Annotated in this window: 51 protein-coding genes (2 of these 51 running past the window's edge); 24 read left to right on the top strand and 27 right to left on the bottom strand. The window is 40.0% G+C overall.

The window, feature by feature from the left end:
• Both DVR12_RS13300 and dnaB read right to left on the bottom strand, forming a co-directional pair.
• Positions 1 to 719 carry the 5' portion of an MATE family efflux transporter gene (locus tag DVR12_RS13300; RefSeq protein ID WP_116976156.1) on the bottom strand. 625 nt of this gene lie to the left of the window's left edge, so 719 of the gene's 1,344 nt are visible here — the first part of the coding sequence; the start codon lies at positions 717 to 719; the stop codon falls past the left edge of the window.
• Between the two features lie 88 nt (positions 720 to 807).
• Entirely contained in the window at positions 808 to 2,373 is a 1,566-nt protein-coding gene (gene dnaB / locus DVR12_RS13295) for a replicative DNA helicase (protein ID WP_116976155.1), read from the bottom strand.
• A 510-nt stretch (positions 2,374 to 2,883) separates the two neighbouring features.
• Here dnaB and pheT point away from each other — a divergent pair.
• The 6 genes from pheT (at position 2,884) to DVR12_RS13265 (ending at position 9,357) form a co-directional block, all read left to right on the top strand.
• Complete coding sequence (pheT, locus tag DVR12_RS13290; RefSeq protein ID WP_116976154.1) at positions 2,884 to 5,313, top strand: phenylalanine--tRNA ligase subunit beta; 2,430 nt, start codon at positions 2,884 to 2,886, stop codon at positions 5,311 to 5,313.
• A gap of 98 nt (positions 5,314 to 5,411) precedes the next feature.
• The gene (locus tag DVR12_RS13285; protein ID WP_116976153.1) at positions 5,412 to 5,720 is read left to right on the top strand and encodes a hypothetical protein; all 309 of its coding nucleotides are present in this window, start codon (positions 5,412 to 5,414) and stop codon (positions 5,718 to 5,720) included.
• Positions 5,721 to 5,734: 14 nt separating this feature from the next.
• Entirely contained in the window at positions 5,735 to 6,028 is a 294-nt protein-coding gene (locus tag DVR12_RS13280; protein WP_116976152.1) for a cell division protein ZapA, read from the top strand.
• A 172-nt stretch (positions 6,029 to 6,200) separates the two neighbouring features.
• Positions 6,201 to 7,766 (top strand): ribonuclease Y, encoded by a 1,566-nt coding sequence (gene rny, locus DVR12_RS13275; RefSeq protein WP_116976151.1) that lies wholly within the window; start codon positions 6,201 to 6,203, stop codon positions 7,764 to 7,766.
• Between the two features lie 115 nt (positions 7,767 to 7,881).
• Positions 7,882 to 8,496, top strand: coding sequence for a 3-keto-disaccharide hydrolase (locus DVR12_RS13270; protein ID WP_116976150.1), 615 nt, complete (start codon positions 7,882 to 7,884; stop codon positions 8,494 to 8,496).
• Between the two features lie 69 nt (positions 8,497 to 8,565).
• Positions 8,566 to 9,357 (top strand): SDR family oxidoreductase, encoded by a 792-nt coding sequence (locus DVR12_RS13265; protein ID WP_116976149.1) that lies wholly within the window; start codon positions 8,566 to 8,568, stop codon positions 9,355 to 9,357.
• A gap of 385 nt (positions 9,358 to 9,742) precedes the next feature.
• Here DVR12_RS13265 and scpB read toward each other — a convergent pair whose 3' ends face one another.
• From scpB to DVR12_RS13250, 3 genes are all read right to left on the bottom strand, one after another.
• Positions 9,743 to 10,972, bottom strand: a complete 1,230-nt coding sequence (gene scpB, locus DVR12_RS13260; RefSeq protein WP_116976148.1) for an SMC-Scp complex subunit ScpB — start codon at positions 10,970 to 10,972, stop codon at positions 9,743 to 9,745.
• Positions 10,973 to 11,092: 120 nt separating this feature from the next.
• A complete protein-coding gene (gene atpG / locus DVR12_RS13255; RefSeq protein ID WP_116976147.1) occupies positions 11,093 to 11,977 on the bottom strand; it encodes an ATP synthase F1 subunit gamma in 885 nt (294 codons plus the stop codon).
• Between the two features lie 169 nt (positions 11,978 to 12,146).
• The gene (locus DVR12_RS13250) at positions 12,147 to 12,728 is read right to left on the bottom strand and encodes a DJ-1/PfpI family protein (RefSeq protein ID WP_116976146.1); all 582 of its coding nucleotides are present in this window, start codon (positions 12,726 to 12,728) and stop codon (positions 12,147 to 12,149) included.
• A gap of 191 nt (positions 12,729 to 12,919) precedes the next feature.
• Here DVR12_RS13250 and DVR12_RS13245 point away from each other — a divergent pair, with 191 nt between their 5' ends.
• The 3 genes from DVR12_RS13245 to DVR12_RS13235 all read left to right on the top strand — a co-directional run bounded on the left by DVR12_RS13245 (position 12,920) and on the right by DVR12_RS13235 (position 17,010).
• Entirely contained in the window at positions 12,920 to 14,287 is a 1,368-nt protein-coding gene (locus DVR12_RS13245) for a 3-keto-disaccharide hydrolase (protein WP_116976232.1), read from the top strand.
• 193 nt (positions 14,288 to 14,480) lie between these two features.
• The gene (locus DVR12_RS13240; RefSeq protein ID WP_116976145.1) at positions 14,481 to 16,268 is read left to right on the top strand and encodes a DUF885 domain-containing protein; all 1,788 of its coding nucleotides are present in this window, start codon (positions 14,481 to 14,483) and stop codon (positions 16,266 to 16,268) included.
• Positions 16,269 to 16,653: 385 nt separating this feature from the next.
• Positions 16,654 to 17,010, top strand: coding sequence for an MmcQ/YjbR family DNA-binding protein (locus DVR12_RS13235; RefSeq protein ID WP_116976144.1), 357 nt, complete (start codon positions 16,654 to 16,656; stop codon positions 17,008 to 17,010).
• A 2-nt stretch (positions 17,011 to 17,012) separates the two neighbouring features.
• Here DVR12_RS13235 and DVR12_RS13230 read toward each other — a convergent pair whose 3' ends face one another.
• The 5 genes from DVR12_RS13230 to DVR12_RS13210 all read right to left on the bottom strand — a co-directional run bounded on the left by DVR12_RS13230 (position 17,013) and on the right by DVR12_RS13210 (position 23,420).
• Positions 17,013 to 17,792, bottom strand: coding sequence for a sulfite exporter TauE/SafE family protein (locus tag DVR12_RS13230; protein WP_116976143.1), 780 nt, complete (start codon positions 17,790 to 17,792; stop codon positions 17,013 to 17,015).
• Between the two features lie 235 nt (positions 17,793 to 18,027).
• Positions 18,028 to 19,365 (bottom strand): Gfo/Idh/MocA family protein, encoded by a 1,338-nt coding sequence (locus tag DVR12_RS13225; RefSeq protein ID WP_116976142.1) that lies wholly within the window; start codon positions 19,363 to 19,365, stop codon positions 18,028 to 18,030.
• Between the two features lie 254 nt (positions 19,366 to 19,619).
• The gene (locus tag DVR12_RS13220) at positions 19,620 to 20,987 is read right to left on the bottom strand and encodes an alkaline phosphatase family protein (RefSeq protein WP_116976141.1); all 1,368 of its coding nucleotides are present in this window, start codon (positions 20,985 to 20,987) and stop codon (positions 19,620 to 19,622) included.
• Positions 20,988 to 21,057: 70 nt separating this feature from the next.
• Positions 21,058 to 22,266 (bottom strand): metabolite traffic protein EboE, encoded by a 1,209-nt coding sequence (eboE, locus tag DVR12_RS13215; protein WP_116976140.1) that lies wholly within the window; start codon positions 22,264 to 22,266, stop codon positions 21,058 to 21,060.
• Positions 22,266 to 23,420, bottom strand: a complete 1,155-nt coding sequence (locus tag DVR12_RS13210) for a 3-dehydroquinate synthase (protein WP_116976139.1) — start codon at positions 23,418 to 23,420, stop codon at positions 22,266 to 22,268. Before DVR12_RS13210 ends, eboE begins: the two co-directional genes overlap by 1 nt.
• Before the next feature lie 684 nt (positions 23,421 to 24,104).
• On the opposite strand from DVR12_RS13210, the gene DVR12_RS13205 reads away from it, so the two are divergent.
• Both DVR12_RS13205 and DVR12_RS13200 read left to right on the top strand, forming a co-directional pair.
• Positions 24,105 to 24,986, top strand: a complete 882-nt coding sequence (locus tag DVR12_RS13205) for a sensor histidine kinase (RefSeq protein ID WP_158563265.1) — start codon at positions 24,105 to 24,107, stop codon at positions 24,984 to 24,986.
• Between the two features lie 10 nt (positions 24,987 to 24,996).
• Positions 24,997 to 25,635, top strand: coding sequence for a response regulator (locus tag DVR12_RS13200; RefSeq protein ID WP_116976137.1), 639 nt, complete (start codon positions 24,997 to 24,999; stop codon positions 25,633 to 25,635).
• A 7-nt stretch (positions 25,636 to 25,642) separates the two neighbouring features.
• Here the strand turns inward: DVR12_RS13200 and eboC are convergent, their stop codons facing one another.
• The 6 genes from eboC to DVR12_RS13170 all read right to left on the bottom strand — a co-directional run bounded on the left by eboC (position 25,643) and on the right by DVR12_RS13170 (position 35,569).
• Positions 25,643 to 26,563: a UbiA-like protein EboC gene (gene eboC / locus DVR12_RS13195; protein ID WP_199417099.1), complete on the bottom strand. Its 921-nt coding sequence runs from the start codon at positions 26,561 to 26,563 to the stop codon at positions 25,643 to 25,645.
• Between the two features lie 53 nt (positions 26,564 to 26,616).
• Positions 26,617 to 27,603 (bottom strand): TatD family hydrolase, encoded by a 987-nt coding sequence (locus DVR12_RS13190; protein ID WP_116976136.1) that lies wholly within the window; start codon positions 27,601 to 27,603, stop codon positions 26,617 to 26,619.
• Positions 27,604 to 27,622: 19 nt separating this feature from the next.
• On the bottom strand, positions 27,623 to 28,510 hold the full coding sequence (locus tag DVR12_RS13185) for an EboA domain-containing protein (RefSeq protein WP_199417098.1): 888 nt from the start codon (positions 28,508 to 28,510) through the stop codon (positions 27,623 to 27,625).
• Positions 28,511 to 28,931: 421 nt separating this feature from the next.
• The gene (locus tag DVR12_RS13180) at positions 28,932 to 30,431 is read right to left on the bottom strand and encodes an FG-GAP repeat domain-containing protein (RefSeq protein WP_116976135.1); all 1,500 of its coding nucleotides are present in this window, start codon (positions 30,429 to 30,431) and stop codon (positions 28,932 to 28,934) included.
• A gap of 111 nt (positions 30,432 to 30,542) precedes the next feature.
• Entirely contained in the window at positions 30,543 to 32,315 is a 1,773-nt protein-coding gene (locus DVR12_RS13175) for a RagB/SusD family nutrient uptake outer membrane protein (RefSeq protein ID WP_116976134.1), read from the bottom strand.
• 29 nt (positions 32,316 to 32,344) lie between these two features.
• On the bottom strand, positions 32,345 to 35,569 hold the full coding sequence (locus DVR12_RS13170; RefSeq protein ID WP_116976133.1) for a SusC/RagA family TonB-linked outer membrane protein: 3,225 nt from the start codon (positions 35,567 to 35,569) through the stop codon (positions 32,345 to 32,347).
• Between the two features lie 990 nt (positions 35,570 to 36,559).
• Between DVR12_RS13170 and DVR12_RS13165 the strand changes: the two genes are divergently transcribed.
• Complete coding sequence (locus DVR12_RS13165) at positions 36,560 to 36,937, top strand: transmembrane 220 family protein (protein WP_116976132.1); 378 nt, start codon at positions 36,560 to 36,562, stop codon at positions 36,935 to 36,937.
• A 226-nt stretch (positions 36,938 to 37,163) separates the two neighbouring features.
• On the opposite strand, the gene DVR12_RS13160 is transcribed toward DVR12_RS13165, so the two are convergent.
• Positions 37,164 to 39,398, bottom strand: coding sequence for an alpha-L-rhamnosidase N-terminal domain-containing protein (locus tag DVR12_RS13160; RefSeq protein WP_116976131.1), 2,235 nt, complete (start codon positions 39,396 to 39,398; stop codon positions 37,164 to 37,166).
• A 100-nt stretch (positions 39,399 to 39,498) separates the two neighbouring features.
• Between DVR12_RS13160 and DVR12_RS13155 the strand changes: the two genes are divergently transcribed.
• The 5 genes from DVR12_RS13155 (at position 39,499) to DVR12_RS13135 (ending at position 42,615) form a co-directional block, all read left to right on the top strand.
• On the top strand, positions 39,499 to 40,008 hold the full coding sequence (locus DVR12_RS13155; RefSeq protein WP_116976130.1) for a DinB family protein: 510 nt from the start codon (positions 39,499 to 39,501) through the stop codon (positions 40,006 to 40,008).
• 98 nt (positions 40,009 to 40,106) lie between these two features.
• Positions 40,107 to 40,847, top strand: a complete 741-nt coding sequence (locus DVR12_RS13150; RefSeq protein ID WP_116976129.1) for an SDR family NAD(P)-dependent oxidoreductase — start codon at positions 40,107 to 40,109, stop codon at positions 40,845 to 40,847.
• 211 nt (positions 40,848 to 41,058) lie between these two features.
• Positions 41,059 to 41,511, top strand: coding sequence for a MarR family winged helix-turn-helix transcriptional regulator (locus tag DVR12_RS13145; RefSeq protein WP_116976128.1), 453 nt, complete (start codon positions 41,059 to 41,061; stop codon positions 41,509 to 41,511).
• Positions 41,512 to 41,563: 52 nt separating this feature from the next.
• Positions 41,564 to 41,998, top strand: a complete 435-nt coding sequence (locus tag DVR12_RS13140; RefSeq protein ID WP_116976127.1) for a DoxX family protein — start codon at positions 41,564 to 41,566, stop codon at positions 41,996 to 41,998.
• Between the two features lie 29 nt (positions 41,999 to 42,027).
• Positions 42,028 to 42,615, top strand: a complete 588-nt coding sequence (locus DVR12_RS13135; RefSeq protein WP_116976126.1) for a YceI family protein — start codon at positions 42,028 to 42,030, stop codon at positions 42,613 to 42,615.
• Between the two features lie 38 nt (positions 42,616 to 42,653).
• On the opposite strand, the gene DVR12_RS13130 is transcribed toward DVR12_RS13135, so the two are convergent.
• Both DVR12_RS13130 and DVR12_RS13125 read right to left on the bottom strand, forming a co-directional pair.
• Entirely contained in the window at positions 42,654 to 43,904 is a 1,251-nt protein-coding gene (locus DVR12_RS13130; protein WP_116976125.1) for a DEAD/DEAH box helicase, read from the bottom strand.
• An 89-nt stretch (positions 43,905 to 43,993) separates the two neighbouring features.
• Positions 43,994 to 44,518, bottom strand: a complete 525-nt coding sequence (locus tag DVR12_RS13125) for a YceI family protein (RefSeq protein WP_116976124.1) — start codon at positions 44,516 to 44,518, stop codon at positions 43,994 to 43,996.
• A 156-nt stretch (positions 44,519 to 44,674) separates the two neighbouring features.
• Here DVR12_RS13125 and DVR12_RS13120 point away from each other — a divergent pair, with 156 nt between their 5' ends.
• From DVR12_RS13120 to DVR12_RS13105, 4 genes are all read left to right on the top strand, one after another.
• The gene (locus tag DVR12_RS13120) at positions 44,675 to 45,424 is read left to right on the top strand and encodes a DUF4184 family protein (protein ID WP_116976123.1); all 750 of its coding nucleotides are present in this window, start codon (positions 44,675 to 44,677) and stop codon (positions 45,422 to 45,424) included.
• A gap of 41 nt (positions 45,425 to 45,465) precedes the next feature.
• Entirely contained in the window at positions 45,466 to 46,062 is a 597-nt protein-coding gene (locus DVR12_RS13115; RefSeq protein ID WP_116976122.1) for a hypothetical protein, read from the top strand.
• A 183-nt stretch (positions 46,063 to 46,245) separates the two neighbouring features.
• The gene (locus DVR12_RS13110; protein WP_116976121.1) at positions 46,246 to 47,337 is read left to right on the top strand and encodes an acyltransferase family protein; all 1,092 of its coding nucleotides are present in this window, start codon (positions 46,246 to 46,248) and stop codon (positions 47,335 to 47,337) included.
• Positions 47,338 to 47,354: 17 nt separating this feature from the next.
• Positions 47,355 to 48,440, top strand: a complete 1,086-nt coding sequence (locus DVR12_RS13105; RefSeq protein WP_116976120.1) for an acyltransferase family protein — start codon at positions 47,355 to 47,357, stop codon at positions 48,438 to 48,440.
• On the opposite strand, the gene DVR12_RS13100 is transcribed toward DVR12_RS13105, so the two are convergent.
• The gene (locus DVR12_RS13100) at positions 48,437 to 49,339 is read right to left on the bottom strand and encodes an alpha/beta hydrolase (protein WP_116976119.1); all 903 of its coding nucleotides are present in this window, start codon (positions 49,337 to 49,339) and stop codon (positions 48,437 to 48,439) included. The genes DVR12_RS13105 and DVR12_RS13100 overlap by 4 nt on opposite strands.
• Positions 49,340 to 49,487: 148 nt before the next feature.
• On the opposite strand from DVR12_RS13100, the gene DVR12_RS13095 reads away from it, so the two are divergent.
• Both DVR12_RS13095 and DVR12_RS13090 read left to right on the top strand, forming a co-directional pair.
• The gene (locus DVR12_RS13095) at positions 49,488 to 51,092 is read left to right on the top strand and encodes a Na+/H+ antiporter (protein WP_116976118.1); all 1,605 of its coding nucleotides are present in this window, start codon (positions 49,488 to 49,490) and stop codon (positions 51,090 to 51,092) included.
• A 26-nt stretch (positions 51,093 to 51,118) separates the two neighbouring features.
• Positions 51,119 to 51,556, top strand: coding sequence for a PepSY-like domain-containing protein (locus DVR12_RS13090; RefSeq protein WP_116976117.1), 438 nt, complete (start codon positions 51,119 to 51,121; stop codon positions 51,554 to 51,556).
• Here the strand turns inward: DVR12_RS13090 and DVR12_RS13085 are convergent, their stop codons facing one another.
• From DVR12_RS13085 to DVR12_RS13075, 3 genes are all read right to left on the bottom strand, one after another.
• A complete protein-coding gene (locus DVR12_RS13085; protein WP_147323454.1) occupies positions 51,557 to 53,194 on the bottom strand; it encodes a hypothetical protein in 1,638 nt (545 codons plus the stop codon).
• Between the two features lie 6 nt (positions 53,195 to 53,200).
• Positions 53,201 to 53,734 carry an RNA polymerase sigma factor gene (locus DVR12_RS13080; RefSeq protein WP_116976115.1) on the bottom strand — a complete coding sequence of 178 codons (534 nt, stop codon included), beginning with the start codon at positions 53,732 to 53,734 and terminating at the stop codon, positions 53,201 to 53,203.
• A 125-nt stretch (positions 53,735 to 53,859) separates the two neighbouring features.
• Entirely contained in the window at positions 53,860 to 54,171 is a 312-nt protein-coding gene (locus DVR12_RS13075) for a hypothetical protein (RefSeq protein WP_147323453.1), read from the bottom strand.
• 177 nt (positions 54,172 to 54,348) lie between these two features.
• On the opposite strand from DVR12_RS13075, the gene DVR12_RS13070 reads away from it, so the two are divergent.
• A complete protein-coding gene (locus tag DVR12_RS13070) occupies positions 54,349 to 55,314 on the top strand; it encodes a phosphatidylinositol-specific phospholipase C (protein WP_116976113.1) in 966 nt (321 codons plus the stop codon).
• Between the two features lie 146 nt (positions 55,315 to 55,460).
• Here the strand turns inward: DVR12_RS13070 and mnhG are convergent, their stop codons facing one another.
• The 4 genes in view from mnhG to DVR12_RS13050 are tightly spaced (at most 2 nt apart) and all read right to left on the bottom strand, a layout consistent with a single transcriptional unit that may run on beyond the window.
• Positions 55,461 to 55,826 carry a monovalent cation/H(+) antiporter subunit G gene (gene mnhG, locus DVR12_RS13065; RefSeq protein ID WP_116976112.1) on the bottom strand — a complete coding sequence of 122 codons (366 nt, stop codon included), beginning with the start codon at positions 55,824 to 55,826 and terminating at the stop codon, positions 55,461 to 55,463.
• The gene (locus DVR12_RS13060; protein ID WP_116976111.1) at positions 55,819 to 56,094 is read right to left on the bottom strand and encodes a cation:proton antiporter; all 276 of its coding nucleotides are present in this window, start codon (positions 56,092 to 56,094) and stop codon (positions 55,819 to 55,821) included. Before DVR12_RS13060 ends, mnhG begins: the two co-directional genes overlap by 8 nt.
• Entirely contained in the window at positions 56,091 to 56,567 is a 477-nt protein-coding gene (locus DVR12_RS13055) for a Na+/H+ antiporter subunit E (protein ID WP_116976110.1), read from the bottom strand. The genes DVR12_RS13060 and DVR12_RS13055 overlap by 4 nt, the downstream gene beginning before the upstream one ends.
• 2 nt (positions 56,568 to 56,569) lie before the next feature.
• Positions 56,570 to 57,671: the 3' portion of a proton-conducting transporter transmembrane domain-containing protein gene (locus DVR12_RS13050; RefSeq protein ID WP_199417097.1), read on the bottom strand. The gene runs 389 nt beyond the window's last position; only the last 1,102 of its 1,491 coding nucleotides appear in the window; its start codon lies off the right edge, out of view — the gene reads right to left on this strand; it ends in the stop codon at positions 56,570 to 56,572.

Raw genomic sequence — 57,671 nt, 5'->3', positions numbered from 1 at the left:
TTTTTAAAGTTTGCAGCCTTTAAATTTGCAAACCCAAAAGTTTGCAGATAAGGCTTAAAACGCGGTGCTTTCAGTACATAGAAGGCCATAGTAATACCCATCAGCAAACGGTCTGTAAACGTAGCAATCCCCACTCCAATAACGCCTAGTCGGGGAAGTCCAAAGAAGCCGTATACCAGGGTGATACCCAGGATAATGTTAATAACATTACCAACAATGCTGATATTCATTGCCTGTCGGGTAAAGCCCAATCCTTCTGCAAACTGTTTAAAAGACAAAAACAGCATGAGTGGAATAAACGATAGCCCCAGAAATTGCAGAAAAGGTTTGGCTTGCAGAGCTACATCCCCTTCCTGATGTAATAAATTCAGATGTCCGCTACCTATAATAATGAAAGTGGAGAGCAAAATACCCACGATCATATTAATGATAAGGCTATGGCTTAGTAAGTGACCAATAGCTAATTTATTGCCACGTCCATTTTCCTGAGCAATAAGAGGAGTTAAGCCATAAGACATACCGATACCGGTAACCATAAAGATGGAGAACAGGGAGTTGCCCAGCGATACAGCGGCTAAGGGCACCTTACCGGTATGACCGATAATAATACTATCTGATAATGCCACCATAGTATGGCCCAGTTGGGATATTACAACGGGATAGGCTAAACGGAAATTATCTTTGTAATGATGTTGATACTTAATTAATAATTGTTTCATTGAACTAGTCTGTTGATATATAATTGACGCTAATAAAAAAAGCCGCCTCTACGGGGGTAGAGACGGCTTTTAGCAAAAACTTTATTTACTAAAATGGAGCATCTTCATACCCATCATCGAAATTCGGATCATTCATCTTGGAGCCCTTCTGGATGTATAGCTTCGCCTCTTCATGACCGCCACCACCTTGCTGCGGACGCATACCAGCGAAAGGATTACCACCACCACCTGGGTTTTCCAGGCTACCATCATCTTCGAAACGTTGATATTCCAGTACGGCTCTCAGCTTGATGGTATCTAATTGTCCATTACGGTGTTTGGCTATACGAACGTGGGTTTCACCTTTATTGGATTCGCCCATTTCATTGGTATTGATTTCATAATATTCGGGGCGGTAGAGGAACATTACCATGTCGGCATCCTGCTCAATCGCACCGGATTCACGTAAGTCACTCAGCTGAGGCATCTTATTGCCGTCTTTACGTTTTTCCACATCACGGCTTAGCTGAGACAGGGCGATTACGGGAACCTGTAATTCTTTTGCGAGTCCTTTCAGATCCCGGGAAATTTTACTGATTTCCTGTTCGCGGTTTGTTCTGCCATCGCCACTACCGCTCATAAGTTGCAGGTAGTCGATGATGATTACCCCTACACCGTGGTTATGCACGAGTCGTCTACACTTGGCACGCAGTTCAAAGATATTGAGAGCGGGCGTATCGTCGATGAAGATGGGAGCTTTAGCCAGGCGTTCGATACCGTGGGTCATCAGCTTCTTCATTTCATATTCTTCGAGCTTACCTCTTGAAATCTTTTCCAGTTTGATTTCAGATTCGGCGGAGAGAATACGTTGAACGATCTGGCCGGAGGACATCTCCAGGGAAAATACGGCAGCACCTTTAGGAAATCTGGGGTGCAGGGCAGCATTTCTGGCGAGGTTCAGGGCGAAAGCGGTTTTACCCACAGACGGACGTGCAGCGATGATGATTAAGTCGGTAGATTGCCATCCGTAGGTTACCTTATCCAGAGAAGGGAAACCAGAAGGCACTCCGGTAATATCATCGCCTTTATTTCTAAGATCTTCGATACGCTTCATGGTATTAACCAAAACGCGGTCGATAGAATCATAATTTTTTCGAAGGTGGTTATTGGTTACTTCAAAAAGTTTGGATTCAGCACTGTCGAGCAGGTCAAATACATCGGCAGTATCCTCATACGATTCGGAGAGGATTTCGCCGGAGATTCTGATAAGCTCTCTTTGGATGAATTTCTGAAGAATGATACGGGCATGGGCTTCAATATTGGCGGACGAAACCACCATATTTGTAAGCTTCATAACAGAAAACGGGCCTCCGATCTGATCGAGAGATCCCATACTTTTCAATTCTTCAGTAACGGTAAGAATATCTACTGGCGAAGATTTGGCCGCCAGTTTGGTCATTGCGTTAAAGATAATCTGGTGAGCCTCCACATAGAAGCATTCAGCTTTTAATATTTCTATAACGGTATCGAAAGCGCCTTTCTCGAGCATAACAGCTCCGAGAACGGCTTCTTCAAGTTCTTTCGCCTGTGGTGGTATCTTGCCATACACCAGGGATGACACATCAATGGATGGTTTTCTCCGCAGATTGCGGTCCTTCTTAAGATTGAGATCCATTTATGGTTAGACTGTTATAAAAAGTTAATAAAAGGTTACTGTCAATGGGCCTTTCCAGTTGATTTTACAATTGATATATGCATTTTCCCGCATTCATCAGGGGTGGCGCTACTTTAAGAAATTGTAAACTTTTACAAGCCGTAAAAACTAAGGTAAAGGCATTTTTTTAATTAACCTTATTCCTTTCCTTATTAAATTTATTAAGCGTCACGCACAGGTTATCCACAAGCAAAATGTCAGTTTTCCACTGACAAGACTCAGGTTATCCACGTATCAACCGGTAATCCCCAGGCAAAGGTCCGATTATTCACACATATTGTGCAAAAAGATTTTCCACATAATGCTCGGAAATATCATTTGGCGGAAAAAACAACAACCCAAATCGACGGAATGTTGTGTGAACGGTCAAAAATTTATCGCCCTGTTTTCCTCCATTTTTCTGAACTTCTTCTACGGGAAAGTCTCCATATTTCTTAACTTTACGCCACTTATAATAAACCGATCAGACAAATGACGATTTCATACAACTGGCTATGTGATTATTTACCGGTAAAGCCTACGCCGGAGGAACTATCTACTATTTTGACCCGTATTGGACTAGAGGTAGAAAGCCTGGAAAAATTTGAAGCTGTAAAGGGCAGTCTGGCTGGTTTGGTAATCGGTGAAGTACTGACGGCAGAAAAACACCCAAATGCCGATAAACTAAGACTAACCACTGTTAACATCGGCGCTGGCGAACCCCTGAACATCGTTTGCGGTGCTCCCAATGTGGCTGTTGGGCAAAAAGTAGTGGTAGCTCCGATTGGTACCACCATTTACCCGATTTCCGGCGAGCCATTGACAATGAAAAAAGCTAAAATCCGTGGCGAAGAAAGCCAGGGAATGATCTGTGCTGAGGATGAAGTGGGAATAGGAAACAGTCATGATGGCATCATGGTATTAGATCCTTCTCTGCAGCCAGGTACACCTGCCATTGATGTATTTAAACCTGCACAGGATTTTATATTCGAAATCGGCCTTACTCCCAACAGAATGGATGCAATGAGCCATCTGGGAGTAGCTAAAGACGTATGTGCTTTTCTCAACAACATAGAAAATACTCATAAATACCAGGTTAAGTTACCTGAAATCAAAGCCCTGCCTAAAGCAGCTACCCCTTTGCCTATCAGTGTAACCATCGAAAATACCGATGCCTGCCCACGATATAGCGGTCTTTCCATCACCGGTGTTCAGGTAGCTCCTTCCCCCGAATGGTTAAAGGAAAAGCTTTCTGCTATTGGGGTAAGACCTATTAACAATATAGTGGATATCACTAATTTCATCCTGCATGAAACCGGCCAGCCATTACATGCTTTCGATGCCAAAGCGGTTAAGGGAAATGCTGTTGTAGTAAAAAATCTGCCACAGGATACCCTTTTCACTACCCTCGATGGTAAAGAGCGGAAACTGGATGCCAGCGATCTTATGATCTGCAACGGTGCCGGAGAAGGAATGTGTATAGCCGGGGTATTTGGAGGCCTTCATTCTGGCGTTACCGACACTACTCAGGAAATTTTCCTGGAAAGTGCATTTTTCAGTCCGGGTGGCATCCGTACTACTTCTTTCCGTCATGGTTTGCGCACCGATGCGGCAACCAGGTTCGAGAAAGGGGTGGATATCTCCAATGTGGTTTTTGCCCTGCAAAGAGCAGCCGATCTGATTTGTGAATTAGGTGGAGGAAAAGTAGCTTCAGAAATCGTGGACGTTTACCCGGTTGTGAAGCATAAAACCCATGTTACCGTTACGTATAGCTATATCCGCAGATTGAGCGGAGGTGATTATTCTGCAGATAAAGTCAAAAATATTCTCCGTAGCCTGGGATTTGATATTATTTCTGAAAAAGAGGATACCCTGGAGGTAACCGTACCTTTCAGTAAACCAGATATCAGCCTGCCTGCTGATATTGTGGAAGAAGTAATGAGAATAGACGGATTGGATAATATCGTTATTCCTTCTAAAGTCACTGTTTCTCCGGCCCTTTCTGCACAACCAGATCCGGAACTGATCAAGGAGAAAATCGCCGATTACCTGGCATCAAATGGTTTCAATGAAATTTTCACCAATTCCATTACCAATAGCAAGTACTATACTCCTGAAGTATTGGAAAGTACAGTGAAAATGATGAATAGCCTGACGGTGGATCTGGATATTCTCCGCCCGTCTATGCTGGAAACAGGTTTGGAAAGTATTGCGCATAATCTTAACCGGAAAAACGAGAACCTTTTGTTCTTCGAATTCGGTAAAACATATAGTGTTCTGGAAAAGGGTTATGGTGAATTTAATCACCTGGCATTATACCTGACCGGAACCAAAACTTCAGAAACCTGGATGCATAAATCCAGTAATGTTGATTTCTACTTCCTGAAAGGATACGTTATCAATGTGCTTCGTCAACTTGGTTATCAACAACTTAGCTGGGCAGAAGGCAATAACGGCGATTTACAGTCGGCCTGGGAGATTAAGGTTAAAAATCAGACGGTAGTCACTTTAGGAGGGGTAAAAGCTGGTAAATTGAAGCAGTTTGATATTAAGCAACCGGTATGGTTTGCGGTATTCGACTGGGATAAGATCCTGAAACTGCTGAAGAAAACTGATAGCTTCTACAAAGAAATCCCACGTTTCCCTGCTGTGCGTCGTGATTTGGCGTTGGTATTGGATAAACAGGTGAATTTCGCGGCTGTGGAAGCAGCTGTAAGAGGGGTTAAATCGCCGCTTTTACAGGATATCAACCTTTTTGATGTTTTCGAAAGTGAGAAACTGGGGGCCAATAAAAAATCATATGCTGTGAGCTTCACGTTCCTGGATCCTCAAAAAACACTTACAGATAAGGAGATAGATGGGGTGATGGAGAAGCTGATTAAGGTATTTGAAACACAATTAAAGGCTGAAATCCGCAAATAGGACCCAGAGGAATCACGGACGAAGAATTATATGCCTATAATTCAGTAATTTACAATTCATTAGTTAAAAACGTCGGTTGTAATCCGTAATTTCATAACATGGCACTTGAGCAATACATTCAACGCATCGAAGAGAAGTTGCATTTGCTGGTCAAAAAAATTCAGCAGGTGCAGGCGGAGAATGTAATGCTCAGGGAAGAAGTAACAGTGCAACAACAGGCATTACACCAGCAGCAGCAATCTATAGAGCATCTGGAAGAGAAGCTACATCTGATGAAAATAGCAGCATCAACCCAGAATAGCCCAAATGTTAGTTCAGAAGATGATGCCTTCAGGAAAGAAGTACGAGGAAAGATCAACGAGTATATTAAAGAAATTGATCGTTGTATTGCCTTACTGAATGGCTAATAAAATCGAGCAAGATGGATACACTTATTCCAGTTAATATCGTCGTATCGGATAGGTCTTACCGGATTAAAATTAAACCGGAAGAAGAGGAGGAAGTACGTCGTATTATGAAAGAAGTGAATGAGAAAATTGTTGATTTTAAGACTTCTTATGCAGGAAAAGACCTGCAAGACTATATTGCTATGGCCCTGATTATGTACGCTACCCATCCTGTAACCAGCGGAGGAAAAGCGCAGGCGAGCACTACGCCTTTTTTGCTTGAAAAGCTGGAAAAATTGGAAGAAATTATCAACCAGGCATTGGGTTGATTCACGTTACCCATTGCTAAACAAGTAATTAGCTAAAAGGTTAATTATCACGTACCAAAGACGCTTTAACTGCTATTTTTTTGTATTTTCGCGGGTCAGTTCTCGCCCCTGTTGTGTTTTAGCAGCAACTTGGGTATGAGGATTCTACATAAATCAAGATTAAATAATTCATATGGATGTTACACTAATAACAACAATAGCTGCGATATTGGCATTGATCATTGGGATATTGCTAGGAAAGGTGATCTTCGCCAAAAGCACTCAGCATAAAATAGATGAAGCAGAACAACAGGCAAAAAAGATTGTAGCAGATGCACAGATAAGTGCCGAAAACCTGAAGAAAGATAAGTTACTGGAAGCCAAAGAGAAATACCTTCAATTGAAAAGTGAGTATGAAAAGGAAGTATTGACAAGGAACCAGAAATTAAGTGAATCTGAAAACAGGATCAAACAAAAAGAACAATCTCTCAATCAGAAAAACGAGCAGGTACAAAAACAAATTAATGAGAATGATGCGATAAAAGAAACCTTAAACCGCCAGATGGAATTAGTAACCATCAAACGTGGTGAATTGGAAAAGCATCAGGAAGAACATATCCGCCGGCTCGAGAAAGTAGCAGGTTTAACTGCCGAAGAAGCCAAACACCAATTGGTAGAAAGTCTGAAAGAAGAAGCCCGTTCACAGGCCCTTTCGCATATTCAGGAAATCATTGAAGATGCTAAGCTGAAAGCCAATAAGGAAGCTAAGAAAATCATCATCCAATCTATTCAGCGTACCGCTGCTGAGCAAACAATAGAAAACACCATCACTGTATTTACGCTGGAAAGTGATGAGATCAAGGGTCAGATTATTGGTCGTGAAGGCCGTAATATTCGTGCAATCGAAGCAGCAACGGGTGTTGACCTGATTGTAGACGATACCCCTGAAGCTATCGTGCTTTCATCTTTTGATCCATTACGTCGTGAAATTGCACGTTTATCGCTGCAACGCCTCGTACAGGATGGCCGTATTCACCCTGCCCGTATTGAGGAAGTGGTAGAAAAGACCAAGAAACAACTGGAAGAGCAGGTAATGGATATCGGAGAAAGAACTGTGATAGAATTAGGTATCCACGGCTTGCATAAAGAACTGATCAGATTAGTAGGTAAGATGCGTTTCCGCTCTTCCTATGGTCAGAACCTGTTGATGCACTCTAAAGAAACCGCAAACCTTTGTGGTGTAATGGCTGCCGAACTGGGATTGAATCCTAAACTGGCTAAACGTGCCGGCTTATTGCACGATATAGGTAAAGTACCTGACGAAGAAACAGAATTGAGCCACGCCCTTTTAGGTGCTAAACTGGCTGAAAAATATGGTGAACACGCAGCCGTTGTAAATGCAATCGGAGCGCACCACGATGAGATGGAAATGCAGTATGTAATTTCTCCGATCGTACAGGCTTGTGACGCTATCAGCGGTGCCCGCCCTGGTGCGCGCAGAGAGATTATGCAAAGCTATCTGCAAAGAATTAAAGACCTGGAAAACCTTGCGCTTGCTCACGAAGGTGTGGAAAAAGCATACGCAATCCAGGCAGGTAGAGAATTACGTATTATCGTAGAAAGTGACAAAGTATCTGATAATGATGCAGATCGTTTGTCATTTGAAATCGCCAACAAAATTCAAACTGAAATGCAGTATCCTGGTCAGATTAAAGTAACAGTTATTCGCGAGAAAAGAGCTGTAAACATTGCCAGGTAATTTTTGGATTTAGAAATCCAGGAATTTGATATTATATTGGGTCCTCTGGCTTAAAGCCGGAGGACTTTTTTTTACCGCGTAAATAACATCCACAATCAATAAATCTAACAGTGTTATGAAAAAAAACTTTTTCAAATTTTTGCTGGGAGCAGCTATCCTGTTAAGCTCAGGTTCTGTATTCGCACAAAAGGCACAATCATTATTCAATGGTAAAAACCTGAATGGCTGGAAAATCTATGGTACTGAAAAATGGTATGTAGAAAAAGGTGAACTGATCTGCGAAAGTGGCCCGGATAAAGAATATGGCTACCTGGGAACCGATAATCAATATAAAGATTTTGAATTGACCCTTCAGTTTAAACAGGATGCAGATGGTAATAGTGGTGTATTCTTCCACTCTTCCATCGAAGGTACTAAAATTGCAGGCTGGCAGGCGGAAGTAGCTCCTCCGGGCTTACATACCGGCGGTATCTATGAGTCTTATGGCCGTGGATGGTTGATTCAACCTGAAAAAGAAAAAGAACAATATCTGAAAATGGGCGAATGGAATACCATGAAAATCAGAGTACAGGGAGATCAGGTAACTACCTGGCTTAATGGACATGAAATGATTACCCTGAAAGATGATAAGATTGGATCAGTATCCGGACAAATCGCCTTACAGATTCACTCAGGCGGTGGTATTAAAGTAAGATGGAAAAACATCAAACTAACTCCACTAAAATCATAATTGCACTTAATAGCATAATATTACAAAGCGGCAGATTTGCCGCTTTCTTTTTTTACAATACTCAATTTTATGCAGCAGTATAAAGACAAAGTAGTATTGATTACCGGTGGTAATTCAGGAATAGGCAAGGAGCTGGCGCTATTACTGGCCAGGCAACAGGCTAAACTAATACTGGTAGCCAGGAATATCCCTGCCCTGGAAGCAGCCAGAAATGAATGTCGCTTGTATACCCCCAACTGTGAAGTAATTCAGGCAGATGTAACCGATGAAATACAGGTAAAAGAAGCTGCAGAACGTGCTGTTAATATTTTTGGAAGAATAGATGTTTTGGTAAATAATGCCGGAGTTACACAGCGATCAAAACTCATTGATACTTCCGTTGCAGCCATCAGGCAACTCATGGAAATTAACTTCTTCGGTGCTGTGATATTTACCAAAGCCCTGTTACCTCATTTTAAGGAGCAGCAGCAAGGACAAATCATCGTTATCAGCAGTATGGCCGGATTAATGGGCTACCCCTGGAGATCGGGCTATAATGCAGCCAAACATGCATTGCAGGGATACTTCGAAACACTACAGACAGAACAACCTATACCTCAGCTTTATACTACAATTATTTGTCCGGGCAGGATTCATACCCCTATCACCTATGCAGCCATAACCGGCGATGGTAGTCCGTATGGTAAAATGGACCCACATCAGGAGAAAGGCTTATCCGTACATTATTGTGCCAGGGAAATTTTAAAGGCAATGGCTAAACGCAAAAAAGTGGTATTGATAGCCCGGGAAGAGAAATTGCTTTATTGGATAAAGAAGTGGTGCCGACCGTTATTTTATTGGATTGCCAGGAAAGGGAATTGATTAGGTGATATCCTTTATCAAGGAAATAGGTTTTGAGTTTATTGACTTTATGTGGTTGATAAATTTCCTTTACCGTAGGTAGGGCGGGGGCAAGCCCCGCCCCTACAAAGTTTCATCAAATTACAGTTTCTATATTGTAGAATTATTCCCTTACAGAATTGAAATTAGTAGATTGACATTTAACATGAAATTTAACTACCAGACGGAAATATGACTTTGCTGAAACCCTGTAGGGGCGGGGCTTGCCCCCGCCCTACCCACGGTCAAAGAAACCAATTCATTAAATGAGATTCAAGCATTGAAGTTTCCTTTCAACAAATACAATTTATCTACCTAATACAAACAAAAAGGATGCATCAAAGCAAAAATTGATGCATCCTTTTTGTTATTTATTTGCAGTATCTTCATTTCCTTTGTCCTCATCCTCATCCTCATCCTCATCCTCATCCTCATCCTCATCCTCATCCTCATCCTCATCCTCATCCTCATCCTCATCCTCATCCTCATCCTCATCCTCATCATCATCATCCTCATCCTCATCCTCATCTTCTTCTTCTTCATCTTCTTCTTCTTCTGAGCTTTCTGAGCCTTCCTCTTCTTCTGAGGCTTCAGAGTTTTCAGAATCCGCATTTTCTTCTTCAGACTCAGTATCCTCTTCTTCCTCTTCATCATAATCCAATCTATCTTCATCATCTTCCTGCGGTGGAGTGATTGCATCTTCGACCATATCGTCGGGATCTTCATCACCGGTAGGGTCTAATGGATCGATCGTATTTTCGGGAGTAGGAATATTTTCGGGATCGTAAGGATCTTCGGTAATTTCTTCTTCTGCTATTTCGTTGGCTTCCTCGATAATATCATCGAAGCGAATGATTTCATCATCTGGTTCTACTTCTTCATCTTCTGAGGCTAAGGCATCCTGATCGGCGATATGATCGAGCTGGTGATCCGGATCGAGGAGTTCACCATCTTCAGAAACCATTAGGGAATGGTGTTCTGGATGATTAGCACCGTTTGCACTGGCTGCATGCATTTCATCGCTGATGAGAGTAGGTTGAACGATTTCTTCGTCGAAGAGTTCTTTTAGTTTTGGTAAATCGGCCACTGAGGCGATTCCGAAATAATCCATGAAGGATCTGGAAACAGCGTACAGAAGGGGTTTACCGGGTTGGTCTTCGCTTCTGCCGGTAATAACAATCAGTTCTTTTTCCAGTAGTTTCTGAATGGAGTAATCGGTGCTTACGCCTCTGATATATTCTATTTCTCCTTTTGAAATTGGCTGTCGGTATGCGATGATAGCCAAAGTTTCCAGGGCAGCGGTAGAAAGTCTTTTCAGGAATTTATCGCCGTTGAGTTGTGCAACGGTCTGATAATATTCTTTTTTGGTAAGGAATTGATATCCACCGCCACTAACGCGGATTTCAAATGCATAGAATTCGGAGCTATACTTTTCCCTGATTGCTTCAATTGCAGTTTCGACCTGATCCGGGTTAGTTCGGTCTTCGAGAAATGCCAGGGCATTGTTCAGCAGATCTACAATTTCCTGCAAAGGCAAGGGCCTATCGGCGGCAAAAATTAATGCTTCCACATGCGGGATAATCTGAGATATTTCCATACTATAACAGAAAAGGTAGATTTACAAAAAAGGTCAAAGACCTAAAATACAGTCTTTGACCCTAATCTGAAAATATTTTCAGTTGTTGACTTAGTGTTAAAATAGCCTCTACAGCACTTATCAACCTGCTAATGCAGCAGCACCGCTAACGATTTCTGTCAACTCAGTGGTGATGGCTGCCTGACGGGCGCGGTTGTAAGATATCTTCAGGTTGCGGAGTAATTCGCTTGCATTCTCAGTTGCTTTATCCATGGCTGTCATACGAGCACCATGTTCGGAAGCGTGAGAGTCTAATATAGCTTTAAAGAACTGAGTATTCAGGATTTTAGGCATCAGTTCAGCAATCAGTGTATCCTTTTCAGGTTCGAAGATGAAGTCTGCTTTCAGGCCGCTTTTATCTTCGTTTTCCACTTTAGCGATTGGTAAGAACTGTTCTGTTACAAATACCTGAGTAGCTGCGTTTTTAAATTCGCTGTAAACGATATCAACAGCATCGTAGGTACCATTGATGAAACCATTCAGGGCGATAGCTGCAGCATCTTTCACATTATCGAAAGTAAGGCTGGAGAAAAGTTGCCAGAATTTATCGTTTACTTTATAGCCATTCTGCAGGAAATGCTCATAGCCTTTTTTACCGATAGGCAGAATTTCCACATTACCTTGTTCAAACTGATCCTGATACTTTTCGCGGATAAGGCGTTTAGCAGTTTTGATCAGGTTTGAGTTGAAGGCACCGCACAAACCTCTGTCAGAAGTAATTACTACAATCAATACTTTTTCAACCTGACGTTGAGCCGCTAAAGGTGTATCGATATTGCCTTCGCTGTTGGAAACAATATTCTGAAGCATCTCCTGCAACTTCACCGCATAAGGACGCATCAGCAAGATAGCATCCTGGGCGCGTCTTAATTTTGCCGCGCTCACCATTTTCATGGCTTTGGTAATCTGCTGACCAGATTGAATAGATTTGATTCGGTTTCGAACTTCTTTAAGCTGTCCGGACATATAATGAAAATCAATTACTAATTACGGATTATTGAACTAAATCCAAGGTCATACCCCTGAATTTGGCTGCAAAGGTAAGCAATGCTCATCTAATTTGGAAAATCCGTAGAGAGATAATTTGAATTTTCTTTTAACCACTAAATATCAATGAACTATTTATATAAATTATTTATAAACTAATAGTAGTACCTAAAACCTTTAAAAATGCTGCAATCCATTGAGGATGAGCAGGCCAGGCTGGAGCCGTCACCAATTTACCATCGGTAACTGCTTCTGTAACACTCACATCTACATAGGTGCCACCTGCAATAGTAACTTCGGGCCCTACAGCCGGATAAGCCGTGAGTTTTCTGCCTCTAACCACATCCGCAGCCGTAAGGATCTGGATACCATGACAAACAGCCGCTACCGGCTTATCTGCCTGGAAGAAATGTTTTACCAGTTCTATCACCTTTTGATTCAGCCTCAGATATTCTGGCGCCCTTCCTCCTGCAATCACCAACGCATCATAATCAGCCGCTTTAATCTCATTAAACGTGGCATTTAATACAAAGCCATGCCCCGGTTTTTCACTGTATGTCTGATCGCCCTCAAAATCATGAATCGCAGTTTTTACCTTTTCTCCGGCTTTCTTATCCGGACAAACTGCATGCACTTCATGACCGATCATCAGTAACATCTGAAATGGAACCATTGTTTCATAGTCTTCAGCAAAATCTCCTGTCAATAACAATATTTTCTTTTGTGCCATCATCTATAATTTTTGATCAGATTGAAGATAAGAATAGTATTTTGAGAATCCCAGGTTCTGGTAATGTCGTTATGTTAAGATTTCCTGAAAATCTTTCAAAATAATAGCCTTTTGATAAAATTTAATTTTATGCAATCGGTTGCTAAAGTCAAAATCATTGATTACTTTGGTCGCCTTATTCCTTTTTGGTTATGAAGAAAACAATCATTTTATGCAGCTCCCTACTATGCCTATACGGAGCAGCTATAGCACAAAAAGCACAATGGCAGCAACTCTTTAACGGTAAAGACCTGAAAGGCTGGAAACAGTTGGGAGGCGAGGCCAAATACCACGTTGAAAATGGAGAGATTGTGGGTACCACCGTTATGAATACTCCCAACACCTTTCTGGCAACAGAAAAAGAGTACGGAGATTTCATCCTTGAGCTGGAATTTAAATTAGGCGCACCTTTCAATTCCGGTATTCAGTTCCGCAGTCAAAGCGAACCTACCTACCAAAATGGCCGGGTATATGGTTATCAGATGGAAATAGATCCTTCCGACAGGAAATGGAGCGGAGGTATTTATGAAGAAGGTAGAAGAGGATGGCAATATCCTCTTGAACTAAACCCAACTGCTCAAAACGCCTTCAAAAAAGACGATTGGAACAAATACCGTATCGAATGCCGTGGCAATGAAATGCGTACCTGGGTAAACGGCGTACCAGCCGCCCATCTGATAGATACCAGCCTGCCAAAAGGTTTCATAGCCCTTCAGGTACATGGAATCGGTAAAAATGAAGGCGAGAATAATAAAAACATCTATTGGAAAAACATTCGAATCATCAATAAGCCTGCTGCTTCTTTATACTCGAAGTATGATAATATCTATGTTGTAAACAATGTGGATAACACCATCTCCGGTCAACAAAAGCAAAATGGCTTCCAACTGCTTTGGGATGGAAAAACCAATAAAGGCTGGAGAGGCGCCTACAAGAAAACTTTCCCTAAGGAAGGTTGGGTAATAAATAATGGAGTATTAACCATCCAACATTCCAACGGAGATGAAGAAGGAAGCGGTGGCGATATCGTTACTGAAAACAAATATTCAGCCTTTGAGCTCGAATTTATGTTTAAACTAACGCCAGGTGCCAATAGCGGCGTAAAGTATTTCGTAAATGAAATCTATGAAACTAATGGTAAGTCGGCAATCGGACTCGAATACCAGGTACTGGACGACGAAAAGCATCCTGATGCCAAATTGGGGCGCGATGGAAACCGCACATTAGCAAGCCTTTACGATCTTATGACAAGAAAACAGGAAAAACGTGCCATCAACCCTATTGGAGAATGGAACAAAGGTCGTATTATTGTGTATCCAAATAGCCACGTTGAGCACTGGTTAAATGGCTTCAAAGTACTGGAATATGAACGTGGTTCTCAGGCATTTAAAGATCTGGTTGCCATCAGTAAATATAAAAATTGGAAGGACTTTGGTTTATGGCCTGATGGTCATATCCTCTTGCAAGATCACGGAAATGAAGTATCTTTCAAAAATATTCGGATAAAAAATCTTAAATAAAAATATTTTATCTTTTTTTTCATTGTTCACTGTTCTAAATAAGCATTCCGATTCTTCGGGATGCTTTTTTGTTTCTCGCAAAGGCGCAAAGATTAATATTAAGGAATAAAGGATTTCAAAGTTTGTTATTTTTAATTCTTTACAGCTTTGCTTTTGCTTGAAATTCAACAATTATCTAAACACCCAGAACTATATGGTAAAAAATGCCATCTCCGGGCTACTACTGAGCGGAGTGCTTTTAACAGCCGCCTGTAATCAGTCTGCCACCCACAATTCGGCCGCCGCTATGTCGGATTCCCTGCATCAATTGGCCGAAAAATATTATGATGCCAGCATGGCATTAAACCCATTGCAAGCCACCCAAAACGGAGAGAATCAATATAATGATCAACTCCCTATCGACATAAGTTTTGGGTTCAGGAAAAAAGCAGATTCAGTATTTGCCAGCTTCCAGGATGCTATTAAAGGAATTGACACGGCCCTACTCACTCCAAATGACCGTATCACCTACGATATGCTCGAACGTGAATTAAGCATCAACAGGGAAGCACTGACTTTTCATGATAACTTGATGCCTATTCAGCAATTTGCCTGTATGCCACTTCAATTAGCTCAGTTTGGATCAGGAACTTCAGCGCAACCATTTAAGACTGTTGATGATTATCACAACTTTATGCGCAGAATGGAACGATTTGCTGAATGGACAGATACAGCTATTGCCAATATGCAGATTGGAATTTCCACCGGGTATGTATTACCTAAAAGCCTGGTTGTAAAAACCATTCCTCAATTAACTGCACTCGCCAAAAAAGATCCTGTAAACAATGTTTTCTACGGCCCGGTAAATTCATTACCCGCAGCTTTAGACAGCAATGCTAAAACAGCGCTGAAAACCGAATACATTGCTGCTATCGAAAAATATATACTGCCCTCCTTTAGTAAACTTCAGGAGTTTATGCAACGTACTTATTTACCAGCAGCCCGCAATAGCAGCGGAATCGATAGTCTGCCAGATGGTAAATCCTACTATGCATTTCTCATAAAATCCTGGACTACCACCCAACGCCCGCCTGAAGAGATCTTCGCGCTGGGCGAAAAGGAAGTGGCCAGAATTCGTGGTGAAATGGAAACTACCAAAAACAGTACAGGGTTTTCGGGCGATTTACCAGCATTCTTCGAATTTATGCGGACTTCTAAAAAGCTAAGAATTTTCAATACTCCTGCAGCTATTCTCGATTCGTTTAAAGCCATTGAGAATAAGATTATGCCTGGAGTGAGGAAAATGTATGGTAAACTGCCTAAGACCAAATTTGAAATCCGTCAGACCGAAGCATATCGTGCGGCCTCTGCATCTGCAGAATATATCCAGGGAAGCGCAGATGGTACCAGACCCGGCGTATTTTATGTTCCAATCCTGAATCCTAAGGAGTTCTCCTATGCCGGTATGGAATGTTTGTTCTTACATGAAGCTATTCCTGGTCACCACTTCCAATGTAGCCTCCAACAAGAAAATGATTCGCTGCCTAAATTCAGAAGATTCAGCTGGATAGGTGCCTATGGTGAAGGATATGCCCTATACTGTGAAAGTTTGGGTAAAGAACTGGGGTTATATACAGATCCATATATGTATTTCGGCCGACTGACCGATGAAATTCACAGAGCTATTCGTTTAGTTGTAGACGTTGGTTTACATTCCAAAGGGTGGACCAGGGAGCAAGCCATCAAATATATGATGGACAATGAGCCGGTATCTCTCCAGGAAGCTACAGCCGAAATTGAGCGCTATATGGCGCTTCCAGCACAGGCACTTTCCTATAAAATCGGCGAATTGAAAATACATGAACTAAGAAATAAGTATACCCAGGAGCTGGGCAACGCATTTAAGCTGTCGTCGTTTCATGACGAATTGCTGAAAGATGGATGTGTTCCATTATCCATTTTGGAAACCAAGATGGCCAGATGGGCGTTGCTCGCTAAGTAACAAAAGTTTAATATTAAGAAGCAAAGGCTTTTTTTTAAGATTTTTAAGGATTGATGAGAATATTTTAAGGATTGCTAATTGACTTCTACTCAAGGTTTAAGCCAATCACCTCCTCTTAAAAAACATTCTCATCAATCCTTAAAAATCTTAAAAAAAAGCCTTTGCTTCTTAATATTAATCTTAGCGCCTTTGCGAGAAAAAAAACGAACTTGTGAGTTGCATTTTATTTCCTAATTTTAGTAAGCAGTTTCATTCTCTATTTACGGCTTATAAAGTGTTAACCACGCCTATTCCATATGTTTATATGAAATAAGCGCGAAGAAGTATTGGTAAAATTATTGTTGGAAAAAAACTAGCTATATATTATTCTTTAAAACCTGCTATTATGTTTGATCATACCCTCAATTTTTGCCGTAGCCTTCCGGCTGTTAATACAGACCAGAAGTGGGACGATGAGTTACGCTTTTATGTAGGAGAAAAGCTTTTCTGCATGCTGGCGCTGAACCCGCCCCATAAGATTTCTTTTAAGTGTGTCCAGGCTCAGTTTCATCAGCTGATTTCAACTCCGGGTATAGTACCGGCTCCACATCTGGCCAGGTATCACTGGGTTCAGTTGAAGCAGGACGATATTCTGCCTGAAAATGAGCTTATGCAGCTATTACAGAAAGCTTATGAAATAACAGTTAGTAGCTTACCGCCTGTTGAGCAGGAAAAAATTCAAAATAGTAAAATGCCAGTGTGATATTACTTCAGCAATGTGTAAAAAACATCGTAAAGTCCGAAGAGAATAAGTGTGCAGGCAAATAATTTTTCCAAAGTAGGCGTCTTCATTTTCACTGCAGTTTTTGCGCCCAGATAAGAGGCAGGGAATGCAGTCAGCGATAGTAATAAAGCTATTTCCCAGTCGATATGCCCTAACATCCAGTGAGTGAGGGCTCCGGGAACAGATAGAATAGCTGATAACACCACAGCACAAGCCAGTGCCTGTTTAATAGGCATTTTCAACTTTCTGATAAAGAAGGAACTAAATAGAATTCCACCCGCATTCGCTAATAGCCCGGCCAGTAATCCTATGAAAGTAGCTGCTAAAATCAATGGGGTGATAGCAATAGCAGTTTCCTGAATTTTCTCTTCTACTACTGTCTTTCTTTTAATAAAAGCATACAACAGGGAAGTGCCGATTCCCACAATAAATAATGCAGTAAGTATCATTAAGGTTTTACCGGGTAAATAACTGCTTAGATAAGAACCGGCAATGGTGGCAGGTACTCCGAATATAGCTCCAAGCATTATCACTTTTTTATTAAAAAGTTTCTCCTTGCTGTATACCACTGCAGCTGATAAAGTACTGCTGATAGAAGCCGGTAAAGGGGAAGCCAAAGCGAAAAAAGGATTTACGCCGGCAAAAATCTGAAGAGCGGGTGTACTTATAGCACTTCCACCTTTGCCTAGTAAACCAGACAAATAGCCAACAACTAAACCTATCAGGATCACTGACAGGTACTGAGATTGTAAAAATTCCATTCAATCATTCCTCCGGGAATCGAGCCACTACGTGGGTTATGGTTGGTTATAAAATTACAGGTAAGTCAAAAATAGGGGTTCAGTATTCCACAAACAAATAAAACCGATAACAAAAAGTTATGGGAGATAACAACTTATTATATTTATTTTTAGTCTATAAACTAATAGGGTAAAGCATTTCCACAAAAATTGTTGCCATAGTCAGCTATTCTGGCTATGGCAACAAATATAGTAATTAGACTTTTGGTGTCCAACCTTTTTCATATTCTCTTTGCCATAATTTCATGGCTTCCTTATCATTTAAAATATGTCCGTTCTTAGGATCTGTATGTAATACACGACCAGTACGTTGAGCAATATTTCCGAGTAGGCATAATAAGGTACTGCGATAACCAATATTGATTTCAGAATTCAATGTAGCATTACCACGAATACTTTCCAGGAAATTGTTGATATGGATGGCATCGTAAAACTCGCCGGCCGGACTAACAGTATTGGTTACACTCTGATCGGGATTAGCTGCTTGTTTTACTTCTTTAATTACTTTTCCTTTCAGATCAACCAGTTTGTAACTATCACCACCACTGTTATACAAACTTCCATGCTCACCAAACAGGGCAAATCCACGGCCACTATTTTCTAATTCAAACGGACTGCAACTACGGCCTTCCCAGGCAATTGCTTTACCACCTTCGAATTCGAAATTCAGTGTCTGCGTATCCGGAGTTTCCCAATCGTCTTTTGGATAAGCATATCTGCCACCAGCGGAAGTTACTTTTGTAGGAAAATCTACATCCATAAACCAACGCAAGCAATCCAGTTCATGGGTAGCATTGTTACAGGTTTCAGAAGTTCCCCAGTTCCATCTCCAATGCCAGTTGTAATGCACGATATTATCGAGATATTCACTACGCGGAGCAGGTCCTTGCCAGAGGTTCCAATCCAGTGTTGAAGGAACAGGTATTTTCTGACCTATACCAATTGGCTTACGGTTATTAACATACCATCCACGGCCATAATAGATCTTTCCTAATACTTTATCCTCTTTTATTTCCTTTATTGCCTGTTGCAGATTAGGCCAGGAGCGACGTTGATTTCCCATCTGCACCTGCCTGTTGTACTTCTTTGCAGCAGCAACCAGCCATTCGCCTTCCTGTGGATTATGTGCGCAAGGTTTTTCTACATATACGTGCTTGCCGGCAGCAGTGGCCATTATAGCAGCAGGTGCATGCCAGTGGTCGGGTGCCGCAACAAACAATGCATCAAAATCTTTCTGCTCCAATAATTTGCGAATGTCTTTTATTACTGTTGGCGTGCGAGCCTGAGCTCCTGCTACTGCTTTTAAGCCTTTAGCAATGGCACCATCTTCCACATCACAGATATAACCAATTTCTGCTCCCGGAAGCTTAGCTGCACACTGTGCCAGCCAGTTGCCCCGGCTATTGACTCCCATTACTCCCAATACCAACTTATTGCTGGGAGCATTTTTCCCGAAAACAGGAAAATTCAGAAAGGTGATTCCGGCACCTATACCAGCCATACTACTGGTTTTTATGAAGTCTCTTCTTTTCATAACGTTCGTTTAATAAAAATAGCAATCGGTTGCATAAAAATATAAATTGCCATGAAAGAAGCAAAACTTTTCTCGCAGAGGCGCAAAGATTAATATTAAGGCGCAAAATTTTTTTAAGATAAATAAGGATCTAAACAAATGTTATTAAGGACTTCCGATTGGTATTAACCATGTTGGAAACCTGACATTAACTCTTAAAGTATTTGTTTAGATCCTTATTTATCTTAAAAAAACTTTGCGCCTTTGCGAGCAATTTATTCTCCGGTCAGGTGATCCCAGATCACATTATATACCTCCGTAGCCAACAGGGAATCTCCTTTAATGGGGCGAGGGCTGGCAATTAGAGGATGATAAATTGGGTTTTCTTCCAGTCGGCCATGAGAACCCTTTATCAGTGTTGCATCCAAAGGAATTACGTTCATCACATAGCGGAAGCCTAGTTTCTTCTTAATAAGGTTGAAACCCGCCTTTAATTTCACAAATGGATCGGCAGGGTTCATAAACATCTCAACAGGATCGTAGCCAGGCTTCTTGAAGATTTCGACGCTTCTGGCGAAATCCGGTGCCTTGGCATCATCTGTCCAGTAGTAATAGGTGAACCAGCTCTTTGCATCTGCCACCGCCACAAGTTCTCCACTTCGTGGGTGATGTAGGTTATGTTGGCGCTTACCTTCTCTGTCGAGTACCACATCAATACCCGGGGTACTTTCGAGTAAGGCTTTCACTTGTTTGTAGCAGGATGGGTCATTAATATAAATATGCGCCAATTGGTGGTCTGAAACCGCAAATGCCCTGCTTGCACCGGCATCCAACAATTCCAGTCCATTTTCCACTCTCATGGTTAATAATCCGGCTTCTCTCAATAAACGGTTAATGTGGATAGGATGATCTACATTGGTAATTCCGTATTCTGAAAGTACAATTGGTTCGCAATGCTGCTCCTGGTAATAGGTGATCAGGTATTTCATCAGATCATCTATTTCCTGAAGTTCCTTTGCATTCTTCACCGGGTCTTGCCCAAATTTCTGAAGGCAATAATCCAGGTGTGGGAGATATACAAAGGTGAGTGTTGGATTATATAATTTATCGGTAATGATAGTAGCATCAACGATCCACTTGCTGGATTTAATACTGGCCGTAGGGCCCCAGTAATTGAACAGCGGGAACTTGCCTAATTTTTCGGTGAGTAAGTCTCTTAATGAGGCAGGTGAAGTGTAGCAGTCGGGCATTTTACGTCCATCGGCCAGGTAATTAGGGCGTGGCGTTAAAGAGTAATCGACATTTGCGTACATATTATACCACCAGCACATTTGGGAGCAGGTAAAAGTAGGATCGAGCTTTCGGGCCTTATCCCAGATTTTTGGAGCATCTACCAGGCGGTTTGATTGCTTCCAGAATTTAATTTCAGCATCTGTTCTATCGTACCATCCATTGCCAACAATTCCATGCTCGCTGGGCCACTGGCCAGTGAGATAAGTACTTTGCACAGCCGTAGTAACTGCCGGCAACATGGGTTTTACTGTGGCCAGATGTTTCTTTTCTGTGTAAGCCTTTATAAAGGGCAGATGTTCCAATAACGATTTGGAAAGCCCAACTACATCAATTACTACTGTTTTTCTCATAGATTCAAACGCCGTTTCTATTCCAGGATAAAGCTAAAATTAATATGGAAACACCAAGTTAAGCAAATTGCTATAAATGCTCTTTTATCCAATTAAGCTCCCTCGAAATTGAGCTACCCATCTCTTGTTTTAAAGCCGGTGGAAGTACCTCCCATGTATAGGTTTCTGCTTCCATATGTTGTGTAAAAGGCTGTTGACTTTGCAGTGCCAAAACCTGTTTAATATCTTCCTGTGTAGAGCTTAACACTCCGAAACTTTCAAGAAAAACCGGAACATGGAAGTGAGAACGCCATTCGTTCACTACCGGGTTCTCTGCATCTTCCAATGCCTCTGGCAGATCAGGGTAATGGATAAAGGTTCCATCAGTTTTACGGGCTATCACCTGATGCAGATATACAGGCTCATTAAATTTACGGAATGCATCTACAATTTCTTTACGTTTATCCATCTCCGTTGGCAAACCAGCTTTTAATGCTGCACTAATCTGTAGCTTGCCTATTTTCAATCCGTGTTGTGCCATTGTGTCTATCACTTGCTTCGGTGATTCATACACCAGCGCAAAATGACAAACATCGTAGCACAACTGAATATGCCTTTTAATAATATCAGCAGCTTCGGTTTCAGTAACCTGCAATTTATCTGCTATAAAAGGTATGCCGAGTGGCAATAAGGTCTCAAAATACCAGCTTATAAATTCGCTTGTATTCTCCATAATCCCATCTGGTTCAGGCTCAATATCCAGATGCATTAATGGTCCGTTGCTCCTATGAATTTTTGCCAGCTGTTCTACTACCAGCAACATATTCAGTGTTGCACTTTCAACAAAAGCATTTTTCTCTTCGTCACAACGGTTGCACCAATATTTATAGGAAAGAGGGTTAGTGGAAATACTGCCTTCCATCCCTTCCGGTAATAAAGCCGCGAGAATTCTGAACAAGCGTATAGTATACGCTACTCTGTCGCCGGTTGTCCAATCGGGAGCGTGTACATCTCCTTTTACTACCACATCATGAAATCCACCATAAGGAAATCCGTTCATGGTAAATACATAGGCATCTACCTCCTTCAACCATTGTTTGAAGGCTGTCAGCTGTTCTTCTTTGCTTAACTCCAGGCTGGCACTATTAGCAAGTCTTAACCCAATACCAAAAGGCCGATCTGGAGAAACCTGCTGCTTAACAGCTGGAATATATTTTTTCAGTTGCTCAAAATGATCGCCCCATTTTTCACCAGGATGGATATTTGTGCAATAGGAAAGATGTCCGACTGTCGTTTTCATTATTGATTGTTTTTACAGATATCAACTGCTTTGTAAAGCAACTCAAGATCAATTTCATGTACTTCCTCTCCTTTACCAATAGCTCTCAGTAGCGATATAGTAAGTTGGCCTCCGAGGTGTTCTCTAAATTCTTCCAATCCAATTACCACTGGAGATGGGTTGTTATTTTGCTTTTCCAGGAGTGCATGCCAGATAGGTAGTTTCATATGCTTAAGTACTTGTAATACCCGTTGCATATCGGCTTCTGAAATCCATCCAATCAGATGTGAATAAACCGTATCTACGGCAATTCCGATGGATACAGCCTCACCGTGGCGCAGAGAGAAATTGGTAAGTTGTTCTAGCTTATGAGCACTCCAGTGGCCAAAATCAAGTGGTCGGGAAGAACCGCTTTCAAAAGGATCGCCGGCACCGCCAATATGTTGAATATGCAATTCTGCACAACGCTGAATTTGCTCCTGCATTGCCGCCATATCGCCAGCGGTAATAGCTTCTGCTGTGGCTTCTATTTTCTTAAAGAATTCGGCATCCTTAATCAGAGAAACTTTCACTGCTTCTGCCATTCCTGAACGCCAGTCACGGTCGTCTAATGTGGTCAGGAAGTTGGAATCATTAAATACGGCGGCCGGAGGTGCAAAAGATCCAAGAAAGTTCTTTTTACCTTTGTAGTTGACACCATTTTTCACTCCTACTCCAGAATCGTTTTGTGATAATACGGTGGTAGGAATTCTGATATGCTTTACACCGCGATGAGAAATTGCAGCTACAAATCCTACAAGATCCAATAATGAACCACCACCAATTCCGATGACATAAGAATGGCGATCTATCTTATACTTATCAACAGCATCAACCAGTTCAAAAAGCAGTGGCAGGTCATTTTTCACCTGTTCTCCACCCTTTATTGTAATAATTTCAGGAGCTAATTGAAATCCTTTAACCTGACTTAGATATGTTGATATCTGCTGGGTAAGTGTCGGGTGGGCATTAGCTACTCCTCCATCCAGTATGACAAGCAGTTTTTTAGTATAAGCTGTTGCAGCATTTGATTCTAAGAAGGATGACAAACATTTGTTACTAGTATCAAATAAATTGCTGCTAAAGAATACGTTATAAGAAAAGTTTACATCAAATTTTTGTTGAATATATTCCATGGCTTAAAGTTCCTAACATCTACTTTTAAAAAACTATAGCCATTAAAAGTACACATAAAAATGTGATTTTTAATAAAGAATAAGGCTCCGGGAACGGAGCCTCATCTTTTGGGGTTAGCCTGTAGAATCATTTATCGGTATCACAAAGGAATTCATTTTTGTAGGAGGAGGCAACGGTAAAAACCATTAATTTATAAATTGCGTAGTTCTACTGACATACACCGTCTGTCTACAAACCCTTTATCACAGCCAGTTATAGCTTAGCCATATCGGTTGTTTGACTACTATCGCTTCCGTTTGCGATGGCATCTATTGCGTATTAAAACAGAAATAATGACCTTTACATCACTGTAGAAATGATAGACTTTTTACCTGAGAATTTAACTTATTTAACCAAAACAGGCATGTTTATTATTTAGTTGTTACACCCTGTAACATCGGTTGTTTTTCACATCTTTTGTTGCATATATGTGAGCAATTTATCACGCAGTGCGTTGATCAGAATAGTTGTAACTATTTGGGTCAGGTATCTGGTATGCATTCAAAGATGAGATTAAAATTTTATTAACAACGCAGCTACCGCTGCTCAAGTTTTTTGGAATGTGGAGAATAATATTCTTGACAATTCATAATTGGCTAGAAAACCAATCGCTGCAATTGCAGCACAATAGCCTACTGAGACTAATGCAGAAATTACAGTTTCAGGCAGGCGGGCAAGAGAAACTCTTAATTGAAAATCAGTTGCTCGTGATCAATAAAGATCTAGTGATTCAACAACAAACTTATTGGGTCAGTATCTGTTTTGCCGGTTTTGCATTAATTATGTTACTGGGGTGTTTTGTAATTTACAATCAACGTAGGAAATGCTATTTGTTACTTCAAACGTTGCGGGAAGCTAAAGAAATAGAGATACAGGAAGCAATAATGAAAGGGGAAGAGAAAGAACGGAAACGGATATCGAGAGACCTGCACGATGGCATAGGAGGTTTATTATCAGCTGTCAGAATGCATTTCGGAGCATTAAGATACCAAAATTCATATTTGAAATATGATTATGAATTCGATCATGCGTTGGAAATTCTTGATGATGCCATACTTGAGGTACGTAAAACTTCGCATAACCTGATGCCGGATAAACTCAATCAACATGGTTTAGTTTCGGCACTTGAAGGTTTCTGCCAAAAAGTAAGTCACTCAAGTATGTTACTTATTACATTTTGCACTGTAGGAAAAATACAACGTTTCCACAGTAATTATGAGCTTTCTATATATAGAGTTGTACAGGAATTGATTACCAACATCATCAAACATTCCAAGGCAACAGAAGCAATTGTGCAACTAACACAGCACAATGATTGTCTGACCATCACAGTTGAAGATAATGGAGTGGGGTTTAAGTCGATCTCTCAAAAACAAAATGGAATTGGCCTTACAAATCTGAAGGAGCGGATCACTTCTCTGAATGGTCAGCTGACCCTTACTACAATTCCTGATAGTGGCACCACTGCGTATATGGAGTTCAATATTTCATTTATGCAGTCTCCTGATCTGCAAGTTGCTATCTAAAACTTTTGATATGTCGATAAGGGTAGCAATTACGGACGATCATTTACTGGTTATTAGCGGGGTTAAAGCGATGTTATCCCCATTTCCTCAATTTGAGATAGTATATGAAAGCAATCTGCCTACCGCTTTGATGTCAGCACTTCCGGAGGTTAATCCTGATATCTTATTGTTAGATATACAAATGCCGGAGATAGACGGATTGGAGTTATGTAAAATGGTGAAGAAGAAATATCCGGAGATACGAATTATTGCTTTGAGCAGTTTCATGGAATCTCATTATATCAAACAAATGCTAAGAAACGGAGCTTCGGGTTATCTTCTTAAAAATGTAAATCCTCCTAAGCTGTGTAAAGCAATAGAAACTGTTTATGCTGGTGATCAATATCTTGATGAATCTATCAAGCATCAGTTACTCGATGAAATGCTTACAGGTCAGAAGAGGAATGGTTTTGATATTCCACTTACCAGACGGGAGAAAGAAATACTGAAATTAATTGCTGAGGAACATTCTAATCAGGAAATTGCTGATACCTTATTTATCAGTTTACGGACAGTAGAAACACACAGACTAAACCTCACACAAAAACTTGCTGTAAAAAATACAGCAGGTTTAGTGAAAGAAGCCCTCAAGCGAGGGCTAATAGAATAGATATAGCTTAAGTAACAGCAAATAATTTTCCCAGTATCATAGAGATTGGGAGCAGCAGTAATACTACCAAAGCATATGGCAAAGTAGCAAATGCAGCTACCCACGCCGCATTCATCACAACTAAAGCAATAATCCCTCCCTTTACAGCTTTGCCGATGTTAGGCCCAATTGGATTTTTCATTGCCTTAAAGAGTGGTAAATTGATCATCACTGCAAACAGGATGATGAATGGAGCTGCAGTATAGATACGATTATGAAGTATGGCTAATACAGTCATGGTTCCGTATACGGCAGCATAAATCCAGGCTGTTAGTTTCAGACTTTTGATACTACCTCCATGCACTTCACCTCTGCTGATATTTGTTACAGCAGCGATATAGAATATAGGGATGATCCCCATCCACCAATAGGTTTCGAGGGCATTGGATACAATGCTGATTCCGAGGAGTAGATTTAACCCTCTGCATAATCCCATATTCAGGGGTCCTAATAGTTGCTGATGTTTTCCCCACTTGTCATAAACAAGACAACTGATAGTAATTGCAACAGCCAGCCAGCCGGAGTAGCCAGTTAGTCCGCCTACTGAGAAGGCAGCCAAAATACCAACAAGGAATAAATAGCTACCTAGAATAATAGCCTGAGTTTTTGAAATTACTCCGCCAGGGATGGGCCTTTCCGGCCTTTCAATTTTATCTAATTCTGCATCAAAAACATCATTAAAAACTACTCCACCTCCATACAATCCAATAGTAGCAAGGCATAAGCAAGCTACAGGGAGTATGAAATCAAGTGATAATGTATCTAATGATATATTTATTAAATAGCCTGAAATAGCAACACCAGCCAGTATATCTGCTATTGCAGTTATAATATTGGCTGGTCGCATCAGGCGCAGATATCCAATCAATTTGCTAACAATGTAAGTCACCGTGTCATTAGGTTTTCATGGTTTATTGCCAGCAGAAACGATACTGTCTGGCCTTACCGGATGATGGTCGTATTCTTATCAATTCGGGGCTGTTGTCCACCGCGCAAAATAGAACTACCATTAAATTTCTCGCTTTGATCAATGTTTTTTGCAAGATCAAAGTCTGCTTCGTCAATTTGTCCACTTTGTGCGAAGGCTTTTACAGCGTTGGCGTAAGTTACCAAATGAATGTCATTCAAGTCAATACCACTTTCGTGCATTAAGGCTGCGGTTTTAGGTACAGCGAGAGGATCGCTGATTCCCCAATCGGCGGCGGAGTTAACCATAATACGTTCACTACCATATTGTTTTACTACTTCCACCATTCTTTCATTTCCCATTTTGGTGAATGGATAAATGGTAAAAGCAGCCCAGAAACCCCGGTCCAGGACTTCTTTTACGGTTTCTTCGTTATTGTGATCTACAATTATCATGTGAGGCTCCAGACCATGCTCGAGGGCAATGTCCATACTTCTCTGGGTACCTTTTTTCTTATCGCGGTGCGGAGTATGGATCTGAACAGGTAATCCTGCCTCTTTTGCCAGTTCCAGCTGCGCGCGATAATATTTTTCTTCCAGGGCAGTTTGGTCATCAAATCCGATTTCACCAACACCCACTACTCCTTCTTTATAAATGAATTGAGGAAGAATTTCCATTACTGCTTCTGCTAATTTCTCGTTATTAGCTTCCTTGGAGTTTAATCCGATAGTGCAGTAGTGTTTAATTCCAAATTGGGAAGATCTGAACCTTTCCCAGCCCAGCAGACTGCTAAAGTAGTCACGGAATGAGTCGACGCCGGTTCTTGGCTGTCCTAACCAAAATGCCGGTTCAATAATCGCCACGATACCGGCATCAGCCATTGCCTGATAATCGTCGGTAGTTCTGGCAGTCATATGCACATGCGGATCGAAAAATCGCATGCCTTTGATTTTATCAAGAAAAGCCGGTGTATAAGTTAATGGCTGTAAATCTTTCTCCGTTAAATCATAGATTCCGCACATATCAATCTAATTTTTTGAGTTATTTAATTGTTTTTTCGGCGATGGAGTTCCAATTAATTTCACCATTGCGCACGGCATCTGCTAAATCGGCCGGAATAAGCTTTTTTGCAGGCTCAAATTTAGTCTGCGTGCAAACAATTGCTGCAGCTTCGCGTTCGGCGGGAACAACGGAACTTGCAATGCGTGCAATATCAGCAAGATTATCTTCTGTAATGAAATTGATAAGCACTCTCCATTGCATAGGATCTAAAGTTCTGCCGGCAGCCCAGCGTTCGTGGGCGAAATCAGTCAGAATATTAGCCAAAGCGGCATTAGCTCTGCGATCCAGACCTACTATCCTATGCAGCGGTTTATCAGTAAAGATAGCCTTCATTACCAGTTGGTTCCAGGCGGGTTCTGAAAGATAATTGGCGGGGAAGGGATTATTGAGCATAATTGCTTCCTGAACTATTCCAATATTTGATCTGATACCTTCGCTGGTTCTTGCTATCCATTCTTCCGGCCATGCCAGAAGAGGTAAGGCGCTATATAAAGCTGCGAGTTCATTCATCTCGGCAGCATTAAAGAGATTTTCAATTGCTGCAACATAATCATTTTTGTTGCTGGCAGGTAGTTGCAACAACCACCATACTCTAACAAGCCTGTCTAACGTCCATCCCTGTACGAAAAATTCAGGTACCAGTATACTTAGCTGATCCAGGTCTTCCGGTTGAACATTAATTGTTTCTTTTCCTACAAAACGTGGAATAGCGGTAAATGTCTGGTTGAACTGGGAGATGGCATTTGTAGTTTGCTGAACATCTCTGCGTTGCTGCAGCCAATTGCTGGCTTTTTCGCTACTGTTATATTGAATAATCCTATTAAGCAGTTTACTCACGCTATCCAAATCGTATACATATTCTGCCACTGATTCACTTTTTTTATATTATAGACTGATTACAGAATAAAATTACCGGTAATAATGGGATTTTTACTCATTTCAATTATTTTTTATGATAAAAGGTCAAAAAAGCGGGAAAAATGAATTGAATTTTGGTTGAACGTCAGGCAGGTGTACATAAAATAAAAGAGAGGCATCACTGCCTCTCCTTCCGCCATTCTAAAACCTGATTATGCATCAGGATATCTTGAATAACATAACACTTAAAAGTTATGTTAGTAGTTTAATATGTGGTTTGGCCAAATGATGAGGAAATACACAAATATGTGTAAATATTTCTCCATAAGCTATGACCTTCATTTTGTTCTTAGTGCAACCGATAGAATGCGGCCGTAAGATACGTATTTCTATTTTTATTCCAAATAAACAATTCAATTTTACACTATAGTTATTTTTTAGATTTATTCTCTAGTATTATAAAAGGCTGATATTCTTTCCAGTCAGGCTTATATTGATCGAGTATTAAAAATCCGGCTGCATAGTTTCCTAGTACTATATCCAAATCACCATCCTGATCATAGTCATTTACATCCATAGAAATCCATCTTCCTTCCTTTTCTATGGGGATTGCATGAACAGTAAAATCCAGTGACTTTTTACCTCCTTCAAAATAAAGAAACTTCTCTGATGGCAAGTTCTTAAAATCTGCAAAGAAAGCAATGGAAGCGATATCAATTTTTCCATCTCCATTAAAGTCGGCAGCTATTGCTTTAGTACAGCCATTTATCGGATAATGCCATGCCTGCTCAAATTTCCAGTTACCCTGATTTATATAGACGTAAATTCCATGGTAAGGTTTAAGCACCATGGAATAATCTGCATTATCGCCGGCGGTATAAAGGATATCGAGCTTTCCATCATTATTAAAATCTATCAACTGAAAGCTTGTAGATCCATAAAGCGGAGGGAATCTCAATAGATTTTTTGATATAAATCCATTCTTTTTATCATTTTCAAACAACCAGATTCCTTCATCCCCGGCTGCAAACAGCGCAATAATATCCGGATATCCATCATTGTTGAAATCTCCTACTTCGGCGTGTATAGCGCCTGGTACTTCCCAGATTGGCAATTGTTTCCAGGAGTGATCCGGTTGTTGTTGCAATTGATATAAGCCACCCTGATTATGTCCAAAGGCACAAACCAACAGATCATTTAATCCATCCTTATTAAAATCGGCCGTTAATGTAGCAACTGGTCTCTTCAAAAAGGCCATAATATCCTTTTGCTTGCTGCTGGTATCATCAGTATTTAAACTGGTGATAATACCTGCAGGAGCATCCAGGGCTCTCAGGTTACCAATTTCTGTAAGGATTGTATGTATGCTATTATCAGAGGTATCTATTTGATATTTAGCGGATACAGCAGGTGATGGCAATTGCCATGTATGTATGGGATTTAGCTGTTTATCCCACTTTGTTAAAGTATTGAGACCATCACTTGTTAGAATTGCGCCATTCGATGGATAAAAACTCACTAAAGTTGTTGCGGCTTTAAAAGTAGTATCCGTAAAATGAGGGGTTTTAAGCTCGAAATTTGCCCAATCGTGTTGCCAGGCCACGGGGTGCTTGGCAACAGGTAGTTTATCCGGTGCATTGGTTTTAAAATAATCTACAATCGTATTCCAATCTTCAATACTGATGCTGGAGGCTCCATCTCCTTTCATAGGTGGATAATATTTGGTTCCTGACCAGACTTTAATACCCAGGCGGAGTGCCATCGCAGGTAAAACATTATCGGTCCAGGTTTTCTTATCCAACATATCCGGAGTAACGGGTAAATGACATCCGGAACAATACTTATCGGCTAATACTTTTCCTTTTTCGGGTTGTTGGCAAGCGTTGAAACTAAGAAGCAACAGCCCCCATAAGCTGAGGTGACGCAACATGAATCAAATTATTTTCAGTAAGATAAGCAATGATTGATTTAGTAGCATGTCTCGAAAAAAAGGTTTCCCGCATAATGCAGGAAACCCTTTATGTTAGTGCTCGAATTATGACTAGTATCCCTGGTTTTGTGTAAGTACACGTTGTCCGTTTTTCAGCGTCAGATCCACCTGGCGTTGCGGAATCGGGAAGTATTCATTTCTCTTCTCTGTGAATATTGCACCAATTAAATCTGGTGTAATAGTACGCTCGTAAGCATAGTACTTATTCAGTACTGTTCCTGCAATTCCCCAACGGGAAAGATCAAAGAAACGATGACCTTCAGTAGCTAATTCGAGTTTGCGCTCGAACTGAATAGCCTTCATTGCAAAATCTTTACTTGGGAAATCAGAATACAACCCAATTTTATAGTTTGCAGCATATTCGGAAGTACTGAATGTTTTGGTAGCATCATTATACTTATGCAGCCATTCATCCGGATGATCCGCCATTCTGCCACGTACCTGATTTACCCATTTTAGGGCATCTGGTAAATGACCTGAATTGGCAGCAGCTTCTGCACCCATTAACAGTACATCTGCAAATCGAATCAGATTTACATTAATGGCCGAACCAGGAGCCCAGGAGTGGGCATCGTGATACAAATCCTGATTTTTCTGCCAGTAAACCATTTTCTTAGGAGAATAAGCTCCTCCATAACCCTGATCACGTTGCCATTTAGCACCCGGGTGATTACCCCAGTCGTGATATGGTAAACCGCGACGGCCAACAGTCCAGTCCAAACGTGGATCTATAAATCCTTTATCCGGAGTAAATGAGTCTTCACTGCTGGAATCCTTATCGGACTTAATAGCATGATCATTATAATCATCGAGGAATGGTAAACCATCGGCATCTACACGGTAAGAGTTTACCAGATCCTGTGATGGCTGAAAGAAACCACAGCAACCGAATGGACTAGGGTCGTACGGGAAATTCAGCATTTCACCTGAGTTGGCATTCGCAATAGTGTTGGTGCCATCGTTTGCAGTCATCTCAATAAAGAAAACTGCTTCCGGATTATTTCTCTTCGTAGCAGCATCGAAATTATCTTCGAACCTGTTTGGAAGTTTATAGGTTACACCTGCAGAAGTCTGTCCTGAATTAATTACAGTGTTGAACAGGTCATATGCTTCAGGATATTTCTTCTGATAGAGATAGGTCTTGGCCAGGTAAGCCTGAGCAGCAGATTTATTAGCTCTGGCAATATCACCACCCGAAAAATTAACCGGCAGGTTATCTACTGCGAATTTGAAATCAGCTTCGATGTTTGGCCAGATATCCTTATCATTAGCTACTCTTACATCTTCAGTAGCTTCAGTAATCCATGGTACATTATTGAACATTTTCTTCAGTTCAAAATAATAGTGACCACGCAGGAAACGTGCCTGGGCTTCAACGAGCTTACGCTCATCGGCCGACATATCAGTAGCCTGCCCCATTTTCAGCAAAGTAAGATTACAGCGGCTCACACCTTCGAATACTGCTTTCCATTTAGTATTAAAGAAAGAGTTGGCAGAAGTGTAAGTGCTTTTAGCGATTTCATTGATAGGCTCCTGATCACCGGCATTACTACCTTTGTGAGCATCACCGCCTACAACGCTTCCGTAAATCCAGTTGGTAGGAGCGGCTTCCCAGGGATTTCCTCCACCAAGAGCAGCACCATTACCCTGTCCGTCCAATGCTGCATAAGCACCCACAAGAAGGTAATTCACTCCATCTTTGTTTGCAACAATTTCTTCAGTAAGGAGCCCCTGAGGCGCGCGGTCCAGGAAGGACTTCTTACAAGCGGCAGAAGTTATCAGTGCCGCGCAGAGAATAATACCTGAATATCTTAAAGTTTTCATTTAATTCAATTTTAACAGTTCAACAAAAATCAGAAGCCCACATTTACACCAATCAAGTATTGGCGTTGGTTAGGATAAGCACCTTCATCAAGACCAAAATTCTGTGTACTACCAGTTACTTCAGGATCTATACCTGTATATTTGGTAATAGTGAACAGATTGGCAGCTTGTGCATACACTCTGAATTTTTGAATACCAACTCTTTTCAGGATATAGGGAGGAATAGTATATCCGATCTGCATATTTTTCAGACGCAGATAAGAACCATTTTCTACGAAATAAGAATTTGGTGCACCGGAAGTACTTGGAGAAGAAGCAACTTCCTGAATTGGAGCTGTTGCATTTTTATGATCCGGAGTCCATGAATCGTATAGAGCGGTTTTGCTCTTGGCACTTACGAAAGATGGATAAAAATCTGTCCACCATCTAACCTGGTTCCAGATTTTATTACCCTGAACACCATAAAAGAATACACTGAAATCGAAACGTTTGTATGTTAAGCCCAGGTTCAGACCATAAGTGAATTTAGGATTTGGATTACCTAAATAAGTACGGTCATCTGCATCTACCTTACCATCACCATTTACATCAGCATATTTAAAGCGGCCCATTCCGGCACCTGCCTGATATTCTTTAAGATCCGGGAATTTTGCTTTAGCAGCAGCATTTGCAGCATCTACTTCAGCCTGGCTATCCCAGAAGCCAATGATTTTGTAGCCATAGAATTCGCTGATCGACTGGCCCACAGCATTTCTGATAATAGGAGAACCAAAACGACGATTTTCCAGATCAAAATATGGAGCAGATTCAGAGATCGCCAGAATTTTGTTTTTATAAGAAGTGAAGGCACCGTTGGCAGTAAACTTCAGGTCTTTGGTGAGTTGTTTATTCACTGCAAACGAGAAATCCCAACCATTGTTCTTCATCCTTGCAACGTTGCTGTATGGAACGGTTGCAGCTCCGTAAACACCGGCTAATTCAGGGTTATAAAGGAGGTCTCTAACTTCTTTGTTATAGTAGTCTAGTGTAAATTCAAATATCCCTTTAAACAAAGTTGCATCGATACCTATGTTTGAGTTGATATTACTTTCCCATTTGGCACCAGGGTTACCGATCTGACGACGAATAAATCCTTTGGTGGTAGAAGTTCCTCCGTTGATGGCATAGAAAGAAGAGGTTCTGTCGAATCCATATGCAATAAATTTATTGCTTGGAGTTACGTTTAACTGGTTACCCATGATACCGTATCCAGCGCGGACTTTCAGATCACTGATCCAGCTGATAGGTTTCATAAATTCTTCCTGTGACATACGCCATGCAACGCTGACAGCAGGGAAGTTACCATACTGTTGGTCGGTACCGAACCTGCTGGAACCATCACGACGGATTAAAGCACCGAGGAGGTAGCGGTCTTTGTAGGAATAATCGACTCTGGCAAATAAAGAGAACAATCCATCATCTCCAAAGCTGCTACCGTTGGTAGGAGTACCTGTACCAGTTCCAAGATTGGTAAAGTTAGGATCAAAAGTGAAATAATCTGTTGTAGTACCTGTTAATGTACGGAAATGAGAATCATATGCTTCAGTACCTAACAATACTTTCAGATCATGTTTTTGGGAGAAGTTTTTATGATAGGTAAGTGTGTTTGTCCAGGTCCAGTCGTAACCGGTTCCTGTAGTTTCAGTGAATGAGTTGACGCTGTTATTTTCAGCATTTTCATATTCTGGTAAAGTGAAGCTGTTATTATCCAGATTATAAATTTCACCACCGAAGCTTGTGCGTACAGTGAAATTTTTCAGGAAGTCGGCTTCTGCATAAACGTTACCGAGTAAACGACTGGCCAGGGATTTAGTACGACCGAAACGATCCTGAATTGCAACAGGATTACGGGCGTTACCTAAGTCTTTACCACTGGAACCAGCATAGTTACCCATGATATCGTATACCGGAATAATAGTTAATTCACGGAACGCCATACCAATACCGCTACCTTCCTGGAGTATCCCGATTTGAGGGTTACTGATGATAGAATATTCCATGTTTTCACCAACTCTGATATGATCAGTTACATTGAAGCTGGTGTTAGCACGAACGGCATAACGTTTATTATAGGTATTTGTTAAAGTACCTTGTTGATTGAAGTAGTAGAAAGAGAAAAAATAGCTTCCGATATCACCACCACCGGCAACAGAAAGGTTATGGCTGGTGATAGGAGCGGGTTTGAATATTTCATGGAACCAATCGGTACCTTGTTTATTTGCTTTGGAAATACGATAGAAGTTTTTCAGGTCTCCAGCCGATTTGTAATTAGGGTTTACAAAATACAGATTAGGATTCACCTTAGGATCGCCTTCTTTCAGACCTTCAGGAGCAATATAATCAGGCAGTACAGGAGTCGTACCATTTCCATATTGAGCATCCTTGAATGGATTACCCGGAGAATTTTTAATAGCCATCCATTTCAGATCGGCTTGTTCCTGCGGATTTAACAGATTCCATACATTACCACCCTGAGGAACCTGGCGGCCATAGTAGGTATCGTAGTTTACCGTTACTTTACCAGTACCTCTTTTGGTAGTGATGATAATAACTCCGTTTGCAGCTCTCGCACCGTAGATAGATGCAGCACCAGCATCTTTCAGTACCTGCATGGTTTGCACATCATTAGGGTTTACATCTGCAAGGTTTGAGATAGCAACTCCATCTACAATGTACAGAGGTGTATTATTACCGAAGGTATTAACACCACGGATCTTCACCTGAGGTTCCTGTCCGGGTTGCCCGCTACCAAGTACGGTGATACCGGATACTTGTCCCTGCAATTGACTCGCGATTTGCGAGGTAGGTTGTTTGGTAATGTTTTCAACCTTTACAACAGCCACGGCACCAGTAAGATCCTTTTTCTTTTGGCTGGCATAACCAGTAACAACTACTTCTTCGAGAGAACCGATTTTTTCACTGAGTTGGACATTGAGTACACCTGGCTTTACAACTACTTCTTTAGGATCGTATCCTACGAATGAGAATACGAGAGTAGCTCCTGATTTTACATCCAGGGAGAAGTTACCGTTAGGATCGGTGGCAGTGCCTCTATTTGTACCTTTAATAGATACAGACACTCCTGGGAGTGGGTTGCCTGATGCTTTATCAGACACCTTTCCCGAAACATTAGCTTGCGCAAACACGCTACTATGGGCAAGTAGCAGTAAGAGACCGAATAGTGCGGCCAATGCGCGATTAAAATACTTCTTCATAACGTGAATAAGGGTAACGTTTTAAGAAAATTGTTAGAAAATAAGTAGCTACCATATTGATTTCAAATAGGTGACTACATTGCATACGTGTCCTGATCCCGCTAAAATCAATGCTTTTTAGCAAGTCAAGTATTTGAATACAGTTATACTGTATGTGAATTAAATTGGTAAAATGCTACTCGTTTATTCTTTGAGTATAGTTCTAATCATCGTCAGATATTAAGTATGATAAAATTCTACTTCGCTAATCAATAACTATTTATAAAATAAGGTGTCCTAACTATATAAAAGCAAAAGACAGATCCATCTCAAAAGTGCATACACCTCCCTATCCCGCTGAGAAATTATTTCAGCGAGTTAACAACACAAATGATTACCAGTGCGTAATGCGCATACTTCTCCCAGCAAGCGCTGAGCGCAGTTAGCAGCGGGTATTTAGTAATTGAAAAAAAAATTTATGTATTACTCCTTAGCGTAAAAAAAATGACGAGGTTTCAGTCGGCAACTTAGGTTCAGTTTTAGTCATTTTGAGATTGTGTTCTTTCTATTCTAATGCTCCTTTGAAATTGCTAATGAGTTACATAAAAAATTTGTGTTTGGTCAAACATTTAAGTCAAGTGATTAGTATAAAAGTCTAACAAACACTTTAAATCCTTACTCCATGAGGGTTTGGTTTAAAAGTTATTGATATGGATTTAAATAAAAAATAGTGAGAAACATAGTCTGGCAAACAAACAAAAAAACTCAATTTCAGATTTTGGTTCTCACGTGGAATTTTGATATAACTAATTTAGAACATTATTTCAGGTCATACAAGCAAGACATTAACAATTTTTTTAAAAATGACAAATTTACATGCTGTCATACCACTATTCCACACTCAAGGGATAAAAAAATATCAGAAAACGGACAAATAGTACAACCGTTAATCACTATTTCATTGAACTTTTGAAATTCTTTTATGTATGTTTAAGTCCTTAATTTTTCGACATGAAAGTATTTAATATCGTCTTTTGCTTTCTATTTGTTTTGTTTGCAGGCTTACAATACAATGATCCGGATCCATATGTTTGGGTGCCTATTTATCTTTATTCAGCTGTGCTTTGCGGATATGCTGCTGCCGGCAAATTCTATTTTAAAGCCTACTTGCTGGGAATAGCTGTATATCTTGTTTATGCATCCTATAAACTGGTAGATCAAAATGGAGTAATTGACTGGATCACACAACATAATGCAGAGAATCTTGCAGAAACAATGAAGGCTACTAAACCCTGGATTGAAGAAACAAGAGAGTTTTTCGGCTTGTTTATTTGTATTGGGGTATTAGCAATCAACTACTTCGTAGGTAAACGTAAATTAAAAGCATAAACTCGCGTTGCTCGTTTTTGTTTCTCGCAGAGAAGCAGAGATTAATATTAAGCAGCATAAGAATTGAAGCGAATGTTTTTTAAGAACTGCTGGCTGGTTTCCAATTATTACTGGAACTTAACTGTAGTCCTTAAATACATTCGCTTCAATCTTTATTGTCTTAAAAAATCCTTTGCCTCTTAATATTAATCTTTTGCTTCTCTGCGAGAAACAGCGAGCCAGCGAGCTACAACGATACCTCCTGTGGCCCGCCATGCAAGGTGATATCTTTGCCTCTCCAACGGAATTTACCAGTTACCCCAAAAGGCAAGCTAACCTTCCCTTTAACCCGGTTATTAGTGAATTGAAGATCTACCGAAATAGTACCACCATCGGGATGTGCCATAGTAGCTTTTACCTGTGGCTGTTTTCCCGGATCGGGAGCTATCAGCACAGTTTTAAAGCCATAGGAAGTTGATTGAATCCCTGCCGTAATCCCTAAAAGATAAAGATTGGCCAGGGCAACGGAGGATTTATAAAATGCCGGAAGCTTTTGTTCATACATTGCCAAAAACAATCTCAACTCTTCAGCATATTCATCAGTAACTCCACTTTCCTGCATAGCCTTAAAAATGAAATACTTCTCCCAGAAAGTTTCGTTGCTGCCAGCCTTTTCGTTCAACACCCGCTGCATCACATTTTTAACCTGCTTGGGAGGAACTGCCTGACCTAATACAGCTAAAGCGGTCGTAGACCGGCTAAAAGAAGATTTTCCTGGAGCATCGGCAAAGAGGGATTTACTTTGGTCATAGCATTGCTGATACAATTGCTCTCTTAATTTATCTGCAGTTTTAGAATAGGATAATGAATCAACCGGAGCATCACAATAACCGGCAATCTGAGCTGCCTGCCGAAGAGCATAAATATATTGATAAGTAAGTTTAGCCACCGGCACATCATTTCTGTATGGCATATTAGCAGTAGCCAGGCCTGTCTGAGGGTCCTGATTTTCTTCAAACCAATTCAATAATTGTTTAACGCCCGGATATAATTGTTTGGCAAAAACCTTATCATTTTTCAGCATTAAATAATCCTGAATAGAGCCAATCCATTGAAGGGAAGAAGACACAGAAATAATTCTATCGTCTGCCGGATAACGATCCCGGATTAAGCCTTCAGGAATACGAGATTGAGCTGCCTGCCAGATTGCCTGTTTCAATAATTGCAGATCCCCTGTAATTGCGGCAATTGCGAGTCCGTGTATTCTGGCTCCCTGAATATATTGTAATTGCTCGTTGTAGGCATCTTCAATCAGAAAATCCTGAGCTCCTGTAAAAGCAATTTGTTTAGCGACTTTCCACAAGGTATCCAGAGTTGCAGAAGCAGTAAAAGCCGATTTATCTGTCAGCTGTTGTTGGAGGTAGTTATTGGTGTAATCTATCAGTGTGAGCGGAGACTTACTTGTAGCGATATCCAGTCTTATGTATCTGAAAGTTCTGTATCCACTTGGTTGAAAAGTTCTTCGGGCTGCCCCATCCGGGCTAATATGATCCTGCAGCTTTGTACCACCGGAGTATTCAGGAATATAAGTAATGTTGATATCCGCATCCAATCCACCACTCAGCTGTAGTTCTGGCAGCCCTGTGGTTTGATAGCCTGCATCAAACAATAAACTTACTTTTTGTTTGGCCGGTATATTCAGAGGCTCCACACCTGCAAGAAATGATTTTCCTATTTCCAGGTTATGAGCATCTTTTACACCAATAAACCGTTGTTTTTCAAGTGTCAACGGATTTATGGTTCGGGGAGTAAGTAATCGCCAATCCAATGCAGATTTGCCTTGCAAAGCGATACTGGCGGTAGGTGTGGCTATTTCCCAATCCGTATCTTTATAGGAAGCCTGTTCCCAGCCCCAGGGGTGAAACTGGGCGGTGATGCTATCACCAGGAAAAGCGCCGTAGAAAGCTGATGATTTCACCGGCCATACATCAATCCCTTCATTTGTAGTTACTTTCCAGGGAGTGGAGCCTGTATTAATAATTGCGGCTTCTTTATCTGTATGCCCCTGAACCAGCAATCCCATTGCTTTGGTAAACTGGGCTCTTGGTTTATAGGGTCCATAATACAGCACCTCCACTGCCAGGGTATTTGATCCATATTTGAGCAGGGGGCCAATATCGATAGTTTCGTAATACCAGTTAGACAAATCAAATCTTGCAGGACCCATACCGGCTAGTTTTCCATTTACATAAAGCCGGTAATGATTATCGGCGGTACAATGGATAATGAAAGGTCCGGAATAGTTGGTGAGATCGAATTGTTTTCTGAAAAGGTATACCCCATAATCGGCAGATTGGGTGCTGCTCATAGTTACCCATTGAGCGTTCCAGTTTGCTGGAGACAGATCGGAATTCTGCGCATAAAGCGAGGAAGATATGCCAATCAAGGCAAGTAATAACTTGCATCGTTGCCAGTAGTTCATAGTATATGGTGGTTGTAGGACAAGACAAATATATTAAATATATCTATAAGATGAAAATTGATAACATTTCTTGTATATTCACCATCCAAATTTATCATGCATGAAAAAGGATGCTATTACCCCTGATCCCCAGTATTTCAAAAGATATATCAGTTTGGTTGCGGATGTAGACTTGCCAGTTGCATTAAACGATTCATTGGAAATGTTGCGGGCATTGGATATTGATACATTGGAGGCAAAGGGAGAATATGCATATGCACCAGGGAAATGGACGGTAAAGGATGTATTGCAGCATATGATAGATACGGAGCGGGTATTTGCATACAGGGCTCTGGTATTTGCGAGAAATGATCAGCAGAGGGTTCCGGCGATGGACCAGGAGGCGTATGCCAGCAATACAAGCACCAAACACAGAACAGTAAAAGATCTTATTGAGGAATATATAGCATTGCGTACTGCTTCAATTTATTTGTTTAATAGTTTCACCAACGAAGCCTTACTAAAAATTGGTATCAGTTGGAAGTATGAAGTATCTGTTTTAACATTAGGTTTTATGATAGTTGGCCACCAAATTCATCATCTAAACGTCCTTCGCGAAAATTACCTTTAAACGGGCCACTTACATTTTGGTTAGTAATTAACAATTACAGCCACTCTTCTCCTAATCAAGCCAGCAGCGTAGCTTTGCTGGCATAAAACAGTTATTTAATGAAACGATTAACCAACAAAATTGCCTTCGTAACCGGAGGCAGCAGAGGCATGGGCGCCGCTATTGTAAATCAATTAGCCCAGGATGGAGCCACTGTTGTATTTACTTATGTGAATGGGGCCAATGCAGCGAAGGAGCTCCAAACCAATCTGCAGACAAAAGGTTTGCAGGTAGAAACCAGGCAGGCCGATAGTGCAGATCCGGCGGCCATAGTAGCAGCAATTAACAGTGTAATCACAAAATACGGCCATATAGATATTTTGGTCAATAATGCAGGTATTGCCGTTATGAAGCCATTTGAAGATTACACCCTGGAAGATTACGAACAAACTATGGCTATTAATACCAGAGCTGTATTTTTGGCTACGCAGGCAGCTACACGCAATATGCCGGCCGGAGGAAGAGTAATTACTATAGGAAGCTGTATGGCCGATAGGGTTATTAGCGCAAATGGTACATTATATAGTATGAGCAAATCTGCTCTTACCGCCTTTAACAAAGGCCTGGCCAGAGACCTCGGAACAAAAGGTATTACTACCAATCTGGTGCAACCAGGACCAATTGATACAGATATGAATCCGGCTGATGGGCCGTATTCCGATCATCAACGGCAACATATTGCACTTGGACATTATGGTAAAGTAAAAGATGTTGCGGATTTAGTAGCCTTTTTAGCCGGACCGGAAAGTAGTTATATCAATGGTAGCGCCTTAACCATTGACGGAGGTATGACCAGTTGATTGTAGTAGGAGATAGCAGCGCGCACTATCTCTGATAATTATTAAAGTTCCTTGCTCAGCCTGTTTCTGCCAAATCGGAACAGGTTAATTTCAACACCCTCAATATCAATCATTTAATACAAACATCAAACTAAAACCTCAAAAAAAATTTGCCTAAACAAAAAATGTATATACCTTTGTTGTATAGACAACAATAGTAGATGTAATAATTATGAAACTGGAAGATGAATTAAAACAACCCAGGTTCAAGGACGAATACCAACGTGCCATGTTGAACATTATATTTAGCGGAAGCTGGCTGGAAATGCATTCAACGCAGATTCTGAAGCCATTCGATTTGTCGTCTCAACAATTCAATGTACTTAGAATACTGAGAGGAAGTCGTCCTCGTCCTTTAAATCTGCTGGATATTCAGGAAAGGATGATGGATAAAATGAGTAATGCTACAAGACTGGTGGAAAAACTTCGCCAGAAGGGATTACTTACAAGAGAGCAATGTGATTCTAACCGCAGAAAAGTAGAGATAGAAATCACAGATAAAGGAATGGAATTATTAGCGACGCTCGATCCTTTGATGGAAGAGCAACATCAGCTATTCGCGAATAAATTAACATCTGAAGAAGCAAAACAACTGAACGTTTTGCTGGATAAATTGCGCGACTAATTTTTTTGCCTCAATTCTTGTATATACAATTAAAGTACAAACTACAATCCTTATGTTTAAGAAACTATTACAAACCGACAATAACCTTGTATCCTTTATTATACGGGTAACAGTAGCTCTGGTAATTTTCCCGCACGGTGCTCAAAAGCTTTTCGGAGCATTTGGTGGTCATGGGTATAACGGTACCATGGCATATTTCACCTCCCAGGGAACTCCGGCTATTCTTGCATTCCTCGTGATCTTCACAGAAAGCATTGGCGCATTATTAATCCTCCTGGGATTTACCACCCGACTTTGGGCATTAATGCTTACAGCTGTTATGCTCGTTGCCACCAGTGTACATATCTCTAATGGTTTCTTTATGAACTGGGGTGGTACACAAGCCGGTGAAGGATTCGAATATCACCTGCTTGTAATTGGTATTTGTATAGCACTGATAATCAAAGGTGCCGGCCGCTGGTCTGTTGACCGCTCTTTAACTAAATAATTCACAACAAATATTATAACTAAACAATCATGAAAAAGAGTTTCTTTTTTACTGCCTTATTAGTATTAGCAAGCATCGCCTCATTTGCTCAGGTTAAATGGAATGCAGATCCGGCACATACCAGCGTTATCTTTGGAGTTAAGCACTTAGGCCTAAGTTTTGTTCAGGGCCACTTCAACAAGTTCAATGGTTCTATTGAAACAGCCGACAGCACTAATTTCCAGAATGCAAAAATCAACTTCACCGTTGACGTAACCAGCATTTCTACCGGTGTTGAGCAACGCGATAACCACCTGAAATCAGATGATTTCTTCAATGCTGCTGAGTATCCGAATATGACATTGAAAAGTGTATCATTCAAAAAGCTCTCTAACAACAAATATCTATTGTTAGCTGATCTTACCATCCGCAACACTACTAAACGTGTAGCCTTTGACGTTACCTATAACGGAGTTATTACTGATCCATGGGGTTTAAAGAGAGCAGGCTTTACAGCTAAAGCTTCTATCAATCGTTTCGACTATGGTATCAAGTATGCCGACAAACTTCCTTCTGGTGTAGATGCAGTTGCCCCAACTGTTGACATCACTGTAAACCTTGAAGCTGTTAAGCAATAAAAAATTATACAAAAAAGGCAGATCAGATCTGCCTTTTTTTATTTCTTCTTCTTTTTCTTCTTTTTAAGATCTTCCATTTCCTTGTTATGCTGGTCTAGCAATAGCTGCCAGTTATCATTCGGAATATCTTCGGAAAAGCTGATAGTTTCTCTATAGTCATCTTTATTGATTTTCATCTCAGAGATGTCTTTACCAATAAATTTCTGAATTTCTGCCAGCAGTGGTCTTTCCTCTTCACTACAGAAAGAAACTGCCTGTCCTTTTTGCACTCCGCGGCCGGTACGGCCAACACGGTGTACATAGTTTTCCGGGATATCTGGTAAATCGTAGTTGACCACATAATCTACATTCGGAATATCAATTCCCCTGGCATTAACGTCTGTAGTAATAAGCACTCTCGGATTACCTTCCTTAAAGTTGGCCATTACCTGCAACCTGTCTGTTTGTTCCTTCCCACCATGCATTGCCACGGCTTTAATGCCTACGCGATCCATTGCAGCTACCACTCTCTCTGCTCTAACTTTAGTGCGTACAAAAACCAGGATCTTACTTTCAGGAAATTCCTTAAGCAATCTTTCCAAAAAGAAACGTTTGTCATCCATCGCCACATAGGCAACGGCATGCGTAACATTTTTAGAAACCGGATCTTTAGGAGAAATCTGAATACGGATTGGATTATTAACGACTGAATAAGCCAGGTCTTTAATGTCTTTATTTAAAGTTGCGGAGAAAAACAAGGTTTGGTGTTCGCGGGGCAGGTGTTTATTAACATCTCTGATATCTCTTATGAAGCCCAAATCCAACATATGATCTGCTTCATCCAGTACCAATGTGCTTACTCTGCTAAGATCCAGGTTTCCCTGGTTCAACTGATCAAACATTCTTCCCGGGGTTGCGATTAATACATCCACTCCCTTTTCAAGCATTTTGATCTGCGGGCCCTGATCAACACCCCCTACCAGTGCAAGAATTACGAGATCCGTACGCTCAGCGATGGCCTGAAACACCTCCGCAATCTGGATAGCCAGCTCACGGGTTGGTACCATTACCAGGCATTTTACACCAAATCTTGGATGACGGGATCTTTGCTCCTGTTGTAACAGCCTATGCAGAATAGGAATGGCAAAAGCAGCTGTTTTACCAGTGCCGGTTTGGGCGATGGCCATTACATCATCCCCTTTCAGAATAGAAGGTATTGCTTTAAACTGAATATCAGTGGGCCTTTTAAACCCCATTTCTGCCAGGCTCTCTTTAATTTCAGGAGAGAGATTATATTGTTCGAACTTCATGCACTTCAATTGGAAAGCACAAAGATAACGAAAGCCTGGCTGTAATTCCCGCAAGGAGTGAATCTTATCCCCCTTGCGGGATATTATCATTATACTTTAACTAATTGAATTTCCATATTCAATTTCACCTCATCACTTAATACGATGCCGCCTGCTTCAGTAGTAGCATTCCACCTTAGGCCATAGTCTGCTCTATGCAAACGGCCTTTTAATGAAAAGCCTGCCTTCTGCTGACCATATGGATCTACCGTTACTCCGGCATGCAGAACATCTAATTCGATAGGATGAGTTTCACCCTTAATAGTCAGGTCGCCAAGCAGTTTGTACTGCTCTTCATCGATCTTTTTTACTTTTTTTGAAATGAAACGAATGCTGGGGTGATTGACAGCATCAAAAAAGTCGCCATTTCTTAAATGTTCATCCCTTTGTTTGTTCTGCGTATCGATGCTTTCAGCAGCAGCTTCAAAAGTAATGGTGGCATCATGAAAATCATCACTCTCCGATTGAATACTACCGGAAAACTTTGTGAAATATCCACTCACATTTGTGATCATCAGGTGTTTTACTTTGAATCCAATTTCGCTGTGTGATTCATCAATTATCCAATTAGTCATAAGTTCTTAATTTTTTCGTTTTCAAAGAATTACACTATAAATTTACGTGTTATCACATATAAATACATGGACAAATTGCCGAAAAGCTTGGACTAAATAACCTTTAACATTTCCTTAAGCCAGATGCCTTAATTTCGCAGATCAGATCCAATAAAGATGCCGTTTACAATATCACACGCAGCGATAGTATCTCCATTCAGTACGACTACCAATAAGTACCTTTCTGCAACAGGGTTGATAATTGGGAGTATGGTACCGGATTTTTTATACTTTATTTTTCTAAACCCTTACTTCAGTGCTGGTCATACCTGGTGGGGAATCTTTGTATATGACGTTCCCGTTGGTATTTTACTGGCTTATATTTATCATTATGGCTTCAAGCAGGCACTGAGTTATTATTTACCTTTTATCTGGGGGAAAAGATTATATCAATACAATTCATTCAAGTGGCATCAGTATTTTAAATCAAATTATTTAGTTGTAATATCTTCTATCATACTTGGTGTTTTTACACATTTTTTCCTGGATGCGTTTACACATGAAAAAGGATTCTTTGTTCAACTGCTACCCATACTCGAACGCACCAGCTATATACAGGGTCATCCAATTCAGAACTGGTACCTTATGCAATATCTTACCAGCATTATTGGGCTGCTGGTATTGTATTGGTACTACATGAAAATTCCAGGCACTCAGGATGCTGCTACCGCAAGTATTTCCGGTAAAATTATCTTCTGGGGATCTGCTACTCTAATAAGTGGAATTATTTTGTTGCTAAACGAATATTTTCACCCAATTCCATGCAAAGGGATGGACTATCTGGCCACTATCTTAGGTGGATTTTTCTACGGCCTGCTTATCAACATTCTTATCTTTCGCAAAAAAACCGCTATCAAAATATCATAGATTTAACAGTATCTTTATCTCATTAACTCCTTCCTATGCTAATGAAAAAAGCTGTTCTGTTACTCTTAAGCTGCTGTACCTATAGCATTGCCTCTTCACAACATCTCATGTATGCTATTGGATCTTCTTATTTTATAGATCATGCTAACCATTCAAAGGGCATTACCAGTAGTAGTATAGCTTTTTCGCCCCGTTACAATATAACAGAACATGATTACTACTCACTTTCAGTAGGTCTGCCAATTAATATAGGAGCCGTTATAGATCTTAGAAGTAGTGAAGACTCATATGATTATAATTATACTGACAAGATCAGAATGCTGATTGATGTTCCTGTTATCCTGAATTTTAATCTTGGGGCAATTTCTTCGGCGGAGAATACTCAGAAAGTCGGAGGATTTGTAGGAGCAGGAATGGCCTATCATCTGGGGCCTGTCACTAAAATCAGGAAGGGGCAGAATGGAATTGATGACTACAATCCTACTACCCAAGGCTCAGCAGGCCCGGTTATTAATGCAGGTATCAGACTTAATATCAGGCAGGCAGGTATAAATGGTTTGGAAATTAAAGGAACATACATGAAAAGTTATATTAACCAAACCGACGTTTATTCTATACAGTTATTATATGCGATGTAATGTTCTCTTTTGTGAATAAGTAAGAGAAGCCCAGCGACATTGTTAACCTACCCATAATATACTCAAATATTGATTTTCAATTTCAGTGCAAAAAAACAGACTGAAGTGAAATTACAGCGGGGCAAATTAACTTGGTACTTTAACAGGTTACAATCCTTTTCACCCTCGAACTAACGTCCCATTATGAAGAAACTTTTTAGTATTCAGGCTCTACGGGCTTTTGCTATTCTAATCATCCTCTATACTGGCACGCTTGATTTTGCAAAAACCTTTGGTAAATCCCATCAGCAGCAGCTATTTAGTTTTAGATATTTCGGATACATGGGGCTCGACATATTCATGGTAATTGCAGGATTTATGGCGGGATATGCATTCTATCAATATAATGGAAAGAAAGATGGATTGGAATTTTTAAAAAACCGTTTTCTAAGGGTAAATATTGTTTACTATGCTGGTGCGATCATTTATCTCGTATTAATCTGTTTTCTTCATCCACATTATCCCAAAGTAATGGTAACGGCTGGGTTAAGAGATATGCTCATACCATTAAGAATAATAGATCAGCAACAACAGTTTTTCCTGATGCTTGAAGACTCCTGGTCTTTTAGCTTTTTGTGGTACTTCTATTTATTATTTGCTGCTACTATTTTCTTTAAGATAGAAAAGAAGTTATTAGTGCTCGGAGTACTACTGATCATCCTTAGTATTATTGGCTTTTTTGTGACTCCATATTTTGATTTCAGATCTAAATTCTATACAAGCCCTATTATGCTGGAATTCCTGGCAGGTTTATTTGTATACTGGTTATATAGAGAGCAAAAGATCTCGAAAACAGTTGCAATAGTATTTGTAATACTAGCGATAGGTGCTTATATCTACAACCTGTTTTTAGGCAATAAGGATTTCTTTAAATCCAAGGGTGACCTTGATCAGATATTTGAGTTAAAGCGTGTACTAATGCTAGGATTGCCAGCCGTTTTACTGGTAGCCGGCAGTATTGTATTAGAGCAAAAAGGTATACTCTCCGGATTATGGAATAATAAGTTTTTACAATTAACTGGTAATGCTTCATTTTCGATATTTCTGATTTACCCCACAGTATTTTTCCTGATTACTATCAGTTATTTAAAGCTCGGAATATCTATTAATCCCGATTTACTGATTCTACTTCATTATCCAATAGCTTATGCAATAGGAATATTGTTTCATAAGAAGGTGGAACTTCCATTGTTATCATTCATTGAATTTAAGCCAAGGCTCTATGCCAATGCATAATCAATAATTTGTAAGAGATGAAAATTAATAGCATCCAGGTATTACGTGCCGTAGCTGTTATCCTGGTAACACATGCCCATTCCATCGATACCCAGATGGCGTTTTCCCGTGCTTTTCAGGACGATTTTTTCTATCTGCAAAATCTGGGGGCTATTGGTGTAGATTTATTCTTTGTGATTTCAGGTTTTATCATATGCTATGTAGCGAGTAAGTACCAGGGAGTAACAGATGGATTTGAGTTTCTTAAGAAGCGTTTTTTCCGTATCAATCCGGTATATTATGTAGCAAGTATATTGGCATTACTTGTAACCTTTCTTGTAATGCCAAGAGCTATAGACCAGGGGATGATGATTCGTGCCTACAATTCATTGGTTATACTTCCAATAATTCCAGCACAGGCAGCCTATCCTGTTCCTATCTTGAGCGTTGGATGGTCGTTGAGTTTTGAGTGGTTTTTCTATGTTCTTTTCTTCTGTACAATATTAATGGGATTAAAAAACAAAGTTCCGGTATTGGCTCTTATCATTATAAGCCTGGTTGTATTCGGAAGGTTATATCATCCAAATTCCTGGGTTGTTTTCTATACAAATCCATTATTGCTGGAGTTTATGTTTGGAACACTTGTATTTTGGATGTACAACCATGTTAAGCTTTCGAAAGGAGTATCATTATTATTAATAGTATTAGGAATTTCGGGTTATATTTTCAACATCTTCCATGATTTTGGAACACTTTCGGAGTTAAATGATATTTATACCGGTGTAGGAATGTTAGATCGGGTATTGTTATGGGGTGTTCCTAGTCTTTTCCTTTTTACGGGTTGTGTATTTATGGAGAAGGCAGGTGGATTTAATAAGATTTGGAATAACTCATTACTACTTTACTTAGGTAATGGTTCTTATTCGATTTATTTAGTTCATACAACTGTAAATCTAATATTGGCCACACAGTTATATGCCAGAGTTGGTTTCTTTTTAAATCCTGATTTAGCAGTTTTTGTACAGATGATTATAGGTATTATGGGAGGATTACTTTTCTATCAAAAGGTAGAGAAACCTGTAATAGCATATTTTCATCCTCCCATGCAAAAGCAAACAGCTTAGTCTGCTTTTCCAACAGTATTATCATTGGATTTAGGATACCAGCCACCACGTTTCATCCAATCTAGCATTGGGGTGATCCATTCTTCGGTTGGTTCCTGTAATACAAAACCATGGTTACCAGTAGGGTATAAGTGTAGTTCTGTAAGTATTCCTACTTTCACTAGATTCTGATAAAAGAGGATACTGTTATTAACGGTAACAATCGCATCATCATTTGCATGTGCGATATAAGCTGGTGGTGTGTTATTATTGATCCATTCTTCATTTGAGAAGAAGTCGACCTTTTCCTTTGAAGGATTAGGCCCTAATAAATTGAGTTTAGAATCTTCCTGGGCAAGACCTTTTTGCATACTGATTACGGGGTACATCAGTATCATAAAATCTGGTCTCAGATTCACTTTTTCGTTATTGGGAATAAAGTTTTTGAAGTTACGGGTACCAAGTGTGGCAACGAGATGACCACCTGCTGAATAACCAGCTACTCCGATTCTGTCTTTATCAATACCCCATTCCGTAGCATGAGTTCGTACCACCTTCATGGCTTGTTCTGCATCCTGAATAGGTCCAATACTTTTATCTCTCATCTTTGCATCTGAGGGTAGGCGATATTTAACAACTATCCCCATAACCCCTTTTTCTGCAAATGCTTTTGCCACATCCAAACCTTCTTCTTTAAATGCAAGGAAGCCATATGCTCCGCCTGGGAATATGACAATAGCAGTTCCGTTTGCTTTGCCTGCCGCCGGTTTAAAAATCGTTAATGTGGGAATATCTTCAGGTGCCAGTTTCCCAATACTATTCGGAATAGAATCGCTGTATAATGGGATTTCCTGTTGGGCATTTACTGATACCGCGGTTCCTAACATGGCAATTAATACCCCTAACTTTAATGCTTTCATGGTTTTTGTTTAATAAGCTGAAATGAGCCAATGAAAGTATAACACCCCGAAAATATTATTGTTTCAGAGATGGTAAGGACGTTTGCTTAACAAATGAATAACAAATCGACATAGCTCAACAATTCCCAGGAATCATTGTAATGATAATATGATTCACCAAAGCCTCTTACTAATCCTTTCGCTATTCTTTGCAATGGCGTTATTATACCTGCTTAGTCAGCGGCTGAAAATATCCTATCCCATATTTCTTGTAATAGGCGGATTAGCTATAGGCCTTGTTCCGGGGCTTCCCCGGGTTAGCATTACCCCCGATCTTGTTTTTCTGATTTTTCTTCCTCCATTATTATTTGATGCTGCCTGGTCGTCGAATTGGGATCAATTATGGAAATGGAGAAGATCCATTTTAACCTTGGGAATCGGGCTCGTACTAGTTACATCAGCTATTGTAGCACATTATGCAGTATTGTTAATTCCTGGATTTACCTTGGCCCTTGGCTACCTGTTAGGTGGCATTATTTCCCCTCCCGACGCTGTTGCTGCCACCTCTGTATTAAAAGGTAGTTCGGTTCCCAAAAGAGGTCTGGCTATTCTCGAAGGTGAAAGCCTGGTCAACGATGCAGTATCACTTACTGTTTTCAGATTTGCCATTGCTGCAATTATCACGGGGAAATTCGTGGTACAGGATGCACTTATTCAATTCTTCGAACTGGCAGTAATGGGAATTTTTGTTGGATTACTTATAGGTCATTTCCTTTATCTCGTTATCAGATATTGGGTAAAGTCATCGAGCATTACCACTCCCATAACACTAATAGCCCCTTACCTGATGTATATGACTGCGGAGGAATTTAACTGGTCGGGAGTCCTGGCAGTTGTAAGCGGGGGATTATTTCTTTCATTCCGATCCAGCGATTACCTTAATTATGAAACCAGGCTACAAACAAAAGAGGTCTGGCAAACCATCACCTTTTTGCTGAATGGATTTGTATTTATCCTGATCGGACTTGAATTGCCTACTATTGTTTCTGGTATCAATGGTTATACCCCCTCCCTGGTGGTTACTTATGCCTTGCTAATTTCTGCTCTTATTATTGTGATCAGAATTGTTATGGTATACCTGGGTGCTTTTATTCCACGCCTGTTAAGCAAGAAAATCAGGGCAGAAGAAACCCACCCGGGCTATAAACTCCCTTTCATTGTAGGATGGGCAGGAATGCGTGGTGTAGTCTCTCTGGCTTCCGCACTAGCCATACCTCTTACTGTGCATTCAGGAGAAAATTTTCCTGAAAGGAATCTGATCATTTTCATCACCTTCGTTGTTATACTGGTCACATTAGTATTTCAGGGGCTTACACTTCCTTTGTTTATTAAGTGGCTGAAAGTTGAAGAAGTAGACCCTTCTGTACCTCCGGACGAGCAAATTGCTGCTATAAGATTATTACTTAGTAAACAGTCTATCGAGTATCTGGACACCCATTATGCTGAGGAAATGATGAAATATAGCAATATTGCCGGTATAAGAGAGCAATATTTGTTAACTGTAACAGTATTGGAAAATTCAATTCAAGATAAAACAAAGGCTCCGGCAATTAAGAACGCGAGGAAATTGTATAAAAAAATAATGTTGGAAATTCTTAATCTACGCCGACAAAGTTTGCGTACTATGAGGGCAGAGAAAAAGTATGACGATGAAGTATTTAAATTCCTTGAAAGCAACCTCGACCTTGAAGAAGCCCGATTATACAGATCCTGATTCTAAATTCTTTAAATAGTATTGTTATGAAATACCTCTATATCCTGATTATTTGTATCTGTTGCGCTTTCACTTCATTTAGTCAATCGCGGGGAAGTGACGTACCTTCCCTTGTTATGAAGGGCTATAAAACCAATTTCCCCGAAGCAACAAAAACACAATGGGAAAGAAAAGGACATATTTATCAGGCCGAATTTGAAGTCAGCAAAATAGAGTATAAAGCTCATTTTGATGAAACCGGTCGATTGATAGTTTTTAAAAAAGCTATTCCCGTATCTGATCTGCCATCTCCGGTTTTAAGAACAATCAGAAAACAATACAAAGGATTTAAAATCGGGAATGTCGAAAAAATTCAAAGAGATGGAAAATATCTTTACCAGGTAGAATTAGACGGAAACCCAAATGATGAAAAACTTATTTTTACCCCTGATGGCAAAATCGCAAGCCAGGAAACTTACTGGTAATTATTTTTTCAGAGGAATTTTGAATCTGAATAGCAACTCAACACGCATATTAGATTTTAACAGCTGGCCAACCGAATCTTTTGCCTGACGGTAAGCAGGGATAGCCATTCTTATTCCGCCTTGCCAGCGGGGTGCATTGTAATAAATTTCCCCAATCGCATTTCCCTGAAGTTGACCTATATGTTTCCATAACGCCGATTTCTCACTTCGTGAAGTAATGACCCTTGGTGATAAAGAATCTTTAATTGCACTGACTCTTATGTTGGTATTTTGAGCCACATATAATTCTGCTCCGGCGGTTGCCCACCAATTGTTAACAATTTTATGATGATAGGAAGCTGAAATACTATACCCGAAAGTTTTACTAAGCATGTAAATATCCAATGTTCCACCACTGCTAGACATACCCCCATCAACTTTATCATAAATAATATCATTATACAATTGAAAGTCCATTGGCTTAATATCCAGGCTCCAACCACTTTTAGGTTTTAAATAGATTAACCTTACCGCCGGTACAAAATACCGATAGAATTGTTTATCACCATTTGGGTTTATGGTATAGTAGGAATTTCCGATAGAAGAAAGTAAATAATTCCATTGTAACTGTAATTCTAACCCTCCTGGCGGATTAGTTTTTTTCCCGGTAATTCCTCTATTATTGATTGCCATCGGAGTGTTCAATAATTTAGAGATATTGCTATTTAATGGCAGTGATAAAATCTCCAGTTTATTATTTTCCACTGATACATTTTTCTGATCTTCAGCGTTTATATGCTTTTCACTAAAGGCAGCATTCTGGCCAGCTGTTTCTGTTCTTCCATTTTCTTTTTGAATTATGTTGATTTCCTGTTTTGGGTTGATGAGCTGTTTGTTGTTTTGTGTTCCTTTACCGGATTCCACTTTGGGTTGTGGATTATTCTTAGCTGAAATAATATTACCTGATTTTTTTAAAATTGATTTTATTGAAGTAACAGGTGTTTTGTTTTCTCTCCCTTTAATCGATTCTTCACCTGGTTGAGTATCATTATTAACCAGAAGCTCACCATTTGAATTTGCCATGTATTTTTTCCCCTTACTGACTTCCTGATTGAGTTGAAAGTTATTTCCGGCAGTTTGATTATTGTCTGAATTTGACGTACTTAGTTTTGCTTTTTGAGATTGCCGAGCGAATTGCAAGTCGTTCCGCGGTGCATGATCATTGTCTGAATCAGATATTAATGATTTCTCTATATTAAACTTCTGAATGAATGGTGAATCATTCCTCGTTTCATGATCATTGTAAGAATTTGATATGTATTGTTTCTCTTTGTTTGATCCCTGAATGAATTGCGAATCATTTTTCGCCTCCCGATAGTTGTCTGGATTTGAATTAGATTTTGAATAAGTAGAATCTTTAATCCCGGATTGCTTATCTGTATTGGAAGATGAATGGTGTAAAAATAATACCAGTGTAGCAATCACTAAAAGTGATGCTATTCCTAAAAGCACTTTACCCATTGAATATTTTCCACTCCTGTGAACTGGTATCTTAGCATCCAATAAAGGTTGCATCAATCTCCACCCTTCATCAGCAGAGGGAATATTAATTGGTAATTGCTCATCAGGCAAGTCATTATGTGAATTATACTCACTCACTGGCAATTATTTTTTCTGGTAATGTTTTTCCAGTATTGGTTTCATTTTATTTCTGGCTTCACTAAGATGCCATTTAACGGTTCCTTCACTTAATTTAATATTTGTGCTGATTTCTTTAATTGAAAAATCTTCCAGATAGAATAAGGAACAAACTATCCTCGTAGCAGGAGGTAGATTGTCTAATAATTTGTAAATATCTTTCCATTCAAGTTGTTTTAGCACCCCAGCATCAACAGTTTTAGACTCCTCAGTTATTTCATATAGTGGGGGCCATTTTTTTAATCTAAGTTTATCCAGCACCACGTTTCGCACTACGGTGTAGGCCCAGTTATATAAGGTACCTTTTGTATCGTCGTATTTATGAAGTTGGGTAAATACCTGTAGCATTCCATCATTTAAGGCTTCCATTGCATCTACATCGTTATTATAAAACTTTCTACACAATAGGAATAGCGAAGGATAAAACTTTTTATAAAGTTTCTCCTGGCCTAACCTGTTGTTAGCTAAACACTCCTTAATCAAATGTTGAATATCTTCCAAAAAGCGACGTACAGCTTACAGAATCATTTATAATTCAATAGAGATAACCACGGAACGTTTACACGTTACCGTGGCAATCCTTATTTGTATAAGATAGTTATTAGTATTTTCAATTTACAAGATACTCAACTTGCAAAACTTTTACCATGAAACACAGAGTCGAATGGTGGACGAACAGTATCGCGTGGTGGACGAATCGTATCGTGCGGATTAACTATAATTGTATCATGTGGATGGATAGTATCGTGGGGATTTTTAATCGTATCATGCGGAATTCTGATTGTGTCATTTGGATTTTTAATTGTGTCATGTGGATTCTTAATCGTGTCTTGTGGGTTTTTAATGGTATCGTGCGGATGACCAGATGAATCGGTTATAGACATAATCTTATTGCCCAAACTATCGAATTGCAAGTTTTGTTCCTTACGACATCCCATTATAATAAAGGTGCCAATTACCGCAAACAAAAGATAAATCGGTATATGTTTCATAGAAATCATTTATTATAGTAAACGGGAAAGAATAAACGAAAGGTTGGGTATTAACAGAAAAAAAATAATACTGCGGTAATCAGGCAGTGGTAGGTATTATGTTTATAAAAAAAATAATACTTTATGAAGTATCAACTCTATTTGTTTGCCTTTCTTGCTTTTGTATTCTCTGGCTGTAAAAAAGACCTTACAAATCCTGCCACTCAATCAAAGCTCTCTGCAGGCAACAGTGAACTATCAACTTCTTTGCTCACCTACTCCTTAAATAGCTGGATGAGCGCTGTAAATGACAACACCTCCCTTTCCGCATTGTCTATTCCCGGAACTCACGATAGTGGGGCACGAGTAGAACCTGTAGGTGGCACAGCCAAATGTCAGACCCTCTCGATCCGTGAACAGCTAGACGCCGGCACCAGGTATCTGGATATCAGATGTAGACATATCGGTGATGCTTTTGCCATACACCATGGCTCCATTTATCAGAACATGAACTTTACAGATGTATTAACCATGTGCTACGACTTCCTGGCAGCCAACCCAACTGAAACCATTATTATGAGCGTTAAGGAAGAATATGACCCGACCAACAACACCCGCTCTTTTGAGCAAACTTTCGACAGTTATACACAATTACAACCCTCTAAGTGGAACTTGGGTGCTACAATTCCCAATCTGGGATCTGTAAGAGGCAAAATTGTACTGGTAAGACGATTTGGGGCTTCCAACACACCGAAAGGTATTGATGCTACCAACTGGGCCGATAATACTACTTTCTCCATAAATAATGGTAGCGCAAACTTAAGAGTTCAGGACCAATATGTTGTACCCGATAATAGTGGAAAATGGACCAGCATCACCAATCTGCTATCCGAAGCATATAGCGGTAGTTCTTCTGTACTGTATCTCAACTATTCCAGTGGATATAAGTCATTGATTTTTGGCATTCCAAGTATCACTACTGTATCTAATTCCATCAATCCACAACTCGATACATATTTCACTAATAACACTCATGGAAGATATGGAGTAATTGCAATGGATTTTGCTACCGCAAGCAGAAATACCCTAATCGTTAATACCAACTTTTAAATGCATAGGTAATCTGAAATTATTGTAAATGAACTATTTGGAATGATTTAGTTGCAAATATTATGGAAATGCCAATAGTAGGGTTGGAGTTATTATAACTAATAAATTCAATGAGGATGTATCTAACAATTCTGTTGATACATCCTCTATTTATCTTCTTCCCCACTCCCGAGGTAGTTGGTATGCTCGTCATACTTGCCCTTCAGCTCATCCAACACAGACTTTTTCCAAAGCTTTGTTCCTATAAGATAGGCAGCACGGCCTATCACATGCCCCGCAACCGGTGCTGTAAGCACTAAAAAAAATGTTATAGCCAATACCTTGGTAGTGATAGATACGTCTGCAAAAAATATAGCCGCCGCAGCTAATAATAATCCAATACCTAATACAGCCGCTTTAATAGTTACTGATAATTGCAGATAGAAATCGGGCATCCGCACAATTCCGATTGCTGCTATCAACACAACTATAGCGCCCAGTGTACACAAAAACATTATAAGAAAGTCACTCATTGTTCTTCTTTTTTTCCAGGTAATAAGAAAACGCTACCGTTCCTAAAAAGGCTATCAATGCAAGGATCATCCCATCATCTAAAAAAGTAGATTGATTAGTTTGAATACTATAAATAGTAATAATGCCAATTCCAATGGTAATCAGCAAATCGAGTGCAATAACCCTGTTAACAATGGTCGGCCCTTTAAAGAACCGATAAGCCACCAGTAATACGGCTACCGATAAAATAGGTAAAACAACATATGTCAGATAATTATTCAGATTCATCTTAAAATATCTAATAAACGTTTCTCCAATCCTCCTTTTGTCTGTTTAATAAATACTTCTTTATCTTCCAGGTACATCACATGGATATAAACCACCTTTTTATCATCACTAACATCCAATATCAAAGTTCCAGGTGTCAATGAAATCAGATTGGTAAAAAAAGTTATTTCCAAATCTGTTTTTGCATCAAGCGGATAACGTACTATACCCGGCTTCATAAAAAACTTAGGGGTTATTACATCATAAGCCACCTGCAGATTTGCTTTGATCAATTCATAAATAAAAAAGAAAATAAATCCTATTACAGCAGGAACCCTGGTAAAATATTTTCTGCCATCGGTATTATGTGAAATAACCCATAAAATACCATAGCTTAATGCGAAACCGAATACGAAATTCACAAACACAAATTCACCTGTTAGCATAACCCAGGTAAGGGTAAGCATTATGTTCAAGAGAAATTGTTTTATCATATTCAATTACTTTGTGGTGATATAATCTCTTTCGGCCCCATCACTGCTTCTATATAAGGTTTTGGATGTAGTAGATCATTAGCTATCCTTTCCGACAACACATTTATACGCTCAGCACAAAAACCTATATACAATGAAATAAAAACCAACAATGCTATTGGAGCCACCAGCATAAATTTGCTTCTCCAATTCATCGCTGCAAAATCATCTGTCGATTTTTCAATCGCAGGTTTTTTCTTCCAAAAAACATCTCCCCACATTTTTGCTATCACATAAAGCGTAAGCAAACTTGCCAGAATCATCGCTACCAACAGATACCAGGAATGGGTAGTAAACGTTTCCCGAAACAAATATATTTTTGGCCAAAACCCCGACAGCGGCGGAATTCCAACCAACGAAAAGAAAACTATCGCCATCAGCAAGGATAACTTCGGGTAATCTTCATACAATCCCCCCAATTCATCCATATTCATTGTTCCCCTGATTTTGTAAATCAGTCCACTTACCAGGAATAGCGTTGTTTTAACAATAATATCATGAATCAGATAAAAGATTGTTCCCGCAAGTGCAAGTGTAGTATACATTCCCAGTCCTCCCAGCAAATAACCAATATGGCAAACTATAAGGTAGGAGAACATCATCCTCATATTTCGTTTGGTTAATGCTCCAAATGCGCCTGTTAATAATGTGAGGCTGGCAATAATCAGGAAAATATTTTTTGTAAACGTATCTGGTATAAATATGAGCGTATATACTCTGATCAGTGCATAAATGCCCACTTTGGTTAACAATCCTCCAAAAATAGCTGCTATGGCTGAAGGAGGTGTATGATAAGAAGATGGCAACCAAAAATATAGTGGAAAAACAGCCGATTTAATTCCAAAACCAATAAAGAATAATAATCCTGTAACACCTATTAACCCTTTGTTATGTATTGTAGCCATTTTCAACGAAAGATCCGCCATATTCAAACTACCCGTCAACCCATACAATATGGCGATTGCTGTTAAAAACATGACAGAAGCCAGTAAGTTAAGCGTTACATATTTAATACCTCCTTCTACCTGTGGTTTTTTGCCTCCCAAAGTCATCAACACAAAAGAG

The sequence above is a fragment of the Chitinophaga silvatica genome (assembly GCF_003419895.1).
GTDB classification, from domain to species: domain Bacteria; phylum Bacteroidota; class Bacteroidia; order Chitinophagales; family Chitinophagaceae; genus Chitinophaga; species Chitinophaga silvatica.
Note: the sequence above shows the minus strand (reverse complement) of the source record. Positions and strands in the feature narration are given on the sequence as shown.

Excerpts from the sequence above, each read along its gene's own strand:
- DVR12_RS13165 (WP_116976132.1), top strand. The coding sequence starts at position 36,560 with ATGAAAGTATTTAATATCGTCTTTTGCTTTCTATTTGTTTTGTTTGCA.
- DVR12_RS13135 (WP_116976126.1), top strand. The coding sequence starts at position 42,028 with ATGAAAAAGAGTTTCTTTTTTACTGCCTTATTAGTATTAGCAAGCATC.
- DVR12_RS13105 (WP_116976120.1), top strand. The coding sequence starts at position 47,355 with ATGAAAATTAATAGCATCCAGGTATTACGTGCCGTAGCTGTTATCCTG.
- DVR12_RS13060 (WP_116976111.1), bottom strand. The coding sequence starts at position 56,094 with ATGAATCTGAATAATTATCTGACATATGTTGTTTTACCTATTTTATCG.
- DVR12_RS13055 (WP_116976110.1), bottom strand. The coding sequence starts at position 56,567 with ATGATAAAACAATTTCTCTTGAACATAATGCTTACCCTTACCTGGGTT.
- DVR12_RS13250 (WP_116976146.1), bottom strand. The coding sequence starts at position 12,728 with ATGGCACAAAAGAAAATATTGTTATTGACAGGAGATTTTGCTGAAGAC.
- DVR12_RS13095 (WP_116976118.1), top strand. The coding sequence starts at position 49,488 with ATGATTCACCAAAGCCTCTTACTAATCCTTTCGCTATTCTTTGCAATG.
- DVR12_RS13115 (WP_116976122.1), top strand. The coding sequence starts at position 45,466 with ATGAAAAAAGCTGTTCTGTTACTCTTAAGCTGCTGTACCTATAGCATT.
- DVR12_RS13235 (WP_116976144.1), top strand. The coding sequence starts at position 16,654 with ATGTTTGATCATACCCTCAATTTTTGCCGTAGCCTTCCGGCTGTTAAT.
- DVR12_RS13155 (WP_116976130.1), top strand. The coding sequence starts at position 39,499 with ATGAAAAAGGATGCTATTACCCCTGATCCCCAGTATTTCAAAAGATAT.
- DVR12_RS13210 (WP_116976139.1), bottom strand. The coding sequence starts at position 23,420 with ATGGAATATATTCAACAAAAATTTGATGTAAACTTTTCTTATAACGTA.
- DVR12_RS13220 (WP_116976141.1), bottom strand. The coding sequence starts at position 20,987 with ATGAGAAAAACAGTAGTAATTGATGTAGTTGGGCTTTCCAAATCGTTA.
- dnaB (WP_116976155.1), bottom strand. The coding sequence starts at position 2,373 with ATGGATCTCAATCTTAAGAAGGACCGCAATCTGCGGAGAAAACCATCC.
- DVR12_RS13130 (WP_116976125.1), bottom strand. The coding sequence starts at position 43,904 with ATGAAGTTCGAACAATATAATCTCTCTCCTGAAATTAAAGAGAGCCTG.
- DVR12_RS13285 (WP_116976153.1), top strand. The coding sequence starts at position 5,412 with ATGGCACTTGAGCAATACATTCAACGCATCGAAGAGAAGTTGCATTTG.
- atpG (WP_116976147.1), bottom strand. The coding sequence starts at position 11,977 with ATGTCCGGACAGCTTAAAGAAGTTCGAAACCGAATCAAATCTATTCAA.
- DVR12_RS13075 (WP_147323453.1), bottom strand. The coding sequence starts at position 54,171 with ATGGGATGTCGTAAGGAACAAAACTTGCAATTCGATAGTTTGGGCAAT.
- DVR12_RS13240 (WP_116976145.1), top strand. The coding sequence starts at position 14,481 with ATGGTAAAAAATGCCATCTCCGGGCTACTACTGAGCGGAGTGCTTTTA.
- DVR12_RS13190 (WP_116976136.1), bottom strand. The coding sequence starts at position 27,603 with ATGTGCGGAATCTATGATTTAACGGAGAAAGATTTACAGCCATTAACT.
- DVR12_RS13265 (WP_116976149.1), top strand. The coding sequence starts at position 8,566 with ATGCAGCAGTATAAAGACAAAGTAGTATTGATTACCGGTGGTAATTCA.
- DVR12_RS13200 (WP_116976137.1), top strand. The coding sequence starts at position 24,997 with ATGTCGATAAGGGTAGCAATTACGGACGATCATTTACTGGTTATTAGC.
- DVR12_RS13205 (WP_158563265.1), top strand. The coding sequence starts at position 24,105 with ATGCAGAAATTACAGTTTCAGGCAGGCGGGCAAGAGAAACTCTTAATT.
- DVR12_RS13110 (WP_116976121.1), top strand. The coding sequence starts at position 46,246 with ATGAAGAAACTTTTTAGTATTCAGGCTCTACGGGCTTTTGCTATTCTA.
- DVR12_RS13230 (WP_116976143.1), bottom strand. The coding sequence starts at position 17,792 with ATGGAATTTTTACAATCTCAGTACCTGTCAGTGATCCTGATAGGTTTA.
- DVR12_RS13145 (WP_116976128.1), top strand. The coding sequence starts at position 41,059 with ATGAAACTGGAAGATGAATTAAAACAACCCAGGTTCAAGGACGAATAC.
- rny (WP_116976151.1), top strand. The coding sequence starts at position 6,201 with ATGGATGTTACACTAATAACAACAATAGCTGCGATATTGGCATTGATC.
- DVR12_RS13070 (WP_116976113.1), top strand. The coding sequence starts at position 54,349 with ATGAAGTATCAACTCTATTTGTTTGCCTTTCTTGCTTTTGTATTCTCT.
- DVR12_RS13175 (WP_116976134.1), bottom strand. The coding sequence starts at position 32,315 with ATGAAAACTTTAAGATATTCAGGTATTATTCTCTGCGCGGCACTGATA.
- DVR12_RS13100 (WP_116976119.1), bottom strand. The coding sequence starts at position 49,339 with ATGAAAGCATTAAAGTTAGGGGTATTAATTGCCATGTTAGGAACCGCG.
- DVR12_RS13150 (WP_116976129.1), top strand. The coding sequence starts at position 40,107 with ATGAAACGATTAACCAACAAAATTGCCTTCGTAACCGGAGGCAGCAGA.
- DVR12_RS13160 (WP_116976131.1), bottom strand. The coding sequence starts at position 39,398 with ATGAACTACTGGCAACGATGCAAGTTATTACTTGCCTTGATTGGCATA.
- DVR12_RS13140 (WP_116976127.1), top strand. The coding sequence starts at position 41,564 with ATGTTTAAGAAACTATTACAAACCGACAATAACCTTGTATCCTTTATT.
- DVR12_RS13180 (WP_116976135.1), bottom strand. The coding sequence starts at position 30,431 with ATGTTGCGTCACCTCAGCTTATGGGGGCTGTTGCTTCTTAGTTTCAAC.
- pheT (WP_116976154.1), top strand. The coding sequence starts at position 2,884 with ATGACGATTTCATACAACTGGCTATGTGATTATTTACCGGTAAAGCCT.
- DVR12_RS13270 (WP_116976150.1), top strand. The coding sequence starts at position 7,882 with ATGAAAAAAAACTTTTTCAAATTTTTGCTGGGAGCAGCTATCCTGTTA.
- eboE (WP_116976140.1), bottom strand. The coding sequence starts at position 22,266 with ATGAAAACGACAGTCGGACATCTTTCCTATTGCACAAATATCCATCCT.
- scpB (WP_116976148.1), bottom strand. The coding sequence starts at position 10,972 with ATGGAAATATCTCAGATTATCCCGCATGTGGAAGCATTAATTTTTGCC.
- DVR12_RS13120 (WP_116976123.1), top strand. The coding sequence starts at position 44,675 with ATGCCGTTTACAATATCACACGCAGCGATAGTATCTCCATTCAGTACG.
- DVR12_RS13245 (WP_116976232.1), top strand. The coding sequence starts at position 12,920 with ATGAAGAAAACAATCATTTTATGCAGCTCCCTACTATGCCTATACGGA.
- mnhG (WP_116976112.1), bottom strand. The coding sequence starts at position 55,826 with ATGAGTGACTTTCTTATAATGTTTTTGTGTACACTGGGCGCTATAGTT.
- DVR12_RS13090 (WP_116976117.1), top strand. The coding sequence starts at position 51,119 with ATGAAATACCTCTATATCCTGATTATTTGTATCTGTTGCGCTTTCACT.
- DVR12_RS13225 (WP_116976142.1), bottom strand. The coding sequence starts at position 19,365 with ATGAAAAGAAGAGACTTCATAAAAACCAGTAGTATGGCTGGTATAGGT.
- DVR12_RS13125 (WP_116976124.1), bottom strand. The coding sequence starts at position 44,518 with ATGACTAATTGGATAATTGATGAATCACACAGCGAAATTGGATTCAAA.
- DVR12_RS13280 (WP_116976152.1), top strand. The coding sequence starts at position 5,735 with ATGGATACACTTATTCCAGTTAATATCGTCGTATCGGATAGGTCTTAC.
- DVR12_RS13170 (WP_116976133.1), bottom strand. The coding sequence starts at position 35,569 with ATGAAGAAGTATTTTAATCGCGCATTGGCCGCACTATTCGGTCTCTTA.